The following is a 57671-nucleotide window of genomic DNA, read 5'->3' on the forward strand; positions in this document are numbered from 1 at the left end:
CATCGATCACGAAAGGCTGACATTCAAGCACCAGGGCCGCTATTTTCGCCTTACGGACGTCGAGGGTGCGGTGGTGCGGAACATTCTGGCATGACTTCCGCGCTGCAATCCGGCTGCTGGTGATGTCGCTGGATGAAAGTGATGTTGAAAACGAAAAGGCATTGTCGGTCTGCGTTCCGGCTTTTCTCATCTGGCTGATCTCGCTCTCCAGCGTCGAATGGATTCCATCTTCTCCCATCTGGGCCGGTTCCACCCCCTTGTGGTCCATCTGCCGATCGGCATACTTTTTCTTCTGGCGGCTGTGGAGGTGCTTTCATGGTTTCCCCGTTTCCCTCGGATTCCTGACGGAGTTCGCAGCACAATAATTTTTCTTGCGGCGGCTTCAGCAATCGTGGCGTCGGTGCTGGGCTGGTGGCTCGCTCGCGGAGGGGAGTACGATGCGACAATCCTCGATCGGCACCGCTACCTGGGCATCGCGTCCGCAGCCCTCGCCTTGTTGATGCTGGCCCTTCACCGGCTTCGGTGGCGGGGAGTCTATACGGCGGGGTGGATCACGACGGTGCTGGTTCTTTCGCTGGCGGGGCACTATGGCGGCTCGCTGACCCATGGCGCGGACTTCCTTGTGTTTGATTTTGGGCGAAAAGCGGCGCCGATGGACATCACGAAGGTGAGCGTGCTTGCAGGAGCAGTGCGTCCCATTCTTGAGCAGCGCTGCTTTGCCTGCCATGGAGCGAGCAAGAGCAGTGGCGAACTTCGCTATGATTCATGGGACGCCATGACAAAGGGAGGGAAGAATGGTCCCTCATTCAAGGCAGGTGATGCCTCGGCAAGCCTGATGATCCAGCGGGCGCATCTTCCACTCGAAGCGAAGGAACACATGCCGCCCAAGGGGAAACCGCAGCTTTCGGAGGATGAGCTGACGGTGCTCGAATGGTGGATCGACAGCGGTGCGTCGAAGGACCTGACGCTTGCCGGCGCGGATCTGCCGCCGCACATCACGGATATGCTTGCGGGGCGCTTCCCGGCGCTTCGTCCACCGGTGCCGGATCGCGCCGCATCGCTTGCAGGCGCGGTCGAACTAGAGCGCGCGCTGGGCATAATGATCAGGCCGCTGGCGGTGGACAGTCCCTGGTTTTCGGCCAATGCCCGGCAGGCCGGCGGAAGCTTTGGCGACGCCCAGCTCAAGGCGCTCGAACCGATCGCACTGGCGCTGGCGGTTCTCGATCTTGGGGAAACCGCTGTGACGGATGAGGGGCTTGGCTCAGTTGCCGCCATGAAGAACCTGCGCAGGCTGAATCTCGATCGCACGCGCATCAGCGATGGGGGACTGAAGAATCTTGCTGGCTTGAAGCAGCTCGAGTATCTCAATGTTCATACCACCGCAGTTACAGATGCCGGCATTGCGGCGCTCAAGCCATTGAAACAGTTGCGTTCACTCTACGTCTGGCAGACGAAGGTCACCCCGGCTGCGGCTGAGGATTTGGGTACGCAGCTCATGGATCATCGCCGCATTCGCCGCCTTGAGGACAAGATCGGGGATCTTCAGAACGAGATTCGAAACCAACAGTTCAATGCGAACTTTGGAACCGGCGCCGGCACGCCCGCGAAGCAGGGGGGCGGGCCGCATGCGGCCGAGACAACCGCGGCGCTCGGCACTGCTCCTCCACGCCAGCCGTGAACTTTTCAATTTCCCCTATGCAAACACGCAGGTCATTCATCGGTCAGGTCGCCGCTACAGCGGCTCTCAGCTCGTTGCCCGCTCCTTTCATCCGCGCTTCACAGGGCCGCCCCCTCGTCGTGGGTTCCGGCGAACACACCTATGAGTGCGTTCACGACTGGCTGCTTCCCCCGGAGGGCATGGTCTGGGGCGACACGCACGGCCTTGCCCAGGACAGCCAGGGCAACATCTACGTTGGCCATACGGTCCACAACTCGAGCATGCGACCCGAGACGGTGGTGGTCTACGATGCCTCGGGCAGGTTCATCCGCGCGTTCGGAGAGGAGTATCGCGGAGGCCAGCATGGCCTCGATATTCGCAGCGAGGCTGGAACCGAGGTGATTTACATCTGTGACACGACGCGTTCGCGGGTCGTGAAGACTTCGCTCACCGGCGAGGTTCTGTGGTCGCATGGATATCCCCGGGAGGACCCCGCGTATTCAGCCCAACCGATCGCGTTCGTTCCCACCAATGTCGCCTTTGCGCCCAATGGTGACTTCTATATTGGCGATGGTTACGGTTCGTATCACATGATGCGATTCTCCAAGAATGGGAAATTCATCGGAGAGATCTCCGCTCCGGGCAAGGGTGACGGTGAGCTCAGCAATCCCCACGGCCAGTGGGTCGACACCCGCGGCAGCGAAGCGGTGCTCGTCGTTGCCGATCGCGGCAACCGGCGGATACAGACGTTTACACTCGACGGAAGGCACCTGAGGACGATTCAGGACGAGTCCCGGCTCCGCATGCCCTGTCATTTTCACGTTCGCGGAGACTGGATGGTGTGTCCCGATCTCGACAGTCAGGTTTGCATCCTTGATCGTGACTACAAGGTCGTCGCGCAACTCGGCGATGGACGTGAGAACAACGGGAAGGTGGGCTCGCGTCGTTCGCAAAAACGCTCGGAATTCACGCCTGGCCAGTTCATCACGCCGCACGATGCGATCTTCCTGCAGAACGGCGACATACTGGTCGCGGAATGGCTGCCAATCGGACGCATCACATTGTTGAGGAAGGTTGCGGGCTGAAGCCGCATTCTGTCTGACCCGACGAGACTCGGACCGCCGTGGATTTCACGGCGGCTCTTTCGTGCAATGAGACAACCCTCAGCGAATCCAGCCGTCGGTTCTCAGCGGATCACGCGTCGTTGGAAAAGCGGGCAAGCAGCGAGAGCTCTTCCGCCACATGACGGTCGCTTCGACAGCGTGGCATGCGCCCGAGGCCGCCCCATTTGCCTGCCGTACGCATCCATTGCTCGAACAGACCGGGCATGACGAGACGGACGACGGGAGGTTCGAAGTTGCGACCACTGCGCTGGGTGGCGTAGTCGCTGTTGATGCGCTGAAGCTCGGCATCGAGTTCCGCCGCGATGACCGGCCCGGTTGGCGTGACCACGGTGGGAGTCTTCAGTTCAATCCACCATTCGTGCCGGCCGCGGGAGGTGCCACTGGCGGGGGCATCTGAAAAAAGCGGGGCGACGTGAAAGTTGACGATCGTCCAGCCGTGTTGCTGGCAGACCGAAAGAAGTGCATCCGTCAGTTGCTTTTCGATCACCTGCTCCCCGAAAAGATTCAATTGGAGCTTGGTGCGTCCAACGTAGATCAGGCGAGGGATGTCGGTGGAGACGAAACGGACGACATCTCCCATCACATAGCGGCAGAATCCGCCCGGCGTGGTCATGACGAGAGCGTAGTCGACTCCAGTCTTCACCGCCGAGAGCGGGATTGTGCGGTTTCCGAGCGGCCCGAGGCGTGCGTCGACGTACTCGCGCATCGGCAGAAACTCGAAGAATATCCCGACATCCGTCATGAGGCGGAGGCCGAACGTCGCATCCGCATCCTGGGCCGCAACGAAGCCTTCGCAGGACGGATAGACCTCGTGAAAATTGACGTGTGGACCGAGCATCGACCGGATGCCGTCCGCAAACGGGGCGATCGGCACGCCGCCGTGGACGAGACATTCCAGGTTTGGCCAGACCGCCTTCAGATAGGTCGGCCGGATCTTTCCCTGCACACTTCGTGCGAGGACCGCTTCGCCGAGCGACATGATCCAATTAGGAATCCCGCCGAGAAGCGTGATGTCCTTTCCGGCCGTGCGGTCGGCGATGGCATTGATTCTCTGCTGCCAGTCGGAAATCCGGGCGATGTCGTCGCCCGGCTCATAGTACATCTCGTCCGCCCATTTGGGGAGATTGAGCGTGGCGATTCCGCTGAGGTCGCAGCCAAAGGCGGTGTGACCGTTTCCGCCGTCGATGGGGGTCGGCGTCGCCGAGCCACCCAGGTACAGGTGCCGTCCCTGAAGGACTCCCGTGTGGCCCACTCGGGCGGTGTAGTAGAGCAGGGACTCGCGACCAGCCTTTTGAAAGTGCTGGAGCAGGGCCTCGGTCATCGGAATGAGTTTGGCTCGACCGAACGTGGTGCCGCTCGTGCTGGCAAAAAGAGAACAGGTTCCCGGCCAGAGGATGTTCGGCTCGCCCGCCTTGATCCGATCGATGTAGGGATGAAACTCCTCGTAAACGCGCAAAGGCACCCGCCTTCGGAAGACGTCATAGGGCAGTGTGCCGTCGAGTTCCGAGTCCTGACCGAAAGCAGTCCCGGCGATGCGTTTGATCAACTGCTTGTAAGCTGTCTCTTGGGCGCGCAACGCGCTCGTCCCTGTCTTCAAGCGACGCGAGATTCGCGTGGTCATGACACTCGCGCCGAATTGTATGAATTTGCGTTTGATGACGGACATACCGTACTTATCGGCCGGGTGGGAACCCGGCTGGCCTTGCCGGGACGCGACGTTTTGGCGGCGCATCCGGCAAACCCTTTCAATCGGTCAATCAACACGTTGCATTCATCCGTCTTCGCGAGCCATTCGCTAAGAATTTGTCAATATTTGGAAGGTTTGAGTTTCCTTTGATTCCACGCCATTCGCTCTCGGATGCCATTGCCGCCGATCATCTTCATGGACTCCTCCATGATCGCCTTCAACAAGCCCAGTGGCCTGCTGGTTGCTCCCGACCGCTGGGACAAGACGCGGGAGAATCTTATGGGAAACGTGCACGCGGTCATGGGGAAGGGTGTGGCAAACGTCCATAGACTCGATGCGGACACAAGCGGGGTCCTGCTCTGCGCGGCGACGAAGCCGGCGCTGGATTTCCTTAGCGGACAATTCCAGTCAAAGGCGGTGACAAAGGTTTATCATGCGCTTGTCGTGGTGCCGCCTGCGGAGGAGGCGATGAAGGTCATTCCCGTGGTTCGCGACGATTCTGGTCTCCTTCCCGACTCCTTTGCAGTCGATCTGGCGCTCGATCGAGATGAGGCGCATCCGGGTCGCATGCGGGTGTTCAGGAGAAAGGGAGGCAAACCCTCGTCGACGGAGTTTCGGACGCTGGAGCGCTTCGAGTCGCCGCGCGGGAGGAGGTATGCATGGGTGGAGTGCCGGCCGTTGACGGGAAGGACCCACCAGCTGCGGGTACACCTCGCCGCGGCGGGCGCGCCGATTCTTGGAGACAGGTTCTACGGCATTCCCGAAGTGCAGTTGAAGCTTTCAGAGCTCAAACGGGGATACAAGAACCGAGAGGAGGAAAAGCCCCTGCTGGAGCGGCTGGCCCTCCATGCGAGCGAACTCACGGTCACGCACCCCGGCACGCGGGAACCGGTCACCTTGCGCGCTGCTTTGCCTCACGAATTTGAAGTAGCCCTCAAGTACCTCCGAAAGTTTGCCCCACGCTGAAGGCAAGGACGCGCGACGCGTCCTTGCGAATCACCCGCGCGCAGACAAGCATGGACTGATGACAATTCAAGAGCGGTTGGAGCGACACCTCGCCAAGGTTCCGGATACGGCCCGCGCCCTCTGGGTCGCGCCAAACGCCACGGTTGTTGGTGATGTCACGCTCGAAGCGAAGACCAGTGTTTTCTACGGTGCGGTGCTTCGCGGTGACATAGCGCGGATCATCGTGGGGGAGGGAAGCAACATCCAGGACAATGCCGTCGTGCATCTGGGGGATGATCTCGATGCGATCATCGGCCGGTGGTGCACGATCGGCCACAGTGCGATTGTGCATGCCTGCACCATTGAGGATGAATGCCTGATTGGAATGGGCGCCACGGTGCTGGACGGAGCAGTCATCGGTGCCCGCAGCATCGTCGGCGCCGGTGCGGTTGTGAAGCAGCGAATGATCGTGCCGCCCGGTTCGATGGTCCTCGGAACCCCCGGGCGCATCGTCCGCTCGCTCAGCAGTGAGGAGATGGCGGGGCTGCGCCCGTGGGCGGAAAAGTACACTCACGTCGCCTCCGCCCACGCCGCACGCAATCGCTGAGTCGTGAATTTTTGATAAGGGACAGGCTGCGACGCTCGCCCGAGCATGCCTCCGAGCCCCAACGGGACGAACCAATCTCAGCCCATGGCAACGCCATGGGTTCAGAGGTGCACCGCCGATAGGGACAGGCTGTGCCGCTCGCTGGAGGATGCCTCAGCCCCAAACGGGGCGAACCAACCGCAGCCCATGGCAACGCCATGGGTTCAGGGACCAACAAAAATCAAGAGCCCTGAAAGGGCGGCCCAAACACCCGTCGTCGGAACCAAAACGCTCACAATTCTTTCATCCTTGTCGCGCGAACCACGGCGTTGGGGACAGACTGATGTACGGCTGGATGGGGACAGGTTGTTATTCCGTCTTGAAGCGTTTGGGATGGCGATCGTTGCTCTCGGCAAGCGTTGCGGTTGCATCAAGTGAGAAAGTCGGTGCGCGAAAAAACTTTCACAGAAGTTTCCGAAGCTCACACAATTGGGGCGAAGAGAAAAAAGTTTCATTGCGGACCCTGAGGAGTACAGGCTGATCTCGCTGCGCACCAAGGCTCTGATCTCTCCCCCCGATCATCGCGTTCACAGAGGCTTGGTGCCGCACCCCCTGTTCGGGGGGGGGGGGGGGGGGGGGCCCCCCCCCCCCCCCCCCCCCCCCCCCCGGCCCGGCGCCGGCCCCCCCCCCCCCCCCCCCCCCCCCCCCCCGCCCCCGGCCCCCGGGCCCCGGTCCGCGGCGGGGCCCAGGCGAAGAATTGGGAGAGTCTGCCTGAAGCGCAAAGTCAGCGCTTTCACGTCTCCGGCACAGCTTCGCGAACGGGGTTGTGTTCGATCGCGCAACTCTTGTTTCTCGCCTTCGGCTTCTGCTGCCACTCAGCCGTCGCTCAAAACGCGCTGATCGCGTTCGTTGATCCTCCTGTCAGCACCTATTCGCCACCGAGAGTGACGGTCATGGTCCGTCCGGATGGGACGGTTTGGAACTGGGTACGTGGGCTCTTGGGCGGCCGATTTTGCTGCCTGCCACCGTGAGCGGCTTGACAGGAGCAGTCGCCGTCTCATCCGGACAGGCGCATGTCCTCGTCCTGAAAAGCGACGGATCCGTGTGGAGCTGGAGAAACAACGCTTCCGGGCAGTTGGGCGACGGCACGACCACCAGTCGGACAAGCCCCGTGCGGGTGTCCGCTGACCAGTGTCGTAGCAATCGCCGCAGGTGGCGATCACAGCCTCGCACCTGCGCAGCGATGGTACGCTCTGGGCATGGGGACTCAATCCAGCGGAGAGTTGGGCGATGGAACCACCACCAACCGGACCTCCGGTCCAGATTTCGAGTCTGTCTTCCGTCGCGGTGATCGCGGCGATGAATCATTCACTCGTCGCAAAGTCCGACGGGACCGCACGGGCATGGGGCGCAAATACTAATGGAAAACTCGGGGATGGAACAGCCACGAACCGCACCTCACCGGTGCAGGTTAGCGGACTGACAGGAGTTGTGGCCGTCGCCGCGGGCGGGGAACACAGTCTGGCGGCCAAGACCGATGGAACTGCGCGGGCACTGGGTGCAAACGCCTCCGGACAGTTGGGGATGGCACAACGACGACGCGCTGGTACGTCGGTCAAGTGTCGAGCCTGTCAGGCATCACGCTTGTTCCGCGCCGGAAGAATCGAGCTTCGCAAGGAAGAGTGACGGCACGGCATGGGCTTGGGGTGGAATGGTTACACCAGCTTGGTCTCGGCGGTGGCGGAAACCGCACAACCGCCGTGTCTATTCCGGGCTGACAGACGTCGTTAACCTTGCCGCAGGGAAGATTCAATGGCGCGGCAATCCCTCGGAAATGATTCTGCGCGAGTGTGGGGCGACAACTCCCAGGCGCAGATTGGCGATGGCACAACCACCGCGCGCACGACGCCGGTGTGGCCGATCTTCTACAATGCGCCCGACCGTCTGCTGGAAAAATTTGTCTGCATCCAGGAGAACCTCAACTATACCGCGGACACCGTGCACCCGCTGCCATCGGGCACCTACCGCATTGTCGTCAGGGGTGGGGTGCCGGGGGTGGTGGCAGTCTTCCGCCCTACAGCCAGAATCTTGGCGGCGGCGGTGCGTTTGCGAATTTTCCTGGAGCGTCAGGTGGCTCCTCCGTGACTCTCACTCCGGGCCGCGGGCTGCTTGCAGGCGGCGAGAAAACCAGGTTCTCCTACGCCAGCCCTCCCTGTTGCGACGATCGCGGCGGAGGAGGTGCAGGCACCGCTGCCAATGCCCACGGTGGCGGGGAGGCGCAGCGTCCGGTGAAACAGCGGGCCGGGCTTGGGTTCGTCAGGAGGAGGCGGTGCCACCTCGAGCGCCAATGGAAACAATGGACCGGGCGACTCCAGTTCGCCGGATGGCAATCCCAACTACCGATACGGTGGCGCAGGCGGCGAAGGCTACTATTCAGGAGGCTCGGAGGCAGCGGAACGACCCAAAGAGTGGCGGCGGTGGTGGTGGCGGCAGTTCAAAATCGACACCGCCTGCTATCCGACGGTGGTCATCGCGAAACAGGAGGGACAACCGGATACATCCCGGAGAAGTCGCCGATCCCGACTACCCCGGAAGCAATGTCGGTTACGGAGGATCCGATGGCAAAGGCGGCAACGGAGCCATCGTTCTGCTCAGCTACTCAAAGACAGCGCCGCCGCTCGTCACCATTCCCCTGTCGGCCACCTGGACAATTGGTCAGCCGCTCAGCTTTTCAACTGACGGCGACAAACTCCCTCGCGCATTATGCGATGACGAACATCCCGCCGGGTCTCAGCCTCAACCGGGGCACCGGGCTGTTGACGGGCACTCCGACGGCGACGGGCGTCTACAATTCGACGATCACTGTCGAGGACGCTTATGGCACGGGGCAGGCAAACGCGGTGGTGGACCATCGCCTTACCGGGATCCGACACGGTGTCGCCTTCGGTGCCGTCGGATTTTCAGTTCGAAACCCTGTCGGACACCTCGTTTCGCCTGATGTGGCGGGCCACCGACAATGTCGGTGTCACGGGTTACGAGGTGAGGGCGCAACGGCACGCTGTACGAATCGGTATCCTCAGCGAGCAGCATTGTCTCCGGCGGCACCGCGGGTCTCACCTACACCATGACGGTGCGCGCCCGCGATGCGGCGGGCAACTGGTCCACATGGAGTGCCGGCTACAATGTGCTTCAGGCACGATCGGCGCACCACCCCGCCAACCGCACTCAACTACGCCGATCGCACGGACACCTCGATCACGCTCATCTGGGCGGAATCGACCGGGTCCCCGCCGGTTGTCGCTTATGCCGTCTATCGCGGCGGACTCCAAATCGCAACCGTCGGCGACCGGGTGTACACCGACACCGGCCTCTCGGCGAACGTCGTCCTACACCTACCACGGAAGGCGCTAAATTCAGCAGGCATCCTCTCGGCTGCGAGCGCTGCGCAAAACATCTCGACGACCAACGACACCTCGACCGACAGCGATCACGACGGGGTGCCGAACGCGTTGAAGCCGTGCTCGGGCACGAATGCGAACAGCGCGAATCCCAACGATTCCGGCAATCAGACCCAGTTGAAAATCAACCAGCCCCAAAATGAAACTCCGCGCCGCTCTTTCCTCCGCCTGCCTCGTGCTCGCGGCCACGCTTTCTCTTCGCCGCACCGCCGGAAAGTCCCCGGCCCTGCTCGACACCCCGAAATCAACGCACGCGGGCGCGCGCCCTGCAGAGGCCGACATGCCGCAGCTTCAAGCCGCGCGCAGCGCTCAGTTCAGGTGACATCACCGAAAGGCAAATCGCCCTCGGAGGTTTGGTGAAATCCTCCCAGGCTCCGCAGGCTGGCACCGGGAATGGCCGGGAGCTTGTCCAATCTGGCTGAAACATCGGCAAAGCCCGATGGCAGAATCAGCCCGCGCACGCTTTCCAGAAGGCGGAACTGCATCTTCTGGAAGCTTTCAAGCACAGACGCCCCTGCAGAAGGCCGGTGTCCAGATCGCCCTCGGCGCACTCTACGAACGGCGACTCGCCGACCGGACAAAGGCGCGCGAAGCCTACGAGGCGGCAGCCCGGCTCGTCTCCCGAGTTTCCGGCGGCGACCGAGAATGCCGACAGGCTCCGCAGGACTGAAGCGTACTACCAAGGTGAGGTCGCCGCCAAACCGCGCTGATCCGATGAAGTCGCCCCATTTCAATGTCGTTTCGGCTTGCCGATCAGCGGCCCTGCTCCTGCTTGGCGCAGGCTCCACCAGCTCCCTCCATGCGGAGGCGGAGGTGCCGCTGCATGTCCAAACCACAGCCTATGGGACCGTGCGGGGCAATGTGACCCTGTCCGGTACGTTCCTGCCAACGCTGCCCAACGGCAAGCGATGCCTACCGGACGGACAGCGCGACGGCGGATTCCAACAACGCTGGTCCCTGTGGCCGCGATTCAACAACACGAAGGTCGAACTGGGCAAGAGCTACACGGTGAGCCTGTATGGCGACTACTTCGAGTATGCTCAGGTCAGCATCGTCGTCCCGCAGGTTTCGCGCGGTGATCGACAATCAAGTGAGAACCTCGGCCGTCGTGCTGGGCGACTTTGTATTCAGAATCGAGCCGCTGCGCCAGCACCAGGCTCGCCGGATACGCCTCCGAGGTGTCGAGCGTGGGTGTGCTCTGGAGCCTGCCCTTGGGAAAACTGTCCAACGGTGGTTCGGCGGGGAGTTGGTTTTCTCGGAACAGGCCTCCAGAGCGACTGGAAGGATCTGCTCCTTGAGGGGAATCAGCTACGAATCCACCTCGGATGAGGTGCAGGTTTTCAGGGTTCCCCAAACCGGAAAAATCACCGATGTCCTGAGGCCGCAGTTGGCGTGAAGATTGATCGCAACACTTACAACGGCACGACGGATATCACCTGCTATTCGTCCGTGAATCCGTACTATGTGCCCAATGGCACACCCCAGATTACAGGTCCCATTGTCGCCACCTATCGCATGAAAAGGAGCCACCGCGACCTCGCTGAAAGATCACCAAACGACCACGATCACCGAGGGTGATGACGCTCTCCCGTTGGGGGCTGGCCCAACTACCAGTGGGTGAAAACACCGTGGACCAAACTGAATACGACCCGTTGAAGGAAATCACGACCCAGTCGACCGGCGTCAGCGGCGGGCGGACGGAATCGGTGGCTGTCCGAGTTCCGGGCGGCGCAGCATCTACAATCTCGCGCACCTATGCAGACTCCAGTGCCGGCGAAATCCTGACCGCAGAAACCGTTGGTACCAGCAATGCGCTGACCGGCAGCTTTTTATTACACAACTCCGAGCGCGGCAACACAGGGCAAACTGATCTTGGCCGCGCTTGGAACCGGCGGATGGGTGGCCAGCGACTACTGAACCTACCCCGGCTACGGCATGGTGAAACGAACGTACAAGCCCTATCTCGATTCACCGGCGACCGTCACTAAGAACCCGTCACTTGGCGAGGTGACGTATTACGAGTATGTCTACAATAGCTTCAACGGACCACCGCGGGTCTCGCTCGCGGGCAAAGCATCAATGGGGTGGTTGTCTCAAGATCCTGGCACCTTTGCCTACACCTTCGCCTATCTGGCAAGTTACGTCACGGAAACCCGCCAGACATCCGTCGCCTCCGGACAGACGCTGACGTCCGTCACCAGCACCTACGCGCCGGCATCGTCGTTCCTAGGCAACATGCCCCGATCGGCAAGCGGCCCCGATGGCGTCAAGAAGTCCTATCACTACGCGATGGGCACCTTCGCGAACGGCACCTTCACGGGATCGAGTTCGGGCACGGACTCCTATTCGGCGGTGATCACGGGCTGCGCGACCGCAAGCTCCGAGACTGCGTCCTCGCCGTACAACGACCCCGCCGGATACGGCATCACGGGAGCTTTGGTCCAATTACCTCGTGCCCAACAAGTCGACCATGGAGGTGTCGATCCGCGATCGTCGCGCCTTGGTCCTGCGCACGGAACTGCACTGCCACACGGGAAGCGGCTGGCAGCGGGTGAGCCACGAGGACTTCACGTACAACGACAGCGCGCCCTGACCTCCAGCGTCAAGAGCAACGGCGCCACGCAAAGCAGCGTTTACAGCGGTCAGCAGAAGACGAGCGACACCGATGAAACCGGTGTGACCAAAACCTATAGATACGACAACGCGGGCCGCCTGATCCGGGTGACGCGCACGGGCTTTGGCGGCATCAATGCGCTTTCGACCGCCTTCACCTATGACGCCATGGACCATGTGCTTTCGACAACGACCGGGTGGGGGCACAACAGAGACACTGGTCAAATCCGCGACGTATGACGATGCCGGTCGTGTGATTTCCGAGACAGAGCCGGGCACAGGTGCCGTGACCCATGCCTACAACGTGCCTTCCCGCACGCACACGATAACGCGTCCCGATGGATCCACCGTCATCGACCAGACCTACCGCGACGGCCGCCACGGCCTCCCACACGGGTACCGGCGTTGTTGCGGAATACTACGCCTTTGGTGTCGAAACCGACGGCCGCACTGGTCGAGAAAGGATGTCGGCCTGTCCACCTCCACCCGCTGGACCAAGGCGTGGAGCGACTGGGCGGGCCGGGCGACCCGCTCAGAGCGGCCGGCGTTCACCGGCTTGCCGAACCTCGTTGAGGAGAATTTCTATGACGCAACCACCGGCCGGCTCTACAAGACAACGAAGAGCGGCTACGCGCCCACCCGGTTCGAGTACCATGCCCTGGGAGAGGTGAAACGCAGCGGACTCGATGTCGACGACAACGGCCTTGTGCCCGCGTCGAACGATCGCATCGAGGAGAGTGAGACGATGTTCGAGTCGTTCGAGGGCGCTGGTGGTCAAGGCGGAGAAACGCCGCTACCTGACCGCCGGAAGCGGCACGGTGACAAACGGTCGAAATCGCACGCAAGCGCCTGACGGGCTTTCCGCGAATCGGCAGAGCGAAACACAGTCGACCGATCCCAATGGCAACGTGACCATCGCGTTGGTCGATGTCGACCGCGCCGGACGCACTGTTGTGCGCACGACGAGCCGCGTCGGAATCGCCGGCAAACAGGTCGAAACCACGGTCAATGGACTTCCGTCCGTGCGCTCGACTTCAACGGACTGCTCATGTCGACCCAGTATGACGGGCTCATGCGCGCGTTCCGCAGTGATCGATTCGCGCGGCAATGCAACCCGCACGGCCTACTACACTGGCTCCGCCCTGAAGCAGAGTGTCACCGACGCCGCGAATCACGCCATCGCCACCTACGGCTATGACACACTCCGGACGCGTCATCTGGCAGGCGGATGCGCTGGGTCACCTGACTCGCACGAGTTACTCCCTGCGTGCACAACCCACCGCACCGGGGCGGTGGCACTTATCCTGTCGAGTTTGGCTGACGACGCCCGTTTGGCGATCGCACGAGCCAGAGCACTTTCCGGGGCGGCACGGGCTGGGATGGCGCCACCTGGCCCGGAAGCCCCGGCACAGCCGACACCACGACTGGACATGACGACGCGCCCTCCGGCCTCAACACGACCAAGACCGACCCCTCGGCCGCGACGAGCGTTACACCAGAATCTCCGCGGACAGCTCAACACCAGGAGTGGTCCCGGCTGGTGACGATCGGTCCGGCCGCTGGTCAGCGTCAAAACGACCTACACCTACAGTGCCACCACGGGAGAACAGACGGCCATCGCCTACAACGACGGCCTCACGACGGATTTGACATACGCCTATTCGCGCACCGGCCTGCCGGACACGATCACCGACCGCACCGGCACGCGGACATTCACCTATCATCTGCCCTCGTCGACAGTGGTGGCTGAAGCATTGCCGACTGGCTACTTCGGCGGACGAAAGATCCTCTACAAACGCGAGTCGGTGCTCGCCGGTTTGATCGGACGGCCTCTCGGCTACAAACTCGGCGCCGTCGCCCTGCCATCCCAGGACCAGGAGGTGACCTACGGCTACGAAAATCTCGACAGGCTCACATCCGTCAGCGTCGGCACGGCGAATGCGAGCGCGTGGAACACCTTCCGCTACACCTATCGAGAAGATTCGGATCTGATCGAGACGCTGACGGTGGACAACAATCCCTTTGCCGTGACGCGGACCTATGAGGAGGACCGCGACCTGCTGACGAGCATCGAGTCGAAGTCCGGGAGCACGATCTACACGAAGTTTTCCTACACGTACGATGCGCGCCGTTTCCGCTCGACGGTATTGAAGGAGGGCACGGCGTATGCCGACTATGGCGACGCCACCAACCGCCAGTTTGCCTACAATGGGCGCGGGGAATTGACCGCCGGCATCGGCTACCTTGGCACGAATGTGGCGAGCCAGGCCGCGCCGCTGCCGGGTCGCCGCCATGAATACGCCTACGATTCCATCGGCAACCGACAGTGGTCCAACAGCACCGGCGTCAGCGGGCTGCGCGACGACTACACGGCCAATGCGCTGAACCAGTACGTGGCGCGGGAGAACAACACGCTATCACTCTCAGGTACGGCGACCACCGATGCCGTGGTGGCAGTCAAGGGGCGGACGGTGACGGCGGGGAGACAGGGACGGTTCTGGAGCGATGAGGTGACGGTTTCGAACGTGCTCGGTCCGTGGGCGGGGCCGCTGTCGGTCTACGCCACGAAGTCTGCGGGCGGGAGCAATGTGATGCGCATCGACTCGCGCGCGGCGCAGTTGCCCGCGGTGGCGCAGAGCTTCAGTTACGACCTCGATGGCAACACGCTCTCGGATGGTATCTGGGACTACCAGTGGGATGCCGAGAACCGCCTTGTCCGACTGGAAACAAGCATCGCTGCAAGAGGTGCCGGCTTCGCGCATCGCATCCTCAATTTCACGTATGACTACCTCGGACGCCGCGTCCAGAAACAGGTGATGGACGGCGTCACGTCGACAGAGCTGTCTTCCCAACGCTTCATCTACAACGGCTGGGACGTGATCGCGGAATATTCCGTGGCGGCGGGCACAACTTTGGACAAGCTCCAGCGCACCTATGCGTGGGGCATTGACCTTGCGTCATCGCTGACAAAGGCTGGCGGCGTGGGCGCCCTGCTGCAATTCGCGAACACGCCAACCGGCCAGACCTACCTGCCGACCTACGACGGCAACGGCAACGTGGCGTCCCTCGTCAACCTCGGCACCGGAGCCCTCGCGGCCGCCTACGAATACACCCCCTTCGGCGAAATGCTCCGCGACGAGGTGCTGGACAATGCCGTCAGCACGTATGCGTTAAAGTTCTCGACCAAGTGGCGGGATGCGGAGACCGGCTGGTCGTATTATGGGCGGAGGTACTATGACGCAAGGATGGGGCGGTTTATTGGAAAGGATCCAATTGGGGAGGAGGGTGGAATCAATCTGTATGGATTCTGTGGCAACAACTCGGTTGATCGCTGGGATGCGTTGGGGATGGATACAATGTATCAGGATGGGCAAGGTGGATTCACAGGAGGAAACAAGGTAGTAAGCGACAACAGCTTCATGAATTTACTGAAGAACTACACCGACCAGGACTATCCCGAAGGGACCGATGTGGGAGCAAGCTTCGGGTACGTAGGCACAAAAGTCATTGGAGGTCGCAAGACGGCGTTTTTCATGGTGATTTCCAATGGCAATGCGACGTCAACGGTTGTGCGCGTCAGCCGTGAGCAGGTCATGCGGGCGGACCAGTTGAGTTTCGCGTCCGTTCTCGCAACCGGGATTACTGCAACCAATTCCTCCCCCGTGGAAATCGCCACCGCCGGTGGGTATGATCGCGGTGGCAGTTCTTTGTTCGTCGGAGGCGACGGCGTCCAGGTGCTCGTGGCCGCAAACGGTACCGGCGGTGACAGTCTCGCATGGGACGTCACGAAAGCCGCTCTCGGCGGTGCTGCTGACTACGCCAAGGGACTCCTCTGGACCGGGCCGAAAGGCCTAGTCACCGGGCTCTACAACGCCATAGTTCACCCGATTGATACCGTGACTGGTGTCTATACTTTCGTGAGGGCAGCGGTAAATGATCCGCTTGGCGTGGGCGAAAACATCGCGGACGCTCTCGGCAACACGCTGTCGAATCCAGAAGGCATTGGCACTGCCGTCTTCGGAGTTGTCTCTTCGCTTGCGCCAGCTGCGCTCGCAACGAGATCGACCAGTTTCTTTGAGGGCACGAGCTACACCGCGAAGGTATTGAGCCAAATGGAGGGCGGTGTTGGGGAGTTCCATTCGTTTCCGCGAGCTGTTGAGGCGTTTGAAGATGCGGGGAGTGTGCGGACTTTTTTAGGGGGCGATGGTGTGCAATACCAAATGCTGGAAATCCCTGGCTCCTATTCTGGACAAGACGGATTTTTTCAGTTCATCAAGGATGCGGATGGGGCCATCAATCATCGGCTCTTTGTCCCAGGACCCGGAGGCGGTTAATCATGATGCACGCTACAGACTTCTTCGAATTATTGGAAGCGAAGGGCGTTCCTCTCCAGGAGCTCGGAATTCGTGACATCGGACTCAGGCTCAAAGATGCGTTGCTCGCCGTTCAAAAACTTCGCGAATCCTCCGTGCCAATCTTGGGAGGCGATGTCTACGTGAAGCGCGGCGACAAGATTCAGCTTGCTTACGCGAATTGGCATTGCGACCCCATGCTTGGTGAGCCCTACAGTGAATATCTCGCCCGAAGCTGGGCCACGACTGAGACCTACATCAAAGCTTATCCTCAATCTGAAGATGCTACGGTGCTATTTGCTCTCGTCATCGGAAAATAGTCATTCCGACAAGGGTGTCCAATGTGGGAGGCTAGGAATGTGCGTAGGAGCGGGCCAGGACAGGCAGGATCTGCGATAGAGGGGCGCTGGAGAACCAGTAGGAGCGAAGCCATCGGATGAGTTTTATACTGCATTGTAGAGGCTGGAATAGCTTGGTTAGCAGGGCTGAGACGGCGTACCCTTTTTTCCGGGCAGCGGCAGCGTGTTCGGCGAGCCTTTTTTCGCGACGTTGCAGGCCGGCTTCGTTGCGAATCCGATAGTCGTTTTCCAAGTGCACCTCAAACAGCTCGAGCAAGTTGTGAGCCAGGCAAAGGAACTTCGCCTGGATGGTTTTCGCCCACGGCTGTCCAGTTATGACCAGTTGATCTCCAACTGTTTAGGAATATCGAATGATGGATTGCTTGTATTGACTTTCGTAAACAGCTCTTGCAATGGAACTTGCTCAAGCGATGAGACACTGACGATTTGCAAAATTTCATAGAGCGACACCGAGAGGTTCTTGCGCTGCTTGGCAATGGCGACGAGCAGGTGGGCGCACAGTGCCGACCAGATTTGGATGCCGACGCCGTTTGGCGAATTGCTGAAGAATCCCCGCAGGCGCAGGTGTTGTTTGAGCCATCGAAAAAACGTCTCGATGCCCCAGCGACGTCGGTAGACCTGAGCAACGACAAATGCCTCGAGCGCGAACCAGTTGCTCAGGAACACCAACGCTTGACCGCTTTGTGGATCGACATAGCTGATGCGCCGCAAAGGGTCCGGATAGTCCCGCCGGCCTTTGCGCGAATTGAGCCTGATGGTCTGATCGCAGCGCAGGCCCACCGTTTTGTCGACCGGGCGCGACTCGCCCACGTAATAGCGGATTCCGCTCTTGAGGCGTGTGACGAAGAACGCTCCGGCCGCGTGCAACTGGTGCAAGCGCAGAAAGTCCACGTAGCCGCGATCCATCACGTAACCGCTTCCAGGATACACCGGGATGTCGTCCAGCGATGCCACCTCGTGCCGATTCCCCTCGTGGAGACTGGCAAAAATTGGAATGTCGTCGCGCAGGTCCAACAGCACGTTGAGCTTCACCGACGCTTGCTCCTTCTGCCAGCGCGCCCACGGACACAGCGCCAGGCTCAACTCGATCACGGTTGCGTCCAGAGCGAACAGGTCCGCTTCCAGCCCCAGTTCGAACGGAGATTCCGCATAGAGGCGTCGCGCCCGACGCATGAGCACTGCTGCGATTTCGGCAAACACACGCCAGTCTCGGTGTTCGTTGGCGTAGGCCAGATTCGTGCGCGTCACCCGGCCCCGGATGCCCATGTGGTAAGCGCGGGCCGAGCGCGATCCCAGGCACGCCTCGATGCCGCGCAAACTTTCCCGATAGGTCAATTGGGCGAAGACCATCGCCGCAAAATGATCGTAGGCACTCAGCGATCGCGATGCCCGGGGCATTGGGAAGCGCGCAGCCGCGCGCGCCAACTCCATTTGATTCAGGCCCGCGAGAACTTGAGCAAAGACGGTCGGGGGAGGATTCATTCCCGGCCCATGATGGCCGGAAATCCCAATCCTCAAACCATGTCGGCAACACCTCGATCTTTGCGCTACTCATCAAGCCGGCGTAAGTTACGAATCCGACTCACACGCTTAACTGGACAGCCGTGCGAAGCAGGTAACAATTGCGATCCAACGGATGCGATCAATGGACTTCTCGCAACAATCAATCCACATGCGGATTTCGTTCGCTCGGTGATTGAGTCGGGCGGTAGGGCAGAAATTTTGGTGTGGACAATCTCCTCCGCCGATTTTGGTGAAGTGTTTCCCAGCGACGTGCTATTGAGCTTAGGCAAGTTGGGGATCGGGTTGTCGTTCGACATTTATTTTGACGACCCGACGAAACCCTGACGTTTGCCCATGCCTCGAAGGAGGAGATTTATTGGGCATCACCTGATGCGACCGCGGAATATTTGGACCGGGTGCTTGGAACAGACCGTATGATCGTACTCGGAGTTATTGTCACTGGTTCGCTGTTGGGTGCTTATGCTTATGACCGTCAAGTCCAACGGAAGGAACCTCCGTCAAATCAGTCCACTCCCCCTGGTTGGAATGATCAGTGGGAATACAGGCCAAACTCAGACGGCAATTATCGATGGCACGACCCGAACGGTGGCGAGTGGCGTCGTCACGATCAGGATAGGTGGCATCCGGCGCCGCATTGGGATTACAATCCGTGGAAGCAATGGAACAGCCCGTGGGAAAACCGTCACTCCGGTTCATACCGTTTCGATACTGCGGGGCTTTTCTTCCAACACCAGCTTGACGAGGTATACCCAAATGGGTTTACTTATTTGGCGTGACTACGATTGCCACAAAAATTCCGCTTGAAACCAAGGCCCGGGCGGCTGCGGTGGCCAAACGCCGCCGGATGAGCCTTTCCCTCCTTTTGCGCACAGCCTTGGAGAACGAGATTCGTACCGAAAAGCCCCGGACCTGGGGCGAGCGCTTCGGGTCCCTGCGGGGCATGGTCAAGAACACCCCAAGGGACCTTTCCGAAATTGAAGGTTTCGATTGAGACGATTCTGGACACGGGGCCACTTGTGGCCTGGCTCTGCCAGGCCGACCAGCATCATGCCTGGTGTTCGAGGATTTTTTCCAAACTCCCGCTCCCGGTAGTGACCTGCGAATCGGTCATCGCCGAGGCGGCGCATCGGCTCAGAAAGTACGGCTCTGGGGTTGAGAGCTTGTGCCAGCTCCTCGAGTCCGGAGAGCTCAAGATTGAGACGATCGCCGATTTGCCCGCGGCTGCGTCCTTCATGCGCAAATACGAGACCGATTTTGCGGACGCATCGGTCGTGTGGCTCTCCGAGCAGCACCCCAGGGCAAAAGTGTTCACGGTGGATTTCAAGGATTTCACGGTCTACCGCCGGTTCAAAAACCAAATGATTCCTTTGGTTGAGGTGGACCCCGAAAACTGGACAGGACGGATCGTTGACCGAAACTCGAAAAAGCGATCCACATGTCCAAGAAGAGAAGAATGCACAGTCCGGAGTTCAAGACCCGCGTTGCGCTTGAAATCCTGATGGGCATCGAACCAATGCACGTCATCGCATCAAAATACCAGGTGCACCCTGTGCAGGTGACAGAATGGAAGAAGGAATTGCTGGCGGGGCTGCCCGAGGTGTTCGAGCGAAAGAACAAAAGGAAACCCGTCGCGTTCGGTTGCCCCGCTGATCCGACGTCTTGGGTATGACGCGGACCATGTGAGGAACCTTGGCTTGGGCGATGCAGCAGATGATCGGTTGGCCCCGCGTGATCGTCCCTGGCGCAAGGCGCTGGACGTGATTGCGGATGATTTGAGTAGCATCCCGAAACCGGATGTCCTGAACTGACTGCCACATGAGTGCCATTGACGAACTGCGTCAGACGATCGCCCGCCTGCGGGGGCCTGGCGGCTGTCCCTGGGATCAGGAGCAGACCCACGCCTCGCTGGTCCGGTGCCTGATCGATGAAGTGAGTGAATTGATCGAAACGATCGATTGCATGGACCTGCCGCACATGAGGGAGGAGCTGGGGGACGTCCTGATCCAGGTTGTCTTCCACGCACAACTCGCGGAGGAACGCGGAGCGTTCACCTTGGAGGACGTTGCGCGCGAGGTGAATGAGAAGCTGATACGCCGGCATCCGCATGTGTTTGGTGACGGTGCGAAGCTTGGCACGGCATCGGATGTGATCGTGAAGTGGGAGGAGATCAAGGCGCGCGAAAAGGCGGAACGACCGGCCGGCGGCAAGGCTCTCTTCAAGAATCTGCCGCCGCGTCTGCCGGCTTTGATGTTCGCGGAGGCCGTCTGGAAGCAGATCGGGAAGAAGAAGCTTTCGGCTGAAGGAGTCGTGGATCAGGCTGCGGTCAGGCGGCTCGAATCGGATCTCAGCGAAGAGAGTCTCGGACGCAGGCTCTTCGAACTGGCGGCGGCCGCGCGTGCACGCGGTCTCGATCCCGAGGGCGCGCTCCGGCTGCATGCGACGCGCGTGATGCGCGACATCGAGGCCAATGCCCACACGCCGGCACTTGCCTGAACCGCCCCCGCAGGATGTGATTGTCCAATGGTGGGCGCCTTTCGAGGCGTTTCTTTCCGGGGAACGCCGCTATTCTCCGTACACCCGCCGGAACTACCGTCAGGCCTTTGAGGATTTTTATCGCTGGGCGAAGTCAACGGCGCTCTGGGAGCGGGGTGTGGGTGCGCTTACGCCGAGGGATGCCAGGGATTTTGTCATCGAAGGACAGCGCCGGTTCAATCGTCGGACACTTCACAATCATGTTTCGGGACTTCGTGCGTGGCTGAACTACTGGCGCCGGCAGGGAGTTCTGGCGAACAATCCCTTTGCAGGCGTTCCGCTTCCCAGGCTGGAGAAGCGACTGCCGCAGTTTCTGACAGAGGACCAGATGGTGCGATTGCTGAAGGGACCGCAATTGCTCCTGGAAAACGAGTCGATCGATGCTTTTACCGCCCGGAGGGACAGGCTCGTCATGGAATTGCTCTACGGTGCGGGGCTGCGCGTCAGCGAGGCGGCGGCGCTCAATTACGGGGAGATCAACCTGCGCGAGGGTGTGGCGCGAGTCAGGGGAAAGGGCGGAAAGGAGCGCTTGTGCCCGATGGGGGAAATCGCCCTGGATGTCTTGAACCAGTGGCGGACCGAACATGCAGGTCGAACTGGCAATGGTGATCCAATCCTGGTCAATCAGCGCCACGAACGCCTCACGGTTCGCGCCATTCAGATTCTCTTGAAGAGATACCTTTCGCTGGCGGACCTGCCGCTGGATCTGACGCCACACAAGCTGCGTCACAGCTATGCCACGCATCTCCTGAACGCCGGGGCCGACCTGAGGCTTGTGCAGGAACTGCTCGGCCACGCGCGTCTGGATACAACCCAGATCTACACGCACGTCACGGCGGCGCGATTGAAGGCGGTGTACGCCAAGGCGCATCCCCGCGCGTAGCAGCGCATCGCTGCTACCAGGTCAGTCGGCGTGCGGAGCTGTTTCCCGCGCTGTCGTAGATGACGACCTCCACATTGGTGGAGGGTGCGAGGCGGGACAGCGGGGTTTCCAGGATGAAGGTTTCCTCCCGACCGTCGCGAATGCCATCCGCAGGCTGTTCAACGGTTTCGACAAGGCCGTTGTTGAAGCGGAATTCAACGCCCTCGAGCAGGGAGAGATTGTCCCGCCCCTGGACAGTCACCACCAGGTTGTCATCCTTTCGTGTCGCGACTGCGCGGACGAATTCAGGCGGGGTGCGGTCAATGACGAGATCATCCGTCTCGAAGGTGGTGGTGAGCCGTTCGGCGGGCGGCCGCGGCGACTCCTCGCTGACCACCAGCCGGGTGAAGTAGGTGCCATCCGGCAGATGGGATGTGTCGAACTGTGCGTAGGACGCATCGATTTGCACCGCGACATCAGTCCAGCGCGCGTCGCCGTCTTTCCGCAGTGAAAAGGTGGCGGCGAGTTTGTCGCCGTCGGGATCGTTCAAGGTCCAGTAGGCGATCTGCATGCCAGGGCTCGGGACGACGGCGGAAGATAGGAGGGAATTCCGCCGTTTCTCCTCGGGCGCGTCCTTTCCCCGGCTGATGATCTGGCCGAGCGTGATGGATGCCTGGGGGGCTGGTTCAGGTGCGGGCAGAAGCGCGAAATTCGCGGCAAAGAGCCGGAAGTCGGTGAGCGTGGGGCGGCGGTTCTGCGGGAGAAAATACAGCGCCGCCTTGTCGATCTCCATCGAGGAGGGAGTCTCCGCAGGCAGTTTCAGCCTGAGCTGTACGTATCGTCCGCGAACTGCTGATGAAGCCTGCCAGCCTCCATCGTTCTCCGGGAGCTTCTCCCACGGTCCCCATCCCTCGATTTCGTCGCTGCCGAAATTCGCGCGGAGGGAGAGATTGACGGCCGCATCTGAAACGTCGCGGAGTCGGTTGAAGCGCAGCGCGCCGAGGCGCGCCGGGATTCCGACATCGAGCCGCTTGGTTTCCAATTCACGCGACCCCGCCGCCTCGAAATCGATCAATGCCAGTCCCGGGGCATTGTTGCGCACCGCCAGGAGGCGGTGTGAATCGATGGCGGCCAGTCCGCTTATCTGGGAGGAGATGCTTCCCGGAAAGGTCAGCGAGCGCCGTTGCCGGAGGTCGTAGCCGGCAAAATCCCCGTGCTCACCGCCCGCAACGAGCAGGGTTTCTTCGCGGAGACCCAGCTGGTAGATCGCAACGCCGCTCCGCGACAGGATGGTTTCGGGAAAACCACCGCCTCGGGGGATCCAAACGACCGAGCTGCGTCCCGTGAAGCGCTCCTGCGGCGAATCCGGTGAGGAGGGAGGTCCTGATGCCGTCTCCTTCTCCGTCGCGGACACCGGCGAAGGCGGCGGACGATTGATTCGGGACGGCGCGTTGCCCGAACCTGAAAACACGAGGGCGGCGTAAATGTCCCCGCCGGATGCGACCAGGATGTCCGAAACCTCGGCATCGCGATTTTCAAGCAGGATGCGCGGCGGGCCGCCGTCATGGGAAAATGAATACAAATTTCCCCTGGGAGCCGATCCTGCTAGAATGTCGCCGTTCTCGAGCAGGGCGAGCTTGCGGAGGTTTCGGTCCCTGACCGCGCCGAGGAGCGTGACGCCTCGTTCCGCAAGGATCCTTTCGTCCGTGATTTTTTCCGTCGTGACGCCCCCCGAAGCGAACTTTCGCAGATTGATGCGGTAGATCCGTCCCGGATTTCCGGTGGCGGCGACAACAGTGCCGGAATCCTGCAGCTTCAGGTCGAAGATCGAGTCGACCGGAAGCGAGATGCCGGCCGTGACCCTGCCATCCCTGACGAGTTGAACGGTGCCCCGGGGTGAGGTTCCCGCAAGGAGGCCGCCGTCCGGCAGCCGCAGCACGGCGAACACATTGCTGTCGTTGAGCCGCACAAGCTCCCGACTCGAGTAGAGGGGGTTCTCCGGATTGAACGTGATTTCGAGCACCCTGCCTTCCGGTCCCGTGCCCAGCCACCACCGGCCTTTGCCTGCGGAAGTCAGCGCCCACAGTAGATCAGCGAGAGGCGGCCCGGTGAGATCCGTGAACTGCGGTCCGGCTACGATCCGGCCGTCAGAGCGTGTGGCCAGACCCTTGAGCGACCGGCTGGTTGTGTCGCGGTAGAAGTCGATTTCCATCTGTTTCGACAGCGGATCGGCCGGAAGGCGTGTCGAAACGATCAGCAGCGGTGCAAGCAGCGCCGCAAGCGCAAGGCGGGATCGGTTGCGAATGCGCGCCGTTTGGCGAAAGAAGGTGTGGGACATGCGTCAAGGTAAGGTGGACGGGCTACTCGGAGACCGAGAACGGCCGCCGGATGCTGGCGTTGATCAAGCGGTCGGAAAAGACGTGGCTTTCCCAAAGGGAGACCTCGAGATCCTGGTGCGCGAATCGGGAGTTCGAACCGCCCCGGGTGATGCGCTCGATGGATCCGGGAGGATCGAGCAGCCTGGCATTCTGATCGAGCAGGGCGTCCGCCCGCTCAAGAATGGCGACATACAGGCCGTCCGGCCTGCGTGTATTCTTAAGTGCAGCCAGATACTCTGAAAAGGTGCGCAGATCCGTGGTGATCGCGGTGCCGGCCTTGCCTGTCGCCTTGTCCAGTTCCCGGCCGTTCATGACGACAAGCTCCAGGTTCCTGCCGATCCATCCGCGCGGGATTTCACAGGATACCCTTTCAGTGAGTGCCGCTCCCTGATGGTCGCGGCCTGAGAACTGGAATGTAACGGTGCCATCGGCTCTTGCGCGCGTGGCCGACGGCTGAAACTGGTCTAGGTAGGCCCAGGGGCGGTTCGCCAGGGGCTCGATGTCCACGGCGACGGATTCCGGAAACACCTTTTCGAACGGATTCTGGAGTGTCGCGTTGAGCGACTGCAGGAATTCCGCAAGCCCGGCTGTGAATCCCTGGGGGCCTGCATAAAGCATGCTGGTTTCGAGCGGCTTTTCGCCGGGAAACGAGACGCGGGTGGAGACCTTGAAGCCCTCGACGAAACCGGCGTCATTGGAGCTGACCACCGCCTGGGTTACGCCAGCCGCGACGACGAGCGGTGCAAGCTGGGGATGCCGCACGCTTGAGAAGCGCAGCGTGCGGTTCGGAGTGACCACTTCTATGGGAATCATCGCCGGTCCTGGACCGAGTTCTCCGGCAACCCCGGACAGGCGGTCCTGAAGCAGCGTGCCTATCACGGGACCGACATTGGATACCTTCATCGAATTCAGGTTCGAAGGAAGAATCGTGACGATATCGGCCGAGCACATCGCCAGCGCCACGTCTCCAATTCCGAGCATGGGATGTCCAAAGGCTGTGACCCGGCTGCCTTCAACGCGTGAAACCGTGCCCGTGCCAGCGATCGTGATGTCCCCGACAGCCAGCGCGACTGCCACGGATTCGCCGGCTGTGAGGGTCCGGTCGGCGTTCGCGGGCGAGCCGGAAGCCGGCGGTGAACCTTGGGGCGTGGATCCGCCTATCGACGTCGTTGCCAGCCCAATCGCTTGAAATCGAGGAGCGAGCAGTTCCGCCACCTGGGGAGAAAGTCCGGTGAACGAAAAGACCGGATTCAGCGGTTGAAACGGCTCATCATCAGTCGATCTCTGCCGGATTGCTGAAGCCTTCCCGCCGACAGGGGACGGGGTGAGCGGGACGATGCCAACTTTGTCCGCAACCTCGGTGAGATCACCGACGGGCGTGAATCCGGCATAGCGCACGGTTTCGAAGCGCTGCACCTGATAGCTGAGGGCGCCTGCCAGGCGGCCGTGGATGTAGAGCGGACTGCCGCTCATGCCGGCGACCGCACCCATGCTCTGCACGCGAGGATCGGTGAGCTGGCATAGAATCAGCGCCTTGCCCGGGCCGAGCGCATTCCGGATGATTCCGGTGACCTCCACGGAAAATGGCTCGGGCGTGTTGCCGCGGAATACCGTCCAGACCTGGCCCTCCATGCCGGGCTTCAGATCGTCGATTGGCATTGATGGTGCATCGACTGGCTGGGCCGACGAAAAGGGCCTCGCGTCCTGATCAGCATGGCATACGGACGAAACACCCGGCCAAGCGAGGCATGCGAACGCGACTGCGCCCGAGGTGAATGCATGCTTCGCCCATGATCCGAAGGGAGTCTGGATGAACGGCACTCTCAGGCGTGGAAACATGTTCAAAGTGAAAGAATGGCTTCGCTTAGAATCTCGCAGGCGCGGTCGATGACCCTGCCGTCGTGGGCTGTGCTGATGAAACAGGCTTCGAATGCACTGGGAGGAAGATACACCCCTTTTGACAGACAAGCGTGGAAAAACTTCCCAAAAAGTTTGGCATCCGTTTGCAAGGCGGTGGCGTAGTCGCGGACAGGGGTTGCGCTCAGGTAGAGACTGAACATCGATCCAGTCTGGGGGGCGGTTGCGGGCAGTCCTTTGGAGCGGGTGGCTGCGAGGAGTGTGTCTCGAATCTGACGCCCCATGCGATCCAGACGAGCGTAGGGATCCTCCTCCTGCAGCATCTTGAGCGCTGCGATGCCCGCCGCCATGGCCAGCGGATTTCCGCTCAGTGTGCCCGCCTGATAGACGGGTCCGATGGGGGCGAGTTGGTTCATGATCTCCGCCCGACCACCGAATGCGCCGACCGGGAGTCCGCCGCCGATGATTTTTCCGAGCGTGGTGAGGTCCGGCTTGATGCGTTCGATTTCCTGGACGCCGCCCTTGGCCAGACGGAAACCCGTCATCACCTCGTCAAAAATCAGCACGCTGCCGTGCCGCGTGCACTCGTCGCGCAGAAATGCAAGGTAACCGGGCTCCGGCAGAATGAGACCCACGTTCGCCGGGTAGGGCTCAAGTATTATGCATGCGATCTGTCCGGGATTCGCGCGGAATGCGGACGTGACCGCAGCGCGGTCGTTGAAGGGCAGCACGATCGTTTCCTGAGCGAAGACGGCGGGCACTCCCGCGCTGTCGGGGTTCCCATGGGTCAGGGCGCCCGAACCGGCCTTGATCAGCAGCGAGTCGGAGTGCCCATGATAACAGCCGGAAAACTTGATGATCTTGTCGCGGCGCGTGAATCCACGGGCGAGGCGGATGGCGGACATGGTTGCCTCGGTGCCGCTGTTGCACATGCGCACCTTTTCAATCGATGGAACCATGGAAACGATCAGCTCGGCCATCTCCACCTCGTACGGATTTGGAGTTCCGAATGACGTGCCATGGTCCAGAGCCTCGGCGATGGCGGCCTTGATCCGCGGATGATTGTGCCCGTGGATTGCCGGACCCCACGTGCAGACAAAATCGATGAGTTCCCGGTTGTCCGCGGTCGTGAGGGTGGCGCCCGCTGCAGACTTCACGAAGAATGGCGCGCCGCCCACGGAGCGAAACGCCCGCACGGGCGAGTTTACGCCTCCGGGGATGAGCTGCTGCGCACGGGCAAAGAGCTGGTCTGACGTCATCGATGTCATCGTTTGTTCAATTCACGTATTTCTGGACAATGGGTATGCGCCGGCCGACTCCAAAAGCGAGCGGCGTGATCTTGAGGCCCGGGGCGGCCTGCTTTCGCTTGTATTCGTTGCGGTCGACTTTGCGTGCAATGTCATTGACCACCGCCTCGGAGAACCCCTGGGCGACCAGATCGCGGCGTGAGAGGCCCTCCTCGACATAGCCCCGCAGGATTGCGTCGAGGACGTCGTAGGGAGGAAGGCTGTCCTGGTCCGTCTGCCCGGGGCGGAGTTCGGCGCTGGGCGGCTTTTCGATGGAGCTGAGCGGAATGACTTCACGATCGCGATTGATCCAACGGGCCAGCGCATAGACCTGCGTCTTGAACACATCGCTGATCACCGCGAGGCCGCCGCACATGTCGCCGTAGAGCGTGCAGTAGCCGACCGCCATTTCGCTCTTGTTGCCCGTTGTGAGCAGCAGCGAGCAGAACTTGTTGGAGAGCGCCATCATGATGACGCCTCGAATGCGCGCCTGAATGTTCTCCTCGGTCACGTCGCGCGGGCGCCCGCTGAAGACCGGCTGCAGCGCTTCCTCACAGGCGTCGACTGCTTCGGCGATCGCGATCGTCTCGAACCGGATGCTCAGATTTTCCGCGAGGATGCGTGCGTCGTCGCGCGAGTGCTGCGACGAGATCGCCGACGGCAGCGATACCCCGATGACGTTCTCCGGGCCGAACGCGGCGGCTGCAATGACCGCGACGACCGCTGAATCAATGCCTCCGGAAAGAGCGATGAGCGCCCTCTTGAAACCACTCTTGCACGCGTAATCCCGCAAACCCAGGACGAGCGCATCATGGATGTCCGCGAGTGGATCCTGGGCGAAGGAGGGGGCGATGTGGATGGGGCCGACGGTTGGCGAGGGAGCGGAAACGGCCGTTCGCTGATCAGATTCAAGCGGAACGGTCGCAACGAGGATCTGTTCCTGAAAGGCTGGAAGGCCGGCGATGATCTTGCCCTGCGCATCGGCGACCAGACTGCGACCATCAAACACAAGCTCATCGTTTCCTCCGATGGCGTTCACGTAAACAACCGGACAATTCAAGGCCAGGGCGGCGTCCGTCACGAGAGCCTGCCGTACGTTGTCCTTTGCGAAATGCCAGGGGCTGGCGGAAAGATTGACCATCAAATCAATCCGCTCACTCGCGAGCCATTTGATGGGATCGAAGCGATAGAGATGCCGTGGGGAAAAGCGCGGATCGGTCCAGATGTCCTCGCAGAGTGTAATCCCGATGCGCGCCCCGTGATGTGATGCGATCCAAGGGGTGGGCGCGGGTTCGAAGTAACGATCCTCGTCAAAGACATCGTAGGTCGGAAGCAGGCATTTCCGGCCGTAACCCGCGACCTTGCCGTTGGCGCAAAATGCCGCAGCGTTGTAAAAGCGCCGCCCTTGCGCGGAGGAATTGGGCTGGACGGTGCCGATCAGTGCCGGAACATCACCGATCTGTGCCGCAATTTCCTCCAGGCACTTTTCAATATCGGAAACGAACCGTCGTTTGAGGAGAAGGTCCCTGGGTGGGTAACCGCAGACCGCCATTTCGGGAAACACCACCAAGTCGGCGCCCTCGGAAACCGAAACTCGGTAGGCATCAAGGATGCGTTTCCGGTTCCCGTCGAGATCACCGATGGTTGTGTTGAGCTGTGCAAGGCCTATGCGCATGGTGGCTTGATTTATGGATCGGTAACGACAACTGGCCGCTTACATAAAGGCGATTCGCTGGAGTGACAACTCCCGAGGCTTGCGCAGGTGGTGGAGAAATGAAAGACTGCCCGCGCATGATGTTGACCCGGATGCCGTTGCTGACAGCACTCCTGTTTGCCTCTGGCTTGCAAGCGCAGGAACCGACGCCTCTTTCCCTGGACGAAGCCCTGGCAAGCGTGGACCGGGTCAATGTGAACGTCCTGCTCAGCCGCGAATCGGTCGGCCTGGCCATGGAGGCTGCAAATCAGCAGCGCGTAGGGCTCCTGCCAAATGTATCACTCAGCGCGCAGCAGCGGAGGACAAAATCATCGTCGATTTCCGAGACGTCTAAATCGGAGGGAACGCCCGCGGACCGGTTTGATGGCCGGCTGTCCGGCTCCTACATGCTTTACAGTCCGCAGCAGATGGCCTTTCGGCGTGCGGCGCTGGTGGGCGTGAAGGTCGCGGAACTGGATCTTGAGACAACGCTCCAGAGCGTGATGGCCTCGGTGGCGCAGACGTTTTTTGCGCACTTGCGGAACGTGAAGCGCATTTCGGTGCTCGATGCGAACGCCCAGCGCGCAAGGGAGTTGGTTACGCTTGCGCGGAATCGCGCCGAGGCTGGCGCCGCCCTTCAGATCGACATCACGCGTGCCGAAGCCCAGCTCGCGATAGCGGAACAGGCGCGCATCCAGCAGGACACTGTGGTGTATCAAAGCGAGCTCCTGCTCAAGCGGTTGCTGGATCTTGATCCTGCGGCGTCACTCAGGCTGGAGGACTTTGAAGTCCGGAGAACGGAGCAGCCGCGGTTTGTCGATGGGTTCGAGCAGACGCTCTTCGAGAAGCGCGTCGAATACCTGCGCCTGAAACAGGCGCTGCAGCAGAACCAGGAGCTGTTTCGAGCGTCCAAGCTCGATCGCTATGGCACGCTCTCACTGAGCGGCGAATGGAATCTGGCCAACACCCGTGTCTACGAGGATGATCCGCAGCAGGGCTGGGCTGCGGGCGTTGCGATGTCGATACCGGTGTTTGACGGCTTTCGAAGCCGCACCAACCAGCGCATCGCTCTCTCTCAGATCCGCTCTCAGGAATTCCGCCTCAGGCAGCTCGAGCTCCTGATATCGAGCGAGGTGCGCCTGGCGGTGCAGGATGCCCGCTCGCGCCTTGCACAGGTCGGCGTTGCCGAGAAAAGCCTCCGCCTGGCGCGGGAGGAACTGGACCTTGCGGAAAAAAGATTTCGCGAAGGGGTTGCCGACAACCGCGAATTGATCGACGCGCAGAACCGCCTCGGGCAGGCGGGGGACAATCTCAACGAGGCGATCTACCTCTACAACTTGAGCCGTGTGGAGTTGGCGCGCACGCAGGGGGATGTGAAGGGCATCCTCTCCGAGCGGCAGAAGTGAGGCGGCTCTGCGAGACCTCACGATTTCCATGATCATGGGAAAAAACCGACTGGAGGCGTTCAGTGACGGTGTCATTGCGATCATCATCACGATCATGGTGCTTGAACTGAAGGTGCCTCATGGCGAGAGCCTGGAAACCCTCAAGCCGCTGGTTCCGGCATTCATGAGCTATGTGCTGAGTTTTGTCTATGTCGGCATCTATTGGAACAATCACCATCACATGCTCCACCTCTGCAATCGTGTGACGGGTGGCATCCTTTGGTCGAACATGCACCTGTTGTTCTGGCTCTCGCTGTTCCCGTTCGTGACCGGCTGGATGGGCGAGAATCATTTCCATGCATTGCCCTCGGCGCTTTATGGATGCGTGCTCCTGGCCGCGGCCATTGCGTACTGGATTCTTCAGCAGGCGATCATCCGAGCTCAAGGCATGGCTTCCCCGCTGCGGACCGCGGTTGGCCGGGACTGGAAGGGGAAACTCTCACCGATTCTCTATTTCTCGGCCATTCTGCTTTCCCTGGTCCGGCCATGGATGGCGCAAACGCTGTATGTGGTTGTTGCGCTCATCTGGCTTGTGCCCGACCGTCGCATTGAACGGACCATGAAGGCGGAGACGGAGTGACCCCTTGAAGGGACTGGGCTCGCTTTCCCGGATGCATTGTTGTGTTTCGCCCCAGAACCGACGCGCGTTTCCCATGAAGATCAAGATCCGCACCGGAATCCGCCTGATCGACTTTGCCCTGCCGTTGGCGGTTGCCGCTCGTGCGCAGTCAAGTGGTTATTGCAAGCCGGCCCTGGAGCACAAGGGCTCCTGGTCGCTCATCATGGTGCCCGACATGCAGCCCGCGACCAACATCGAGCTGGTACTCTGCGGACACATTTCCGGAGAGGGTTACTGTCAGGATCTCAACGTCGCCGGCAAGCCCGTCCGTCAGGTGCGTCTTTGACGCGCAGAGCGAGTTTGAAATGAAGTTCCAGTGACTGCGCGACCTGCGGTCGGCACGGCGTGCGTTTTCGGCACGGGAATTGGTTTTGCAGCAATGGTGCCCTGAAACGATTTCCAGGAGCAGGGGCGTCCCCGGAGATGGGGGACGCCCTTGACACCGGCACAAGGCGGACATTCTCATTTCATTAAGATGCTGAATAAGTATGCAATCCGCGGGCAGGCTGTCCGTGACCGGATCATTGCCATCACGATGGCGTGGGTGTGGCTGACCTTTCCCACCATCCTGGGAGCCTGGACCCGGGCGTCGCACGGGATGCTGGCGGCGAGCGCGGCGAAGGAGGCGAAGGCCTTCGAGGCTTATGCGTCCATGCACGGATTGATCCCCCATGTGGTGCAGGCGGTGCAGGATGCGGACAATGAATCCGAAAAGGTTTTCACCGCGGATCTGGCGAAATCGTTTGCTGGCGTCCGCATGATCACGGGGGATGACCCGACGAAAGTGCAGCACACCTCGCCGGTGCTCGCCTACCATCTGCCGGATGACACGCGCCTGCACAATGCGCTCGAGTGCCTCAAGATCGCCCACGGGCTCAGGCTGGTCGCCGCCACAGAAGCGGAGCACCGGGCGGCGATGCGGATTTTTGGCGACGGTCTGCACCTGGTGCAGGATTACTTTGCCCACCTCAATGCGCCGGGTCGGGGCAGTACGGGGTTTTCCCACGGAGTTGGCAACCTGATAGACACCGACGGGGATGGTACCCCGGACACGCCTGCGGGCCGGGTGGTCGACAACGTGACCTGGGACTGCCACTCCGATCGTGGCAACGACCTCGTCCCGGTGCATCTCAGGGTGATCAACTACTTTTACTCCCCCTTCTGGCACAAGTATCCGGCCAAGGAGCAAACCTGGCGCTACCAGGCTGCGCTCAATGCCGGGATTGAATACATGGAATGCTACCTGGCTGAGGACGGCCCGGTTCGATTCAGGAGGGTTCTGTCAGACGGCTATGTCGAGCGTGGCGGAGTGCGGACTTGGTTGGATTTGATCACGCATATTGCCGTGGACAACAGGGAGCCCGCCTGCCAGCTGGCAGGCGAATGGCAGAACGTCACGAGGCCGGGCTGCTTCATGAGCGATTGCGCGCTGGCCACTGTGAAGAGTGCAGCGACGTCGGCAACCTGGGCGATCGCCGTCCCGCTCGACGGTCACTACGATATTTATCTGCGCTGGCCTCAGGACTCTCATCTTGCCCGGCGGGCCGATGTGGTGGTTGTGCATGGCGGGAAATCTCACGCGCAGTCCGTGAATCAGCGGATCAACGCGAACCGCTGGAACGGCCTGGGTCGATTCGACCTGATCAAGGGCGAAAGAATAACGGTCTCTCTGGCCGCCCGCGTGGGCGACATCATTGCCGCTGATGCCGTCATGCTGGTTCGCGCGGCTGAATGAGTTTCCCCTGCCTTGAGGCGGGCTTCATGACAATGACGCGCGCACCGGGAGCGCCGGCGGAATTCCGAGGGATCCGGACTAATCCTTGCGCTCCGTGTCGATCCAGAGCGTGACCGGGCCGTCGTTCACCAGGGACACGTCCATGTGCGCGCCGAATTCTCCGCGAGCCACCGGCCGGCCGGCGGCCCCGGAGAGTTGTTCGATGAACCTATCGTAGAGCCTCCGGCCGAGATCCGGCGATGCGGCGTTGTTGAACGAAGGTCGCGTGCCCTTGCGGGTGCTGGCGAAGAGCGTGAACTGACTGACCACCAGCAGGCCGCCATCCACGTCGACGACGGACAGGTTCATCTGGCCGGCCGGATCGGAAAAAACCCGCAGCGATGCGATCTTTCGGGCGAGCCAGTCGCCATCGGCCTCCGTGTCCCGCGGCCCGACGCCCAGAAGGATGAGGAGTCCGGTGCCGGGGATTTCCCCAACCGTGCGTCCGTCGACGCACACACGGGCGGAGGAGACGCGCTGCACGACGGCTCGCATGGACGCAGGCTCCTAGACGGCGTGCCGGTCAATGAGTTCCCGGACCTTGCCCGCGTCGGCCTGCAGCAGGGTCCTGACAAGGGGACGCGACTTCAGCTCCTCCAGGCTCGGATGCGTGGGCTCGATACCGATTGCGGCGCGGATCGTCTCCGGAAACTTCGCCGGGCTCGCGGTCGAAAGAACGACACTGGGGCGGTCCGCGGCGAGGTCCTTGAAGCCGCAGGCGGTGTGCGGATCGACGATGTAGTTGAACTTTCGATACACGTCGGACACAATTCCCGCAATCTCCGCATCGGTGCAGCGGGAGGCTGTGAACGTGTCGCGGTCAAAGTTGTCGAAGCGGTGGCGCCCCGTGTTCTTGAATTCCCGCATGATTTCGCGAACACGGGCGGGATCGCGGCCGACCTGGAAATAGAGGAAGCGCTCGAAATTCGACGATACCTGGATGTCCATCGACGGGGCGAGGCTCGGGCGGACATCGGTGACGTGATAATCCCCGGTGGTGAAGAGCTGGTAGAGGATGTCGTTTTGATTCGTGGCCACCCGGAATCCGCGAAGCGGCACGCCCATCTTTTGAAGCATCCAGCCTGCGAGCACGTTCCCGAAATTACCCGTTGGCACGACAAACTCTGCCTCCGCCTGCGCTCGGGCCGGCAGCCGGAGCCAGGCGTAAAGATAGTAAACACATTGGGCGAGTATGCGGGCCAGGTTGATCGAATTGACCGCCGAGAGCCGGTGGCGCATCCGAAACTCCTGGTCCCCCAGCAGCTCCTTGACGATGGACTGGGCGTCGTCGAAGGTCCCCTTGATCGCGATTGCGTGAACATTTGCCGCGCCGGTGCAGGCCATCTGGCGCTCCTGAAGCGGTGAGGTGCGGCCCTCGGGGTAGAGAATGAATATGGCGGTGCCGGGTTTTCCGAGCAGGCCGTGAATCGCCGCGGAACCGGTGTCGCCCGAGGTTGCTCCGAGGACATTGATGCTCTGGCCGCGGTCACGGCACTGCTGCTCGTAGAGGTTTCCCAGCAACTGCAGCGCGAAATCCTTGAATGCGAGGGTGGGGCCGTGAAACAGCTCGAGGACGAACAGGTTTTCGTTCAGGCGCACAAGCGGGGCAATGTCCGCGTGTGAAAATCCGGAGTAGCTGCGCCCGACGAGAGAGCGGAGTGTCGCCTCGGGAATGTCCGTGGCGAAATGCCGGAGGAACTCGAAGCAGAGCGATGCGTAGTCGAGTCGCGCCCATTCCTTCAGGTTTTCAGCCGTGAATTGCGGCAGCGTTTCGGGAAGAAAGAGACCGCCATCGGGGGCGAGCCCCGTGGCCACGGCATCGCTGAAGCCCAGGCGAGGAGTCTGTCCGCGTGTCGATAGGTAGCGCATCCCAGATGTCCGCAGGTCGTTATGGTGCGATGGCGATCGTACGGCGCTCGACCGGCGGATGTGGATCGGCTTACGCCTTGTCGAGTCCGAAGGCGGTGTGGGCGACCCGGGCCGCGTCGTCGGCGCGGGACTGATCAATGACCACCGAGATCTTGATCTCGGAGGTGCTGATCAGCTCGATGTTGATGCCCGCGTCGGCCAGCGACTGAAACAGCGTCGCGGCGACGCCGCTGTGCGTTCGCATGCCCACGCCGACAACGGAGAGCTTGGCGATGTTGTCGAGAATGGTGACCGTTCCGCCCCCGATCGAAGCGAGAATGGGCTCGAGCGCCCTCTGCGCCTTCTGGGTGTCGGTCCGCGGAACCGTGAACGTGAGATTGGCCACTCCCTGGCGGCCGATGTTCTGGACGATCATGTCGACCAGGACGGATGCGTCCGACAGCGCGCGGAAAACGCGCGCAGCGGATCCCGGCTTGTCCAGGATGTTGCTGACGACGACCTTGGCCTGGTCCTTGTCGACGGCGACGCCGCGGACAACGACACGTTCCATATAAGCGACTTCTTCTTTCACGATGGTACCCGGGTTGTGGTTAAAGGAGGATCGAACTTCGAAAACGACGCCGTATTTTTTTGCGAACTCGACGCTGCGCGACTGCATGACCTTGCTGCCGCTGGAGGCGAGCTCGAGCATCTCGTCGTAGGAGATCTCGTCGAGCTTGCGCGCAGTCTTCACGACCCGAGGATCGGCGGTGTAGACGCCGTCGACATCGGTGTAGATCTCGCACTTGTCGGCCTTCAACGCGGCCGCCAGGGCGATTGCGGTCAGATCCGAACCCCCGCGACCCAGGGTGGTGACCTGACCGTCATCGTTGATGCCCTGGAAGCCGGCGACGATGACGACGCGTCCCGCCTTGAGATCCTTTTCGACAGACTGCGGGTTGATGGTCCGGATCTTGGCCTTGGTGTGCACCTTGTCCGTGAAGATGCCGGCCTGCGCGCCCGTGTAGCTCACGGCATCAACGCCCACGCCGTGCAGCGCGATGGCCGTCAGCGCGATCGTCTCCTGCTCGCCGACCGCGAGCAGTTGGTCGAGCTCGCGATCCGCTGGCACGGGCGTCAGCGCCTTGGCGCGGGCGATAAGTTCATTGGTGACTCCGGCGCGGGCGGAGACCACGACGACGAGTTGGTTGCCTTCGTCGCGCGAAGCCTTGACGCGTTCGGCGACCTTCTTGATGCGTTCGACGTCACCGACGGAGGTGCCGCCATACTTTTGTACAATGCGAGCCATGGATGAAACGTTGGGCCGTGAAAATCGATGGGCGGAGGTTATTCGGAAAAATCGCCGATTCGCAGGAGCAGGGGCTTTTCCAGGACACTCTTCAGGCGGGCGATGGCGGCGAGCGTTGAACGCATGGCCTTCTCGTTGCTCTCATGCGTGGTGAGGATCAGCGATGCCGCTCCCGGGCGGTCAGCGGTGGTCTGGATGACGCTCTCGATGCTGACGGCATGTTTTGCCATCACGGTGGCTATCTGTGCGAGCACGCCGGGGCGGTCGCGCACCGTTGTGCGCAGGTAGTAGCGTCCGCCGATGTGATCGAGCGGGGAGATTTTCACCGGCGGATGAGCGGGGCGGTCGAGTTCGGACGCCGCGGTCCGGACTTCCTGATGACCCGGCTTTCGGCCGGTGTTCAGCAGCGAGACCGCGTCCGCAATGTCACTGATGACGGAACTCGCGGTGGCGTCCTGCCCGGCGCCGCGCCCGATGTAGGTGGTGGTGCCGACGACGTCCCCGACCACGGCGATTCCATTGAAGACGCCGTTGACATTCGCCAGCACGCGCTCGCGCGGAACAAGGGTGGGGTGCACGCGGACGAACAACTCGTTGTTCTCAAAGTCGCGGCTGATGATGCCGAGGAGCTTGATGCCGTAGCCAAGGGTGGCGGCGTGCTTCAGGTCCGCCTGGGTGATGTGCGTGATGCCTTCGACGATCATCTGGGGCGTCTTCACCCAGGTGCCGTGGGCGAGATACGCGAGGATGGATGCCTTGTGCGCGGTGTCCCAGCCCTCGACGTCGAGGGACTCATCGGCCTCCGCGTAGCCCAGGCGCTTCGCATCCGCAAGGATCTCGGGGTAGCCGGCCCCCTCGGTGGCCATGCGGGTGAGGATGTAGTTGCAGGTGCCGTTGAGGATTCCGCAGATCAGAGAGAAGCGGTTGGCGACGAGGCCCTCCCGGATGGCCTTGATGATGGGAATGCCGCCTGCGACCGACGCCTCAAAGAAGAAATGCCCGCCACCCTTTCTGGCTGCCGCAAAAATCGCCGCGCCGTGTTCGCAGAGAAGCGCCTTGTTGGCTGAAACCACGACCTTGCCGAGTTTCAGCGCGGCAAGGGTGATCTGGCGGGCCAGGGTGGTGCCGCCGATGAGTTCGCAGACAATGTCGATCGTCGGATCCGTCGCGATTTCCATCGGATCCGTCACGAGCCTCCCTGATGGTACGTTGACGCTGCGCGACTTTTTCAGATCGCGCACGGAGGCCTTGGCAAGCTCAAGGCGGACCCCGAGTCGCGCCTCTAGCGCGGAGCGGTTTGCCGAGAGGTGCTTCCAGACACCCTGGCCGACGGTGCCCAGTCCGCAGATGCCTATGCGAATAGTACGGGATGACATGAAAGGTTGTTGGTGGGAGTGGTCGGTGTGGATGCGGTTCAGCGGCTGGCGTCGCCGGAAGGCTTGCGCGAAAACCTCGATTCAGTGCCCTTGCAGAGTCGCACGACGTTCGAGCGGTGCCGGATGATGACAAAGGCTGCGACGGCGAGCGTCAGGGCGAGCACAAGAGCGGGCTCGTGCAGCGCAAGGGCGGCCACGGGAAGCGTGATGGCCGCGAGCATGGATGCCAGGGAGACGTAGCGCGTGGTGTAGAAGGTCGCCGCCCACACCGCCGCGCCGATCAGGAGGCCAACAGGAAAGAGGACGGCGAACCCGCCGACGGAGGTGGCGACACCCTTGCCGCCGCGCATGCGCGTCAGGAAGGAGAAGCTGTGTCCGATGAGCGCGCCCGCGAGCCCCGCAACCGCGGACTCAAGCGCGTACGGAGCAAACAGCGCGATCCCCAGCGCACGCCCTGCCGCCAGCGGCCAGCCCGCCGCCGCGGCGCCCTTGAGGGCGTCGAGAAGAAAGACGAGGTTTCCGGCTCTCCTGCCAAGAACCCGGCGCACATTGGTGGCGCCGGGGTTCTTGCTGCCGTGCTGAAAGATGTCGATTCCGTGCGACCGCGCCACCCAGTAGCCGAAGGCAAGGGAGCCCAGGCCATATCCGACAATACCTGCGATGAGCAGCGGCAGCAGCATGTATCAGTGTGTGGAGGAGAGTCTAGAGCTCCACGTACTTCGCCAGCGCGATGTTGGCGTTGCCCTTCAATTCCCTGCGGACCGCCTCGCTGGGCTCGCTGTCGAGATTGATCACGATCAGCGCGTTCTGCTTTGGAGCCTGGCGACTGAGAGACATGTTCGCGATATTGACGCCATCCTTGCCCAGGAGCGAACCAATGTAGCCGATCATGCCGGGCTGGTCCTTGTTTTCGATCATCAGCAGCTTGCCAGAGGCCTCCACCTCGACCTCACGGCCGTTGATGGCGACGATGCGGGGTTTGGCCGCCTTTGTGAACAAGGTGCCGGTCACGGAGCGGATGGTGCCGTCCGCGGCGACAGCCTCGACGCCGAGCAATTCAGTGTAGTCGATGTTCTCCGTGGATCTCAGCACATCGCACCGGATGCCCAGGCGCTCGAGCACCACGGGCGCATTGACGAAATTGACGTTGCTGCCGCTGATGCGGCGAAGGTAGCCGCGTTCGATCGCGCGCGTGATGGAGTTTGTGTCGAGATCCAGAACCCGGCCCCAGTAGGTGATGCGCAGGGTGGAGACCTGTGCGGGTGCGATCTGCTGCACCAGGGTGCCGAGTTTTGCGCCGAGGTCGAGGTACGGGCCGAGCACCTTGACGGCTGCGGCGTCGATGGACGGCATGTTGACGGCGTTGCGGATGATTCCGCCGCGCAGCACGTCGGCAATCTGCTCCGCGACCTCGATGCCGACGCTTTCCTGCGCCTCGGCGGTGGATGCTCCGAGATGCGGTGTCAGCACAACGTTGGGCATTTGGCGGAGTTCGCTGTCCTTGGCGAGGGGCTCGTCCTCAAAAACGTCCAGGCCCGCAGCAGCGACCTTGCCGGACTTGAGCGCTGCGATCAGCGCGCTTTCCTTGATGATGCCACCGCGGGCGCAATTGAAGATCCGCAGGCCCTTCTTCGCCTTTTCAAAGGCGGCCTCGTCGATCATGTAGTGCGTGTCGTCGGTCAGCGGCATGTGCACGGTGATGTAGTCCGACTGGGCCAGCAGTTCATCGAGAGTCGCCGGCTCCACCTGCATGGCCTTGGCGCGGCTGGGTGCCAGGTAGGGGTCGTAGGCGAGGACGCGCATGCCGAAGCCCTGGGCACGCTTGGCAACCTCACCTCCGATGCGGCCGAGCCCAACGATGCCGAGCGTCTTCTTGAAAAGTTCAATGCCGCTGAAGCTCTTGCGATCCCATTGCCCGGCCTTCATGGACGCCGCCGCCTGGGGAACCGGACGGGCGCCGCAGAGGAGGTGGGTGAAAGTGAGTTCAGCCGTCGCGACCGTGTTCCCTGAGGGCGTGTTCATGACGATCACACCGCGCTCGGTGGCGGCCTCGACATCGACATTGTCGACGCCAACCCCGGCGCGCCCGACGACCTTGAGCAGCGGTGCGGCGGCGAGAACCGCCGCGGTGATCTTGGTCTCCGAACGCACGGCGATGGCATGGACATCCTTCACCAATTCCAGGATCTTTTCCGGAGAGGATCCGTACGCCTCAATCACTTCGAAGCCCTGCTGCTGGCGCAGGAAGGCGACTCCCTTGGGTGATATCTTGTCGGCGACGAGGATTTTCATACAGGCAAAAGCCCCCAAACGAAGCCTGTCATGACCGTCGCTAGCAAGGAAAAGGTTCAGGTGGGCGCACTTATTGCGACTTGCTGGACAAATCCCGTAAAAAGCAGCGCTTCGGCTATGATATTCGTCCGCGACGGATTTGGTCCTGGCTTCGGTGATGCAATCGCGCTCGCGGTCTGCGAACGATTGAGACAAGCGTGGGCATGGAAGAATCCAGGCTCTCCCGACAGGTTCAGTTCATTGTCGAAGTTGACAAGCTGAAGGAAATTTTTCGGCAGACATTGGTGATTGGGAGCCGGCGCGCGGAAAACGACGCCGAGCATTCGTGGCACCTTTGTCTGATAGCGGTGATCCTTGCGGAACACGCGGCGGATCGTTCCTTGGACATTCTCAAGGTTCTGAAGATGCTGATCATCCATGACCTGGTGGAAATCGATGCCGGCGACACCTTTGCGTACGACACCGCCCGCATGGCGGATCAGCACGAGAGGGAGGCCCGGGCCGCGGACAGGATCTTTGGGCTGCTTCCCGAGGACCAGCGGGACGAAATGCGATCGCTGTGGGAAGAGTTTGAGGAAAAGGCGACGGCCGAGTCAAAATTCGCGACAGCAGTCGATCGCTTCCAGCCCATGCTGCTCAATGTGCGCACGCAAGGGGCCGCGTGGAATCGCCATGGCGTCACCCGTGATCGCGTGCTCGCGCGCAACGCCCAGATCAAGCAGGGCGCTCCGGCGATCTGGGAGTATTCGGCGGCGATGATCGAGGATGCGGTGAACCGCGGCGAGCTTGCGCGGTAACGCTGGTCCCTGTGGGCTGTCTTGGATTCAGTTTCAGATTCGACTCAGGCGAAACTTCAGTGGCAATCGGATCCTCGTCACATTTTGACAGCAGGCTTGTGCCGAGGGAGAGGTGGAGTTAGACGTATGGGTGTTGTACCTCCGCGGCGGAAATTTTCCGTGCGCGTTTTTGTCCGCACAAGAATAGCTGCGCGGATGCCGTGATTGTTAGGCGCCGCGCGAAAATGCTGTCGCCATGAATTCCCCAATTGCTGGTGCGATGCCCGCTTTGATTTTCGCGGGTCTTGTCGCCCACGCATGCCTGCTGCCGCTTTGGTCAGCTCCCGCTCCGTCCACCGTCGTGCAATCGCAGCACGGCCTGCACACTATCACCTACAACTCCATTCAGGGCGTCGTGCGCGTGCACCTGCCCGACGATCTCGCTGCCGGGGACACCATTTCCGGCACCGTTGAAATTGAGCCCTCGGGTCGAAACGAGACCGAGCGAGTGTCCAACACGGGGGTGCTGCGCGGCACCGTCATCGACGTTGGTGGACAGCCCGTCCGCGCCGGAACACCCGTGTTCTCCGTGAGCGTGCCGGCATCCGTATGGGAGAGATTTCCGGTGGCGTTTGGATCAGGCCGTGGGCGGGGGACGGCCAGCGTGCCGGTCAGGCATCCGGGTGCTGTCGCGTTGCCAACCGCGGATTTTTCCTGGCCGCAGACCGTGACCGCCGGCTCATCATTCAGAATTCCGGGCGCATTCGATGGAAACCTCGCGAACACTGAGGTTTTGCTTGGCAGCCAGCCGATCGAGGTGCTCGCCGAGTCGCCGCGCCGGGCGATCGGCCGCGCGCCGCTGGATCTCCCACCAGGCGAAAGCCAACTGACGGTGAGCGACCGCGGACGGCTGCGCCAGGGGCCCGTGCGTGTGGTGCAGGTTCAGTTGTCGGCGCCCAAGCTTGAATTGCTGAGCGGCGAAACGACGCCGCTCACGGTGGTGGTCGCAGGGCTGCGCGGGCTGCAGCACCCCGTGCCGTTTGAACTGACCACCGTCGGCACAGTAAACACGGCCGGCGGAAACTCGCAGCGTTACGACATACAGCCGGACGATCCAGACTTGGGATCGAACGGGGAGTATCGTATCCAGCGAACAGTGACAGGAACTGCCGCGGGCGGATTTAACATCAAGGCCGAGGTCGTGTGGGCCAATCCTGCGCCTCACTGGCTGGGGGGACAGGTCCTGCATGTCGAGGGGAACCCGGGTGGACAGGCGGGTCGCTGGCGCGTACCCGTCACGAGACCGCCGGACAGCCGGCCCTTTGGGATTTACTTCGGAGGTGACAAACCACCCGCCCTGAAGTTCTGCAACTGGATCGAAGTGGGAGAGTCGGAGGAGAAGGACGGAGTGGACTTTGTGACAGAACACAAGCGCACCAGAAATCCCTCCGCGCCGCCGCCAGCGACGGGCCCCGTCGCTCCGCCAACGCTGCCCCCGCGCGCGCCTGCCCCGCCGGCGGGAGACAGGCCCGTCGTCGACGAACCGCCGCCATGCAAGGAGGGGGAAGAGCGCGAACTCAGCGCGGAGAAGAAGTCATTCACGCTGCTCGACGGCAAGCAGGAGCTCATGCTGCAGGTTTACACGGACAAGGACGCCGTCGCCGCCGCGGCCGGAGATTTCGCCGACTATCTCGACACGCTCGCCAAGGCGGGCAAACTGGGGAAACGCGTCCTGCCGAAGGGCGACGGACCCGGCGGTGCGGTCGTCGGTGCTCTCCTGCGCTACCTTGGCCAGGGCTCGGCAACAATCGAGGAAGTCCTCAAAGGAAAGCTGCGGCTTGCCGGCGCGTCCAAGTTCACCGCCTCGATGAATGCCGGCTTGCGCGACATCGATGCAACCTGCGCAACCATTGAGAAATGCGTGCGAGGCGTGCGCGTGAAAGAAAAACGCTACACGGAAACGGAGAAAAAGCGGCGAGAGGTTTTCACCTGGGAGGCCAACAAGGGTGATGATTCCTGGGAGAAAATCTCCGACTCATCGGGACGGATCGACGCCAAGAAGGCCGCCGACTGGGCGAACGAACAGTTTGCCGGGAAAGCCCAGGAGCTGAAGGACGCCGCCGACGCGCGGCAGAAATTCATGGGAAGCTGCAAGTGAGCTTCCTCGAGCCCGCCGGTGAGGCGCAGCCCCAATGCTTTTCAAGGCATCCCGCCGTGATCCTGAAGTGAGCGCCGCGCGCAGCGTGCTCACTTCGATCCGCGGGAGACAATCAGCAGATGGCTGCCGTGGGGCGGGGTGGAGAGACTGATTCTGCCGTCGGAAATCTTGAGGTCCTTGTTTGAGAATACGTCGCGCACGATCCAGGTCCCCTTTGGTCCGCCATCGGTGCGCGTGAAGGAGATTTGTCTCGTTTCCTTCGCATCGCGATTCACCAGCAGGACCGCGAGGCGGCCATGTTTGAGGTGCTTGAGCCAGACCTCGGTCCCGTTGGTCTGCCGGATGCGGCGACCCTGTTCAGTGGAATCCTGATCGATGGCGATGGCTTCGCGATTCAGAAGAAGATTCCTTTCAGCATCGATCATGTGGCGGGGATCGCTTCCAATCATGAGGGGCGCCGACATGATGCACCAGAGCGCGAAATGGGTCTGCTGCTCGTCGGGGCTCAGCCCTTGTTCACCGGTCACGAGCATGTCAGGGTCATTCCAGTAGCCATGGCCGGCGTGGGCTGCGACTGCGTTGTTGAGCTCCACAACATTCATGACGCTGTGGAATTTCCCGGAGCGATTGTCCGTGAGTCCGTCATCGAAGACTGCACCGCCGGTGACGCGCGCCTCGATGTCGTAGGTGGTGCGCGCCATGTGGCAGGTCTGCGGATACCAGTCGCGAAAGCGGTAGGCGCTGATGCTGAAAACCATGTCGCGCCCGCAATGCTCGATGAGACCGCTCCACTTCGTGTAGACCGCCTTGACGACATCCTCCGTCCAGCCGTTGTCCTCGGATCGACCGGATGCCTTGTTTCTGCAGCGGTCGATTTTCAGGAAATCGAGGCCCCAGTCGACGAACTGTTTCATCTGCACCTCCTCATGTCCCAGGCCGCCAACCGGATCGCCGCCGCAGTCGTGGGTTCCGGGCACTGTATGAAGGCCGAATTTCAATCCGCGGGAGTGGGCATAGTCCGCAAGAGCCTTCATGCCTCCGGGAAAGCGTTCCGGGTGCGAACGCAGGCCTCCGTCGGGAGCGAGCTGGGTGTCGCGCCAGCCGCCGTCGACAACGACAAACGTGTAGCCGGCATCGCGCAGGCCGGAGGAGACCATGGCATCCACCGTCTCGCGCACGACCTGTTCATTGATGCTTTTCTTTCCGAACCAGTTCCAGCTGTTCCAGCCCATCGGTGGCGAAGCGGCGAGTTCGGGGCGTGGCCTCGCGGAGGCGGGCAGTGCAATACTGAGAATGAGTGCGAGAAGGACGGTTGGATGGTGAGGTTTCATGAGTGAAGGGGGTTGGAATGCTGGATGGCGCTGGCAATCGCCGGCAAACTCAGTCGTGGTTCCAGCGATGAAGCCGTTCCTCCAGCGCAGCACGCTGGCCCGGGAGGTGATGGAAGGGTGGCAGGTCTTTTTCGAGCTGCTCCAGCGTTGGAATTCTGCCCCATGCTGTAACGCGAAAAACCTCCCTGGCATGGCCGCCTGGGAAGCCAAGTTCACGATTCTGGCGGTTGAAGCGCTCGCGCAGCGTCGGCAGCCAGTCGGCCATCGTGGCGGGCGGACTCATGCGGTGGCGGCCGACCCAGGGCAGCCACTCGCGAATCTGCGACTGGTGGCACCAGCTCATCTCCGCGACTTGCTGAAAAGCCGCCTCCACATCGACGGCGAAATCGAACGAGTTCGCGCCGGACATGTATCCGTCGTAGACGGTCAGGATGACTGGCACCTTGCAGGACGTTGAGAGGGTCTCATCGCAGGGATACTCAGGTGTGAACGCGTGAGGCACATTGGTCATGTAGGCGACGCGGCGCACCGCCTCAGCGATCGTTTCATGATCATTGTGGATGCCCGCCAGAATGTCGCCGGCGAGCGGGGGGCAGAAAATATAGTCGGGCTTGAAATCCCTGATTGTTTTCCAAAGTGCGGCGAGAAGGGGGATGCTGACCTGCAGGCAGGCCTCGCGCGGAACGGATCCGTCCGGAAGCCGGAGCAGATCGAATTCGAACTGGCCGATGCGCGCGGAGGCCTGCTGCTCCTTGACACGCAGCTTTGCGGTTTCCTCGCGTGTGCGGAAATGGTGGCCTGCGGCGCCATCGGTGCAGACAACGACACGCGCACGAAGGTCGGTACCGAGCCTGCGCCGCCACAATTCGAAGGTGCCGGCGGCCGTGAATTCGTAGTCGTCGCAGTGGGCGTGAAGGAAGAGCACGTTCATGGGTGGGCGGGAATCAATCAGGCGGATCAGCTCAGGTCGCGGATGCTGCCGAATTCCGCGTCGAAGAGTCTGCGATAGGTTCGCACAATCATGCCGTCGGTCAGGCCCGCGAGCCAGTCGCAAATCTGCCGGGCTTTGGCGGCCTCATCGGGTGCGGCCTCAATCAGCCTGCCAGTCTGAGGAGGGAGGATTCGAATCGTGCGCGATTTTCGATCGACGTAGTTTGTCCAGGCGGAATTCCAGAGATCGAACAACACGCGCCGCGCCTTGTGTTCCATCTGCTGGAGCTGCGGACTTTCGAAAATGATGTCGTTGGCCATGCGCTTGTAGAAGGCGGCCTCCTGAAGTGCGCCATCCGAGACCACGAGTTCGAAACGGTGGCGATTGGTCTGGGCCGACAGGAAGCACGATTTTTGCCGGAGCCGGCATCCCGTGATGAACTGGCCGATTTTCTGGGAGAAGGTGAGTTCGAGTCTGTCGGACCGGATGGCTGCGAGCAGGGCGTCGATCCAAACCTGTTCCGCCGCGCCGATGCCAATCTCCGAGGCCCAGCGCTCGATTCGTTCGGTGGTGAGGAATCCCGCTTTCACGCCATCCACGATGTCATTCAACGAATAGGCGGCGTCGTCCGCCCAGTCCATGATCTGGCACTCCACGCTTTTGAAGCCGTTCAGCGCATCCCCCTGCTGAAGCTCGGTCGGGATCGGGTTGCCTGCGAAGACGAAGGCGCGCACGGATTCCTGCGAGTCATAGAGAAAATGCCGCTGGGGAGGGGAGGGGAACTCGCTGAAGAGTTTCTTGTACTTGAGGACGCCGTCCAGCAGCGCGCGCGTGGGCTGCATGCCGTGGACGCCTGTGCTGTCCTGGTACAGCGTTTCAGTCAGCAGATGAAGCGTCTGGGCATTGCCTTCAAATCCCCCCCACGGGGTCATGAGCTCCTGAAGCGTGCGCTCTCCCGAATGACCGAATGGCGGATGCCCCAGGTCGTGCGCGAGACACACGGCTTCGACGAGGTCCGCGTCGATAAACATCTCATCGCCGAGCGGATCGCCGCGGGTCCGAAGGTAGTTGCAAATCGAGCGTCCGATCTGCGCGACCTCCATGGAATGCGTGAGCCGGGTCCGGTAGAAATCGTATTCGCCGGAGAGAAAGACCTGGGTCTTTGACTGGAGCTTGCGGAACGCATGCGCATGGATGATGCGGTCGCGGTCGATCTGAAACAGCGTGCGGTAGTCCGCCTTCCTGCCGGACTCCCAGGTTTCGGTATCGAACGCGGAATAAAATTGGTTGCGCATGAATGACGGATGACGGCGGGCTTCCCGATCCGATCCGGAAATGCGCCGATTCGCAATATCGCTGAGAATGTGCCCGGAGGCTTGGGGGGCCGCCAATGGCAATGCATCGCCGGTTCATTTCGAACCGTGCGTCTCCGCCGCCGCCATGCTGCAAGGGACGACGCGAACAGCCAATTGCCAATCGTTGTTTGATAATGAGGAATGCGAAAGGTGAAGTTTGACCCCTTTGGCTTGGGGATTGGATTCTCGAGAATATTTTGAATAGGATGAACACCTCCATCGCCAGATCCATAGCCTCACGCCAGACCTCAAGTTCACGATGCGAAGTAATCTTCATGGGTGTTCCCTGTCCCCCCTGTTCCCTATTCGCCAATTCCCTTCTTCACTTATCCGTCAGCCGGTATTTTGCAGGCGGCTGTTGAGCTTTTCGGGCATGGTGAATTCGATGAGGCCAAGGCTTCTCAGGCGCTTGATCTGCTTATGCAGTTCACCGGGCACGTTTTTGTGCCCGAGAGGTGCTGCAAGAGCCGCTTTGCTGGCGGGCTGATAGCGCAAGTCGAGGAGTATCTTGGCCGCCAGCGCCGACTCTAGCCGCGACTCGGGCCGCGACGCAGCGCTTGGGGTGTTGCAGGGGTAGAACAGGCAGACCGTCTGCGGGGAGACGAACTGATGAATCGATGGCAAGCATTTAGCTCCAAGTCGCAGATCTGACACCTGACGACGGCCGAGTGCTTGCCGGGGTTCCCGGAGATGCGCGGAGAATTAAGGATCAAGCGGTGATGTTACTCATGTTCGCAAAGCGTGTTCGGTGGTAGTCAAGAAACGGCAGGTGCTTGTCCCGAATCCAGCGCAGACGGATATGGGGACCCAGGCCAAGGGTAGTCCGGGTGCTCAGATCGATTTTCGGGGCGAAAACGGCTTCGCCGACCTCGTTGAAGCTCATGAGGTGCCGGTCAAACAGGGCGTCAAGGTGGGCGCAGAGCAGGAACCCGTTGAACACGTTCAGCCGTTCGGCATCGGTCGCACACTCGGCCCAAGGCCTGGCGTGGCTGGCTCGTAGAACCTCGGGGATGGCTATGCCGGTTACCGCACAGGCTCCGCCCCAGTAATCCATCAGGCTCTCGCGATATATATTCTGGCCAACCCGCTGCCGCACCATCCGTTCAACTTCGGTCGCTGAAGTTGGTCCTGCAGCGGCCAACTCCTCGGCAACGGCTTTGGCATAGCGGTGAAAAGGTTCGTCCGGAAGCGTGCGGGCAATTAATGCTGCTTGGTGCAGCAGCTGACCGAGCCGGCCTTCCGAAACTGCACGAAATCCCCCGTTGGATTGGCCTGCTGCCGGTGTGAGCCGGACCAGCTCGTCTGTCAGGATGCCGGAAGAAAGGGCGACCTCCCACCCGGTGCCGCCACTGACTGCCGTTACCCGTGCTCTCGTTCCATGGAGGGCGGAAGCCAGAATCACCTGTTCAGGACTCTCCTCGACCACAACTTCCCAGCCGTGGTCATAGCCGGCTTTGCGGATGAGGCTGCGTTCGAGGGAGTTCATTACCGGGTGATTAGACGTCTGCGGGATGCAGTTCGTGATGGGCCTCGATCAACCTGCGGTTGAAATTGGTGAGCGACAACTCTCTCCAGCGCCGCACCTCAAGCATGGCCCGACGGACCGCCTCGGGGGAATATTCCCTGACCCATTTTTCATGGGTCCGATATTCCTCCGGTTGTCTGGGCAGCATGGTTTCGTATGCCTTGAAGGCTTCGGGGAACCGTTTTTCCAGACGCCGTAACACTCGGTCGGTGTAATACTGGGCCAATCCTTCCACCACGCCTGCATCCGTGCGGGCAAAGACCGGAGCGGCCCAACGCCTGGATTCGATGTCCGCGCCCAGTTGGGTGTAAGCATGGGCGAGCTCATGTGTGAGCACGACGATGGTCAGGTCTTCAACCTCGCAGCCAAGCCATTGGGCGGCGAGGCCAATCACGCCCCAGTAGAGCTTGATGGAGGCGCGGTTTACGTGGTGGTCTTCAACCCAATAATCCCCCGTATCAAACTCATACAAACCCAGAAAGTCACCCCTGATGGCGAGCAGCTTGTCCAACGGATCGTTTTGGTGCAGCAGCGTAAGCAATTTGTCACTCCAAGCTTCCACCGCAACCAGAGTGGATGATTCCACGTCCACCCAGCGTTCCCCTTGATGGATGTGCAACAAATCGTCGCGCAGCTTGCGCAGTCCGGCCGTGCCGGATTTTGCTTGTTCCAAAGTCGCCCGGTAGCGGCTCAGCAGCAGGATCAGTTCAAAGTCATCAGGAAACTGTACCGCCTGCAAAATCGCCGGATATCCTGGGCTGACTTCGACGGGCACCTGTGCCCCGGGGCGGTTATTTGCCGCATCTTCAGGGGTGCGCATGTGCAGCCGACATTCTGTGCGGAGGGCTTCCTGGATTACCGACCTTGTTTGATCGCGCACCCGCTTGACCCGACTCTCAACTGTGGGGGGGATGCGTCCGATCAGATCATTGAGGTAGATGGCCATGGGGCATGTGGGGACGTGCTCGGAGCAGTAGGCTGATTACAGGCGGAATATGCCGTTGTCGGCCAGAATTTCCTCAGTGGCCAAGTGCTCAATGGCCTGAAGTCTGCGGGTAAGGTATTGCCTGGCTCCGGCCAGGGTGAGCTTGGTCCCGGCGGTCTGGTAAACGGTTATCGCCGGCTCGGTGTAGCTTTCACCCTGCGGATTGCGGCAGGTGACTTCCTGGCGCACTGTGAACAATGGGATCCTGCCATCAACGGGTGCGGTGAAGCTCAAGCTTGGCACCTGCGCCTCCGATTCGGTGCCGGCGCTACGCACGAGCCCCTCGACCATATACCACTCAAAGACCTGCCATGGTTCGCTGACTCCATCGCTCGCCAGTGTATCGGGGGCCAAGTCCTGACAGACTGCATGTGAGGCAGCGATCGCCGTCAGATAGCGCGGATGGGTCTGACGCTCACGGACACCGGGAATCATGTCCACGGCGAGCTGCTCGCCGATGGGGGTGAGACTGAGGGGATCGAGGCTCGTGTTCCCGGCGCCTTCCGGGTCGTGCAGAATTAGAAGTGGCAGGCCATTGGTTGAGGACTCACTCACAACGTGCTATTCGACAGCGAAGGTCACTTTTTTATCTCAGCCTTGAGTTTGGTGACGTGATGACGAACCTGGCGCTTAATTTCGCGGGCATTCATAGCTCTCGCGGCACGGTAAGCATATGTGATGAAGTTTTCGTTTTGCCGGTCGTGACCGTGGGGCTTTTGATGAAAGCGTCGGCGAATGAGGTAAGAGTAGCGAAGGAAGAGTTGGCGGGTTTTGAGGCCGGTCGGTTTCTTGCCTTTCTCAGCAGGTAGCTCAGGCTGCGCTGGGAATGTTGCACGGGTGGTCTTTTGGGGATTGATTGAGAGCTTATGTTTGGCGATTTCGGCCATGGCTAAAGTTTCGATGCTCGCGGCATCCGCAGGTGGAACGACGACCATGATGTCGTCGCAATATCGGCGGTAGAAGCCACCAGCCGCTGACACCGCATTGTGCATTACTGCGTCAAATTCCAGCATGTAAATGTTCGACAGCAAGGCACTGATCGGCGCGCCTTGCGGTATCCCCCGGCGATTGGCTTGTTCTGGGTTCGTCCAAACCAAGCCACCGCCTCGAATCTTTTCGCGGAAAGCTTGCGGATCGCAAACACGATTGCGATGCGAACCCCGCGGCTTGGGATTATGGGGACTAATGCCGACCGCACGGAGGGCCAACGTTCGATCCACCCATCGAAACGCTGCAAGGCTCTTAAAAACGTTGAAATGATCCTCGGGCAAGCGGTTCGTTCCGAGGGTAGTCTGCCAGCGCAGCTTGATGAGATTGTGGTCGAGACGGTCGAAAAATTTCTCGATATCCAAGCCAATGGCCACGCAAGGGCGATGGGCGCGGATAAACTCGAACGCCTCGTTGGCAAATGAGATGTTATTGCGGCCATTCCCACCGGCACGCCGAAACGCAATGATGCAGTCGCCAATACCACGGCTTGCCAGCTCTGTTTCGAACTTCTCCGCAAGTAGCTGTCCATAGTGACCGTAGATGGCGGCATCCAGATGTGCCGCCAATTTGATCGGGCGTTTCTTGTCCTTGGTTCTTCACGTTTGGTTGTGGGAAAGGGTCTGGGCGGTTAATGTGTGAGGATGGAAGAAACCGTCAACGAGCATTACCGCCAGCTGCTGAAACTCGAGAAGCCTTGGAGGGTGACGAACGTGGAAAAGGATCTGGAACGGGAGCGGGTCACGATCTGCGTGGCGTGGCCGGAGCGGACACCGGTGGCATGCCCCGAGTGCGGGAAGCCGTGCCCGGTGTACGACCGGTTGCCGGAGAGGACGTGGCGGCACCTGAGTGTGATGCAATACCTTCTGGAACTGCGGTGCGGGGTACCGCGGTGCGCCTGCCCGGAGCACGGGGTGAAGACGGTGACGGTGCCGTGGGCAGAGCCGGGCTCGCGCTTCACGTTCCACTTTGAAGCCTTTGCGGTGGCAGTGATCGCGGCCTGTCGGTCGCTGACGCAGGCCGCAGATTTGCTGCGACTGCATTGGGACAGCGTCCAACGGCTGATCGAGCGGGCCGTGGAGCGGGGCCTGGCTCGACGGAGCACGGAGGGACTCCGTCGAGTCGGCCTCGATGAGAAGAGTTTTCTGCGAGGCCAAAGTTACGTTTCGCTGATGACCGACCTCGGCCAGTCGCGGGTGCTGGACGTGGTGCTTGGACGGGACACCGAGCAGGCGATTGCCCTGTGGAAGTGCCTGCCGGAAGCGCAGCGGTTGAAAGTGGAGGCCGCCGCCATGGACATGGGGGCGAACTTTGCGGCTGCCACCCGGATCGCCGCTCCGCAGGCTGCGATCGTCCATGACCGTTTCCATGTCTCCAAGCACCTCAACGAGGCGGTCGACCAGACCCGCCGGCAGGAGGCGGCCAAGCTGGCCGAGAACGGCGACGAGACTCTCAAGCAGACTCGGTATCTTTGGCTGCATGGCACCGTGCCGGAGAAGCATCAGGCCAGCTTCGCCGAGCTGCTGGAAATGAACCTGAAGACCTCCCGGGCCTGGTTGTACAAGGAGCAGATGGTGGAGTTCTGGAGCCAGTCGGACGCGGCCAGCGGCGAACGCTTCTTCTCCCAGTGGTACCGCACCGTCATGCGCAGCCGTTTGCCGAAGGTGATGGCCGTGGCCCGCACCCTCAAAAGCCATCTGGTGAATCTTCTGACGTACTTCCAGCACCCGATCACCAATGCCCTCACCGAGGGCTTCAACTCCAAGATCCAAGCCATCAAGGCCGATGCCCGCGGCTTCCGCCGCTTCGAAAACTACCGCGCCCGCATCCTCTTTTTCTGCGGCAAGCTCGACCTCGCGCCCCTTCTTCCCTCAGGCGCTACCCACACGATTCCGTGGAGAACCTTGTCCTTGCGGACAAACTTCGGTGTCGCTCCTTTCTCTTTCTGCATCTTTGGCGTTGCTATGGTGAAACCAAGGAACGGGTAGAACGCATGCCGTGCAACACGTGTGGGGTCAGTAGCCAGTGCCTCGGCGACTCTCGCCGAGGGAGGCGGATCGAAGTGGAGGTATGTTCTCGGTTTATGGGTGTAGGCCGGCACGCTGATGTTGGGGAAATTCTCAACTGGGGAGGGTTTCACCGGTTTAGGGTGAAATGGGATCTTGGTAGCAGCAGTCCGTCGTCCCACTCCCCACCTCGAAGGTCGGTCAAGCCGACCATGACCGGGTTTCCCCGGCGCTGCGGTTGTTATGATGGTGTATTCCATCCTTAGAACTATGAACATCAGACTAAATATCCGATGCTCCATCGAAGCTAAGCAGCCCGGCGAAATGCACGGAATGCGTGACTTCGCTGTTCACTCCCTCGGGTCTGTTTCGCCCCGAGGCGTTACCCGCCGGAGCGGGAAATTCAAAGAACCGGATCTTGCTCCCGCTAAAGTAAACTATGCTCTAGACTTATCTCTCAGATCGACCAATTCAAATTTCGTCCGCGCAGGACCCGAAGGAGGGGTAATGGCGGTCCGGTTGAGAGTTGCCTCGCACGGACTGTTTGTCAGCAAATTCATTTCAGCTACCTGCTCTTCTGTTAGTTGCTCACCCAGCTCGCCACTGATGGAAATATCGTCGTCTGTTTTGAAATCGAAGCGCCATGTATCAAGGGTGGCTCCACGGAATATCCCGGAACAATTTACTTGTTTGGTCTCAGTATGAGTGGTGGTTGCCCGGGTTTTGGCTTGTAACAGGCGTTCGGCACTTAACTCGCAACGTAAGTCGCCACTTTCAATGCGTAGTGATGCCCCCGACTTACTCGCAACTTCCAAGAAATCGCGAAGGCGGGGCAGAACTCTCGGTGAAACATGGTCCAGCGCATTGGCAAAGTCCTCATCAGACTTACCGGCGGATTCCACGATTTGGGTAAGCCTGGCCAGCGTCGTGGAGAGTTGTTGGGCCTGCACCCAGTCCTCCACGTTTGGCTGGGATAGCTCAAGCCCGAAGGATCCGCGGGGAAGGGCTGTGAGGAACAATCGAGCCTCATCTTCATTTTTCCGCGGTCCACGGCGCCCCACCGTTCCATGCCGTAGGGTGGAAAACTCTGACTTCACCATTTCCTGAAAGGGTTTGATAATATCGGCGACGAGTGAGGCATCGATACCTTGGCTCCCAAGCACTGAATCACCTCCTGCAAAAAACAGGACGGTGCGAGGTGAAGGAAGTCCCGCCGGCGCCGCTTTAAGTTCATCTTCCAGGCTGGCTTTACGCAGTTGCCAGGCGCGCGCCATAAAGGAACCCTCGCCGTGGAGTTTGGCAAGGTGGTCGGCCTCAATGACCTGACGGCTGATGAACTCTCGGGTAGTGCGGCTCATGAGAAATTCGCATTCAAGTCCTGACGAGCTTGGTCATCATCTGCCGGGGAGCCGAGAGGAATCTTTAGCATGCCTTTCCAGACTCCATCGCGCCGATGGGTGAAAAGCTGGATCCAGTAACGGGTATTTTCCACCGCTCCCCACGGAGACTCGTCCGCCCAGAGTGGAAAGTGATCCAAGTGGTAGGTGCGTTTGCTTTCGGCAGGGTCAATGAAGGCCGGGAAGGCGCCTGCCAATTGGTTAAGGAAAGCGGAGTCGTAACCCCAGAAGACGGTGAGCACATCGAGATCTTGAGGGTTCCGGTTTTCCAGTTTTTCGATGTCTTCGAGAAAACTACCGTCGAGCCACTGGTAACCTATTGTCAGGCCGCGCAGTTGGAGTTTGTGCCGAAAATCCAGGAAACCGCGCAGGATGGAGGCACGTGCGGCTGAAGTTGCATAGCGGGCTACCAAATCGATGGATGTGCATTCGTAGGGAGACAAATCCGCCCGCGAGATGGCATTGCCGAGATGGGGCGGCAATACGTTGTTGGTGTCGAAAGCAGGAATAGGCATCGTGTTGGAATTTAGCGACGTGATTGCGGCTGGGCTGTGTTATGCCAGTGCGTCCCAGGCTTCGAGGACGAGGCGTTGGGTGCGGTATTCGCCGTGGGCTTTGAGGTCGTTGGCTTTGAGGCCGCGGAAGGTTTCGGTGGGGTAGTCGGGGCCGTGGGTGTCGGCGGGGTCGAGGATGTAGCGCAGTTCGTCACGGGTGAGGCCGTAGAGCCGGGCGTAGTAGGCGTCGAGTTCGGCGCGGACTTGAGCGCGGCGGACGGGATCGTAGGCAAAGGGCGGACCGTGGTGACCGAGATCGGCGGCCCAGGGGGCGAGATCATGAGAGGTGTAGGTCAGTTCCAGCACCCGGGGGACGATAAAGGTCAGATCGGCTTCGGTGTAGGCGTCGGGAGTGAGGATGGGGAATTGTTTAAAATAATGATAGGTAAGCGAGGTTCCGCCTACTTTTTGTCTAGCGACGTAGTCTAGGCAAAGTGCATCGAGATTCCCAAGTAATACTGCGGCGAGTTTAGCGCTTGTTCCCGCGGGGAAATGGAGGAGAGGCATTTTATGTCCAACCGCCGCCCTCGGCACGACGCTGGCGATGACGGTGCGTTCGTCGGTTGCTCGACAGATGTCGCGCCAGCCCATGAGCCAGCGGGGGCTGCGGCCGTCAAGGATGGTGCGGGCGGCGACGGTGAGGGGCTGTTCGGTGCGCAGGACGGCGAGTTCATCGTCGGTGAGTGCGGGCCAGCCGCGGGCTTCGGCGAGGGCTTTGTCCTTGAGCCAGTCTTCTTGACGCGCGGGCAGGGCCTCGAAGCGCGGTCCACCGGCGGCGATAACACGCTGACGGGGTGACGCGGTGAAGAAGCCGGCGAGGGCGTCGTCTTCGTGGGCGGCCTCGATCCATGTGGCCAAGGCGGCGAGGAGGGCATCCTCATCCTGCGCATCGTAGGCTTGGGTGACACAGCGGGGGGCGCGGGCGATGCGGGCGAGCACGTGGTGCTCCGCCACCCAGTAGCGCGGCTGGATGGTAAAGTCCGGGTTGGCCTTCTGCGTTTCGCTCACATCGTCCGTGACGGGTTCGCCCTTGCCTGCATCCCAGCGGTAGGTGGCCCAACGATGGTCGAACTGATGCACCATCTTCGCCTCGTAAAGCGGCAGCGCTCCCGATTCCGGTTGGTCGAGGAAGAGACCCGAGTCGTTGGCCATATGGAACATTGCCGAGAACGAAATCCCCCACGGATTCTGCTCCGGTGCGTCGCCCCTGGCTTCCTCGATGAGCACCGGCACGCGGCGGTAGATTTTCTTGGTCAACTCGGCGTCCGCTTGGGAGCGGAAGACCGGGCAGGTGCGGGTGTTGGGGTTGATGAGTCGAAAATCGTCGCGGGTGAGCGTGAAGCGGCGGTGCTCGTCAGCGAGCTGCTCGGTCTGAGTCAGGTAAAATGCAAAATGCGCGGCCTCGGCAGTACCCAGGGTGAGGAGGCAAAACTTCATTCGACTATCGACAGCGGGAAAGACCTTCTCGCGGTTTTCAAAATCATAGAGGCTGGCAAGCTTCCCGTTTTCGGCGAGGTGGGCGAAGAAAGCCTTGGTGGAATCGTCGGTGGCGATGCCGGTGGGCACGATGAAGCCTGCGCGGCCTGACTGGTGAGTGAGCTGAGTGATGGTCTCGGCAAACAGGGCATAGGTGTTGACGTCGCCTACACCCGTGAGCGGGTAGCGACCGCCGTCCTTGCCATCCACGTGAGCGAAGAGGCTGATGGCCTCGGCCAAACGCCGGGCGAAGACGAATTCGCGATAAAGGCTCAGCTCCGCGGGTGCGCCTCCGTGGGGAATGGGAGTCTGGTGGAGATGATTAACCAGGCTGCCCTCGGCGAGCCACTGGATGCGCTGACCGCGCTCGGCCTTGTTCTTGGCTTCGGCGATGAGGGGTTCGCGGCTGGCAAAGAACTCCTCTTCCTGGAGCTTGATGCGCTCCCACGGCGGATTGCCGAGCACGCAATCGAAGCGGCCCCGCGCGAATACGCGGATGAAGGCGAGCGGCCAGTGGAGAACCCGGCCTTCGCGACAAAGCGCGCGGGAGGCGTCGAGAACCGCTGAAGGGACAGCGGAGCCCTGACGGGGGAAAAGCAGATCGGCCAACGTGCGGGTGGTTGGGCAGCGGGCTGCATCGTCCTCGGTGGCCTTGGGGGTGAGAAAAGCGGCAATGAGCAGATCGGCGGCTTGGGCGAGCGGGCTTTCCCGGGCGATGGCGAGAAACGCCTCGTAAGCGCTCGCCTTGGCCTCGACCTCGGTCGGCGTGGTTTCCGGCCGGGCCTCCAGTTGATCCAATTCGGCCAGCAGGTCGGCGGTGCCGGCCTCGGAGAACAGATCGGTGTCCTTCTGGCGCTGCTCGTAGGTTTTGAGGGCCGCACGGTTTTCGGCGGCAAGCGTTTTGATGACGGCCTTGTTGTCGCCCGTGAGCGCCTTGAACGCATCGGCGGGAACGCCACGCCGGAGTTGGGCAAAGTCGGTGAGGCCGAGCAGGGCGTCACCGCACACCAGGTGGGAATCGAGGAACGAGAGCGGCTGACCGGGCTCGTAACCTTCGAGCCAGAGGGCGGTGCGGGCCAGCTCCAGCGCCATGGGGTTGCGATCCACGCCATGGATGCAGCGGGCGATGACTTCGCGCAGGGCATGGCGGTAGTCGGCGGGCGTGACCGCGCCGTCGATGGCGCGAACTTCCGCGAGTTTCTCCGCCAGGCGACGGGCGGCCGCGAGGAGGAAGTGCCCGGAGCCGCAGGCCGGGTCGATGACTGAAATGGAAAGCAAGGCGCCGGCGGGATCGGAAGGCGCGGCGGCCAGCTTTTGCGCGATGACGGGATCGAGGGCGCTGTCGAGCAACTCCTGCACGAGGCTGTCGGGCGTGTAGTAGCTGCCGGAGGTCTTGCGGGCGTTGCCGTCGGTCGAGCCGGCCTCGGTGAGCCCGACAAAGCCGAATCGACGGGCGGGCAAATCGACGGTGGGCACGAGTTCGAGCAGGCTTTCGTAAACAGAACCGAGTTCCTCGGGACCCATGTTGCGGTAGTCGATGGCGGCGAGGGAGCCGCCGAGTTTTGACCAGCGCAGTTCGCGCATGGCGGCGAGCAGGGCGCGGTTTTCCAGTTTGGCAGCGTCGAGATCGGGGCACTGTTTGGGCGAAAACAGACCGCCAAGGGCGGGCAGCGCAAGGCGGGGCTCGCCCTGGGTGAGGCTGCGGAAGACGACTTGAACGGAAGTCCAAAGATCGTGGTGACGGTCGAAGCCGGCCCGACGGAGGGCGCGGTCGCGCAGCCGGCGGAAAGCGTAGCCCTGCGCATAGGTGTCGCGGGCCTGCCGGGCCTCGGGACGGTCGTCGCGCACGTGGAGCAGGCCGCGCTCCTCGACGGTGAAGAGAAAGAGACAGCGGTAAACGAGGCGAAGGAGCTGTTGGAAATAGGCGTCCTTGCTCAATTCGCCCGATTGAAGGCGCTGCCGCAGAGGCTCATTGGCGGTATGGGCGAGAAAGCCGGTGCCGAGGGCGAGGAGCGCCTCAGTGACGCCGGTGCGCAGGCCGTCGCGCACGCGCTCGCCCTGGGCCTCGCCCTCGCGCTTCCAGGCCTGCCAGACGCTGTCGTCTTCCGCGACGTCGGCGGTGCCGGCCCGGCTCGCATGGAAAAGCCGCCAGACGGCGGCGAAGTCGGAATAGCGTTTATCCGTAAGGATGAGGTCGAGGTCGGCTTCGAGGAAGGCCGGCCGCGTGAGCGTATCGGCATCACGCACCAGGCGGAGCTGACGGCCGTTCGTGATGACGGCCCAGGTGCAGGTGGTGGAGGCGTTGAGAAATTGCTGCGCCAGCTGATAGGCCGAAACTTTGCGCCGACCGGAGCCGTGAATGGCGAAGCGTTCGTCGGTCGTGTCGAGATCGAGCGTGTGAGGGGCAACAATGACTGGCACCTGCCCACCGCAGGCGACGGCCGTGACGGGATAAGCGCGATCGGCGAGTTCCACCGGAGTCGCGCTGATGGTGAGATCGGCGTAGCCCAGCGCATCGCGCAGCAGCGCGGTGACAAAACCGAGCGTGGCGCGGCTGGCATCCACATCCTGACGGGCGCGCGCTTGCTGGAAGTTCTTGTGCAGGGCGGACGCG

The 57671-nt window shown here is 61.3% G+C and carries 54 protein-coding genes and 1 pseudogene (1 of these 55 running past the window's edge); 31 read left to right on the forward strand and 24 right to left on the reverse strand.

What is annotated here, in order from left to right:
* The 3 genes from HS122_12870 to HS122_12880 all read left to right on the forward strand — a co-directional run.
* On the forward strand, positions 1-94 hold the 3' end of the coding sequence (locus HS122_12870) for a DUF1501 domain-containing protein (protein ID MBE7539290.1). The gene continues 1358 nt to the left of window position 1, outside the view; only the last 94 of its 1452 coding nucleotides appear in the window; its start codon lies off the left edge, out of view; the stop codon is at positions 92-94.
* A gap of 123 nt (positions 95-217) precedes the next feature.
* Complete coding sequence (locus HS122_12875) at positions 218-1678, forward strand: hypothetical protein (protein ID MBE7539291.1); 1461 nt, start codon at positions 218-220, stop codon at positions 1676-1678.
* A 17-nt stretch (positions 1679-1695) separates the two neighbouring features.
* Positions 1696-2742 carry a hypothetical protein gene (locus HS122_12880; GenBank protein MBE7539292.1) on the forward strand — a complete coding sequence of 349 codons (1047 nt, stop codon included), beginning with the start codon at positions 1696-1698 and terminating at the stop codon, positions 2740-2742.
* A 109-nt stretch (positions 2743-2851) separates the two neighbouring features.
* Here the strand turns inward: HS122_12880 and HS122_12885 are convergent, their stop codons facing one another.
* Positions 2852-4402, reverse strand: coding sequence for a GH3 auxin-responsive promoter family protein (locus tag HS122_12885; GenBank protein ID MBE7539293.1), 1551 nt, complete (start codon positions 4400-4402; stop codon positions 2852-2854).
* Positions 4403-4639: 237 nt separating this feature from the next.
* Here HS122_12885 and HS122_12890 point away from each other — a divergent pair, with 237 nt between their 5' ends.
* From HS122_12890 to HS122_12960, 15 genes are all read left to right on the forward strand, one after another.
* Positions 4640-5434: an RNA pseudouridine synthase gene (locus HS122_12890; GenBank protein MBE7539294.1), complete on the forward strand. Its 795-nt coding sequence runs from the start codon at positions 4640-4642 to the stop codon at positions 5432-5434.
* A gap of 58 nt (positions 5435-5492) precedes the next feature.
* Positions 5493-6020 (forward strand): gamma carbonic anhydrase family protein, encoded by a 528-nt coding sequence (locus HS122_12895; protein ID MBE7539295.1) that lies wholly within the window; start codon positions 5493-5495, stop codon positions 6018-6020.
* A gap of 1006 nt (positions 6021-7026) precedes the next feature.
* Positions 7027-7350, forward strand: coding sequence for a hypothetical protein (locus HS122_12900; GenBank protein MBE7539296.1), 324 nt, complete (start codon positions 7027-7029; stop codon positions 7348-7350).
* 8 nt (positions 7351-7358) lie between these two features.
* Complete coding sequence (locus HS122_12905; protein ID MBE7539297.1) at positions 7359-7685, forward strand: hypothetical protein; 327 nt, start codon at positions 7359-7361, stop codon at positions 7683-7685.
* Positions 7686-7811: 126 nt separating this feature from the next.
* A complete protein-coding gene (locus HS122_12910; protein MBE7539298.1) occupies positions 7812-8144 on the forward strand; it encodes a hypothetical protein in 333 nt (110 codons plus the stop codon).
* Between the two features lie 452 nt (positions 8145-8596).
* Positions 8597-9127: a putative Ig domain-containing protein gene (locus tag HS122_12915; protein MBE7539299.1), complete on the forward strand. Its 531-nt coding sequence runs from the start codon at positions 8597-8599 to the stop codon at positions 9125-9127.
* Between the two features lie 469 nt (positions 9128-9596).
* Complete coding sequence (locus HS122_12920) at positions 9597-9779, forward strand: hypothetical protein (protein MBE7539300.1); 183 nt, start codon at positions 9597-9599, stop codon at positions 9777-9779.
* 117 nt (positions 9780-9896) lie between these two features.
* A complete protein-coding gene (locus tag HS122_12925; GenBank protein ID MBE7539301.1) occupies positions 9897-10127 on the forward strand; it encodes a hypothetical protein in 231 nt (76 codons plus the stop codon).
* A gap of 44 nt (positions 10128-10171) precedes the next feature.
* Positions 10172-10786 (forward strand): hypothetical protein, encoded by a 615-nt coding sequence (locus tag HS122_12930; protein ID MBE7539302.1) that lies wholly within the window; start codon positions 10172-10174, stop codon positions 10784-10786.
* Positions 10787-10849: 63 nt separating this feature from the next.
* Positions 10850-11035 (forward strand): hypothetical protein, encoded by a 186-nt coding sequence (locus HS122_12935; protein ID MBE7539303.1) that lies wholly within the window; start codon positions 10850-10852, stop codon positions 11033-11035.
* Entirely contained in the window at positions 11032-11445 is a 414-nt protein-coding gene (locus HS122_12940) for a hypothetical protein (GenBank protein MBE7539304.1), read from the forward strand. Before HS122_12935 ends, HS122_12940 begins: the two co-directional genes overlap by 4 nt.
* Complete coding sequence (locus tag HS122_12945) at positions 11393-12310, forward strand: hypothetical protein (protein MBE7539305.1); 918 nt, start codon at positions 11393-11395, stop codon at positions 12308-12310. The genes HS122_12940 and HS122_12945 overlap by 53 nt, the downstream gene beginning before the upstream one ends.
* A gap of 13 nt (positions 12311-12323) precedes the next feature.
* On the forward strand, positions 12324-12923 hold the full coding sequence (locus HS122_12950; GenBank protein ID MBE7539306.1) for a hypothetical protein: 600 nt from the start codon (positions 12324-12326) through the stop codon (positions 12921-12923).
* A 793-nt stretch (positions 12924-13716) separates the two neighbouring features.
* A complete protein-coding gene (locus HS122_12955; protein ID MBE7539307.1) occupies positions 13717-16404 on the forward strand; it encodes an RHS repeat-associated core domain-containing protein in 2688 nt (895 codons plus the stop codon).
* A 2-nt stretch (positions 16405-16406) separates the two neighbouring features.
* Positions 16407-16742 (forward strand): hypothetical protein, encoded by a 336-nt coding sequence (locus HS122_12960; GenBank protein MBE7539308.1) that lies wholly within the window; start codon positions 16407-16409, stop codon positions 16740-16742.
* A 31-nt stretch (positions 16743-16773) separates the two neighbouring features.
* Here the strand turns inward: HS122_12960 and HS122_12965 are convergent, their stop codons facing one another.
* Both HS122_12965 and HS122_12970 read right to left on the reverse strand, forming a co-directional pair.
* Positions 16774-17037, reverse strand: coding sequence for a hypothetical protein (locus HS122_12965; protein MBE7539309.1), 264 nt, complete (start codon positions 17035-17037; stop codon positions 16774-16776).
* A gap of 56 nt (positions 17038-17093) precedes the next feature.
* Positions 17094-18263 (reverse strand): IS4 family transposase, encoded by a 1170-nt coding sequence (locus HS122_12970; GenBank protein ID MBE7539310.1) that lies wholly within the window; start codon positions 18261-18263, stop codon positions 17094-17096.
* A 9-nt stretch (positions 18264-18272) separates the two neighbouring features.
* Here HS122_12970 and HS122_12975 point away from each other — a divergent pair, with 9 nt between their 5' ends.
* From HS122_12975 to HS122_13000, 6 genes are all read left to right on the forward strand, one after another.
* Positions 18273-18629, forward strand: coding sequence for a hypothetical protein (locus HS122_12975; protein ID MBE7539311.1), 357 nt, complete (start codon positions 18273-18275; stop codon positions 18627-18629).
* 448 nt (positions 18630-19077) lie between these two features.
* Complete coding sequence (locus HS122_12980) at positions 19078-19296, forward strand: hypothetical protein (protein MBE7539312.1); 219 nt, start codon at positions 19078-19080, stop codon at positions 19294-19296.
* Positions 19280-19804 (forward strand): PIN domain-containing protein, encoded by a 525-nt coding sequence (locus HS122_12985; GenBank protein ID MBE7539313.1) that lies wholly within the window; start codon positions 19280-19282, stop codon positions 19802-19804. Before HS122_12980 ends, HS122_12985 begins: the two co-directional genes overlap by 17 nt.
* Complete coding sequence (locus HS122_12990; GenBank protein ID MBE7539314.1) at positions 19759-19974, forward strand: transposase; 216 nt, start codon at positions 19759-19761, stop codon at positions 19972-19974. Before HS122_12985 ends, HS122_12990 begins: the two co-directional genes overlap by 46 nt.
* Positions 19975-20120: 146 nt before the next feature.
* On the forward strand, positions 20121-20798 hold the full coding sequence (locus HS122_12995; GenBank protein MBE7539315.1) for a MazG family protein: 678 nt from the start codon (positions 20121-20123) through the stop codon (positions 20796-20798).
* Positions 20773-21720, forward strand: coding sequence for a tyrosine recombinase XerC (locus HS122_13000; GenBank protein MBE7539316.1), 948 nt, complete (start codon positions 20773-20775; stop codon positions 21718-21720). Before HS122_12995 ends, HS122_13000 begins: the two co-directional genes overlap by 26 nt.
* Positions 21721-21733: 13 nt before the next feature.
* Here the strand turns inward: HS122_13000 and HS122_13005 are convergent, their stop codons facing one another.
* The 4 genes from HS122_13005 to HS122_13020 all read right to left on the reverse strand — a co-directional run bounded on the left by HS122_13005 (position 21734) and on the right by HS122_13020 (position 28895).
* Entirely contained in the window at positions 21734-24037 is a 2304-nt protein-coding gene (locus tag HS122_13005) for a hypothetical protein (protein ID MBE7539317.1), read from the reverse strand.
* A 22-nt stretch (positions 24038-24059) separates the two neighbouring features.
* Positions 24060-25736, reverse strand: a complete 1677-nt coding sequence (locus tag HS122_13010) for a hypothetical protein (GenBank protein MBE7539318.1) — start codon at positions 25734-25736, stop codon at positions 24060-24062.
* A gap of 182 nt (positions 25737-25918) precedes the next feature.
* Positions 25919-27193, reverse strand: a complete 1275-nt coding sequence (gene hemL, locus HS122_13015) for a glutamate-1-semialdehyde 2,1-aminomutase (protein ID MBE7539319.1) — start codon at positions 27191-27193, stop codon at positions 25919-25921.
* A gap of 16 nt (positions 27194-27209) precedes the next feature.
* Entirely contained in the window at positions 27210-28895 is a 1686-nt protein-coding gene (locus tag HS122_13020; protein MBE7539320.1) for an NAD+ synthase, read from the reverse strand.
* A 98-nt stretch (positions 28896-28993) separates the two neighbouring features.
* On the opposite strand from HS122_13020, the gene HS122_13025 reads away from it, so the two are divergent.
* From HS122_13025 to HS122_13040, 4 genes are all read left to right on the forward strand, one after another.
* On the forward strand, positions 28994-30319 hold the full coding sequence (locus HS122_13025; GenBank protein ID MBE7539321.1) for a TolC family protein: 1326 nt from the start codon (positions 28994-28996) through the stop codon (positions 30317-30319).
* A gap of 34 nt (positions 30320-30353) precedes the next feature.
* Positions 30354-30938, forward strand: coding sequence for a DUF1211 domain-containing protein (locus HS122_13030; GenBank protein ID MBE7539322.1), 585 nt, complete (start codon positions 30354-30356; stop codon positions 30936-30938).
* Positions 30939-31011: 73 nt separating this feature from the next.
* Positions 31012-31263 (forward strand): hypothetical protein, encoded by a 252-nt coding sequence (locus tag HS122_13035; GenBank protein ID MBE7539323.1) that lies wholly within the window; start codon positions 31012-31014, stop codon positions 31261-31263.
* Between the two features lie 189 nt (positions 31264-31452).
* The gene (locus tag HS122_13040; protein ID MBE7539324.1) at positions 31453-32712 is read left to right on the forward strand and encodes a hypothetical protein; all 1260 of its coding nucleotides are present in this window, start codon (positions 31453-31455) and stop codon (positions 32710-32712) included.
* Positions 32713-32790: 78 nt separating this feature from the next.
* On the opposite strand, the gene HS122_13045 is transcribed toward HS122_13040, so the two are convergent.
* From HS122_13045 to HS122_13070, 6 genes are all read right to left on the reverse strand, one after another.
* Positions 32791-33246, reverse strand: a complete 456-nt coding sequence (locus HS122_13045; protein MBE7539325.1) for a D-tyrosyl-tRNA(Tyr) deacylase — start codon at positions 33244-33246, stop codon at positions 32791-32793.
* 12 nt (positions 33247-33258) lie between these two features.
* Positions 33259-34620: a threonine synthase gene (locus tag HS122_13050; protein ID MBE7539326.1), complete on the reverse strand. Its 1362-nt coding sequence runs from the start codon at positions 34618-34620 to the stop codon at positions 33259-33261.
* Positions 34621-34690: 70 nt separating this feature from the next.
* Positions 34691-35908 carry an aspartate kinase gene (locus HS122_13055; GenBank protein ID MBE7539327.1) on the reverse strand — a complete coding sequence of 406 codons (1218 nt, stop codon included), beginning with the start codon at positions 35906-35908 and terminating at the stop codon, positions 34691-34693.
* Positions 35909-35946: 38 nt separating this feature from the next.
* The gene (locus HS122_13060) at positions 35947-37284 is read right to left on the reverse strand and encodes a homoserine dehydrogenase (GenBank protein ID MBE7539328.1); all 1338 of its coding nucleotides are present in this window, start codon (positions 37282-37284) and stop codon (positions 35947-35949) included.
* A gap of 38 nt (positions 37285-37322) precedes the next feature.
* Positions 37323-37964, reverse strand: a complete 642-nt coding sequence (gene plsY, locus HS122_13065; protein ID MBE7539329.1) for a glycerol-3-phosphate 1-O-acyltransferase PlsY — start codon at positions 37962-37964, stop codon at positions 37323-37325.
* A gap of 22 nt (positions 37965-37986) precedes the next feature.
* Positions 37987-39576, reverse strand: coding sequence for a phosphoglycerate dehydrogenase (locus tag HS122_13070; protein ID MBE7539330.1), 1590 nt, complete (start codon positions 39574-39576; stop codon positions 37987-37989).
* Between the two features lie 203 nt (positions 39577-39779).
* On the opposite strand from HS122_13070, the gene HS122_13075 reads away from it, so the two are divergent.
* Together HS122_13075 and HS122_13080 are read left to right on the forward strand one after the other, a co-directional pair.
* Positions 39780-40373, forward strand: a complete 594-nt coding sequence (locus HS122_13075) for an HD domain-containing protein (protein ID MBE7539331.1) — start codon at positions 39780-39782, stop codon at positions 40371-40373.
* Positions 40374-40608: 235 nt separating this feature from the next.
* Positions 40609-42510 (forward strand): hypothetical protein, encoded by a 1902-nt coding sequence (locus tag HS122_13080; protein ID MBE7539332.1) that lies wholly within the window; start codon positions 40609-40611, stop codon positions 42508-42510.
* Between the two features lie 89 nt (positions 42511-42599).
* Here HS122_13080 and HS122_13085 read toward each other — a convergent pair whose 3' ends face one another.
* The 8 genes from HS122_13085 to HS122_13120 form a co-directional block, all read right to left on the reverse strand.
* The gene (locus tag HS122_13085; GenBank protein ID MBE7539333.1) at positions 42600-43841 is read right to left on the reverse strand and encodes a glycoside hydrolase family 27 protein; all 1242 of its coding nucleotides are present in this window, start codon (positions 43839-43841) and stop codon (positions 42600-42602) included.
* A gap of 49 nt (positions 43842-43890) precedes the next feature.
* Positions 43891-44772 (reverse strand): PIG-L family deacetylase, encoded by an 882-nt coding sequence (locus HS122_13090; protein MBE7539334.1) that lies wholly within the window; start codon positions 44770-44772, stop codon positions 43891-43893.
* A 26-nt stretch (positions 44773-44798) separates the two neighbouring features.
* The gene (dgt, locus tag HS122_13095) at positions 44799-46067 is read right to left on the reverse strand and encodes a dNTP triphosphohydrolase (protein ID MBE7539335.1); all 1269 of its coding nucleotides are present in this window, start codon (positions 46065-46067) and stop codon (positions 44799-44801) included.
* Between the two features lie 393 nt (positions 46068-46460).
* Entirely contained in the window at positions 46461-46751 is a 291-nt protein-coding gene (locus tag HS122_13100; GenBank protein ID MBE7539336.1) for a hypothetical protein, read from the reverse strand.
* 85 nt (positions 46752-46836) lie between these two features.
* Entirely contained in the window at positions 46837-47613 is a 777-nt protein-coding gene (locus HS122_13105) for an HNH endonuclease (GenBank protein ID MBE7539337.1), read from the reverse strand.
* A 10-nt stretch (positions 47614-47623) separates the two neighbouring features.
* Positions 47624-48598 (reverse strand): hypothetical protein, encoded by a 975-nt coding sequence (locus tag HS122_13110; GenBank protein ID MBE7539338.1) that lies wholly within the window; start codon positions 48596-48598, stop codon positions 47624-47626.
* A 36-nt stretch (positions 48599-48634) separates the two neighbouring features.
* Positions 48635-49192 carry a hypothetical protein gene (locus HS122_13115; protein ID MBE7539339.1) on the reverse strand — a complete coding sequence of 186 codons (558 nt, stop codon included), beginning with the start codon at positions 49190-49192 and terminating at the stop codon, positions 48635-48637.
* Between the two features lie 23 nt (positions 49193-49215).
* On the reverse strand, positions 49216-50193 hold the full coding sequence (locus HS122_13120; protein MBE7539340.1) for a hypothetical protein: 978 nt from the start codon (positions 50191-50193) through the stop codon (positions 49216-49218).
* Positions 50194-50268: 75 nt separating this feature from the next.
* On the opposite strand from HS122_13120, the pseudogene HS122_13125 reads away from it, so the two are divergent.
* A pseudogene (locus HS122_13125) lies at positions 50269-51492 on the forward strand (ISL3 family transposase).
* 575 nt (positions 51493-52067) lie between these two features.
* On the opposite strand, the gene HS122_13130 reads toward HS122_13125, so the two are convergent.
* The 3 genes from HS122_13130 to HS122_13140 are packed head-to-tail and all read right to left on the reverse strand — an operon-like array spanning position 52068 to position 56641.
* A complete protein-coding gene (locus HS122_13130) occupies positions 52068-52988 on the reverse strand; it encodes a hypothetical protein (GenBank protein ID MBE7539341.1) in 921 nt (306 codons plus the stop codon).
* Positions 52985-53542, reverse strand: coding sequence for a hypothetical protein (locus tag HS122_13135; GenBank protein ID MBE7539342.1), 558 nt, complete (start codon positions 53540-53542; stop codon positions 52985-52987). The genes HS122_13130 and HS122_13135 overlap by 4 nt, the downstream gene beginning before the upstream one ends.
* 39 nt (positions 53543-53581) lie before the next feature.
* Positions 53582-56641 (reverse strand): N-6 DNA methylase, encoded by a 3060-nt coding sequence (locus HS122_13140; GenBank protein MBE7539343.1) that lies wholly within the window; start codon positions 56639-56641, stop codon positions 53582-53584.
* Between the last annotated feature and the right edge of the window lie 1030 nt (positions 56642-57671).

Source organism: Opitutaceae bacterium, from assembly GCA_015075305.1.
Lineage (GTDB): Bacteria > Verrucomicrobiota > Verrucomicrobiia > Opitutales > Opitutaceae > UBA6669.

Coding starts and splice junctions, on each gene's coding strand:
- HS122_12875 (MBE7539291.1), top strand. CDS start 218: ATGGATTCCATCTTCTCCCATCTGGGCCGGTTCCACCCCCTTGTGGTC.
- HS122_12880 (MBE7539292.1), top strand. CDS start 1,696: ATGCAAACACGCAGGTCATTCATCGGTCAGGTCGCCGCTACAGCGGCT.
- HS122_12885 (MBE7539293.1), bottom strand. CDS start 4,402: ATGACCACGCGAATCTCGCGTCGCTTGAAGACAGGGACGAGCGCGTTG.
- HS122_12890 (MBE7539294.1), top strand. CDS start 4,640: ATGCCATTGCCGCCGATCATCTTCATGGACTCCTCCATGATCGCCTTC.
- HS122_12895 (MBE7539295.1), top strand. CDS start 5,493: ATGACAATTCAAGAGCGGTTGGAGCGACACCTCGCCAAGGTTCCGGAT.
- HS122_12905 (MBE7539297.1), top strand. CDS start 7,359: ATGAATCATTCACTCGTCGCAAAGTCCGACGGGACCGCACGGGCATGG.
- HS122_12910 (MBE7539298.1), top strand. CDS start 7,812: ATGGCGCGGCAATCCCTCGGAAATGATTCTGCGCGAGTGTGGGGCGAC.
- HS122_12915 (MBE7539299.1), top strand. CDS start 8,597: ATGTCGGTTACGGAGGATCCGATGGCAAAGGCGGCAACGGAGCCATCG.
- HS122_12920 (MBE7539300.1), top strand. CDS start 9,597: ATGAAACTCCGCGCCGCTCTTTCCTCCGCCTGCCTCGTGCTCGCGGCC.
- HS122_12925 (MBE7539301.1), top strand. CDS start 9,897: ATGGCAGAATCAGCCCGCGCACGCTTTCCAGAAGGCGGAACTGCATCT.
- HS122_12930 (MBE7539302.1), top strand. CDS start 10,172: ATGAAGTCGCCCCATTTCAATGTCGTTTCGGCTTGCCGATCAGCGGCC.
- HS122_12945 (MBE7539305.1), top strand. CDS start 11,393: ATGGTGAAACGAACGTACAAGCCCTATCTCGATTCACCGGCGACCGTC.
- HS122_12960 (MBE7539308.1), top strand. CDS start 16,407: ATGATGCACGCTACAGACTTCTTCGAATTATTGGAAGCGAAGGGCGTT.
- HS122_12970 (MBE7539310.1), bottom strand. CDS start 18,263: ATGAATCCTCCCCCGACCGTCTTTGCTCAAGTTCTCGCGGGCCTGAAT.
- HS122_12975 (MBE7539311.1), top strand. CDS start 18,273: ATGATGGCCGGAAATCCCAATCCTCAAACCATGTCGGCAACACCTCGA.
- HS122_12990 (MBE7539314.1), top strand. CDS start 19,759: ATGCACAGTCCGGAGTTCAAGACCCGCGTTGCGCTTGAAATCCTGATG.
- HS122_12995 (MBE7539315.1), top strand. CDS start 20,121: ATGAGTGCCATTGACGAACTGCGTCAGACGATCGCCCGCCTGCGGGGG.
- HS122_13000 (MBE7539316.1), top strand. CDS start 20,773: ATGCCCACACGCCGGCACTTGCCTGAACCGCCCCCGCAGGATGTGATT.
- HS122_13005 (MBE7539317.1), bottom strand. CDS start 24,037: ATGTCCCACACCTTCTTTCGCCAAACGGCGCGCATTCGCAACCGATCC.
- HS122_13010 (MBE7539318.1), bottom strand. CDS start 25,736: ATGCCAATCGACGATCTGAAGCCCGGCATGGAGGGCCAGGTCTGGACG.
- hemL (MBE7539319.1), bottom strand. CDS start 27,193: ATGACGTCAGACCAGCTCTTTGCCCGTGCGCAGCAGCTCATCCCCGGA.
- HS122_13020 (MBE7539320.1), bottom strand. CDS start 28,895: ATGCGCATAGGCCTTGCACAGCTCAACACAACCATCGGTGATCTCGAC.
- HS122_13025 (MBE7539321.1), top strand. CDS start 28,994: ATGAAAGACTGCCCGCGCATGATGTTGACCCGGATGCCGTTGCTGACA.
- HS122_13030 (MBE7539322.1), top strand. CDS start 30,354: ATGGGAAAAAACCGACTGGAGGCGTTCAGTGACGGTGTCATTGCGATC.
- HS122_13035 (MBE7539323.1), top strand. CDS start 31,012: ATGAAGATCAAGATCCGCACCGGAATCCGCCTGATCGACTTTGCCCTG.
- HS122_13040 (MBE7539324.1), top strand. CDS start 31,453: ATGCTGAATAAGTATGCAATCCGCGGGCAGGCTGTCCGTGACCGGATC.
- HS122_13045 (MBE7539325.1), bottom strand. CDS start 33,246: ATGCGAGCCGTCGTGCAGCGCGTCTCCTCCGCCCGTGTGTGCGTCGAC.
- HS122_13050 (MBE7539326.1), bottom strand. CDS start 34,620: ATGCGCTACCTATCGACACGCGGACAGACTCCTCGCCTGGGCTTCAGC.
- HS122_13055 (MBE7539327.1), bottom strand. CDS start 35,908: ATGGCTCGCATTGTACAAAAGTATGGCGGCACCTCCGTCGGTGACGTC.
- HS122_13060 (MBE7539328.1), bottom strand. CDS start 37,284: ATGTCATCCCGTACTATTCGCATAGGCATCTGCGGACTGGGCACCGTC.
- plsY (MBE7539329.1), bottom strand. CDS start 37,964: ATGCTGCTGCCGCTGCTCATCGCAGGTATTGTCGGATATGGCCTGGGC.
- HS122_13070 (MBE7539330.1), bottom strand. CDS start 39,576: ATGAAAATCCTCGTCGCCGACAAGATATCACCCAAGGGAGTCGCCTTC.
- HS122_13075 (MBE7539331.1), top strand. CDS start 39,780: ATGGAAGAATCCAGGCTCTCCCGACAGGTTCAGTTCATTGTCGAAGTT.
- HS122_13080 (MBE7539332.1), top strand. CDS start 40,609: ATGAATTCCCCAATTGCTGGTGCGATGCCCGCTTTGATTTTCGCGGGT.
- HS122_13085 (MBE7539333.1), bottom strand. CDS start 43,841: ATGAAACCTCACCATCCAACCGTCCTTCTCGCACTCATTCTCAGTATT.
- HS122_13090 (MBE7539334.1), bottom strand. CDS start 44,772: ATGAACGTGCTCTTCCTTCACGCCCACTGCGACGACTACGAATTCACG.
- dgt (MBE7539335.1), bottom strand. CDS start 46,067: ATGCGCAACCAATTTTATTCCGCGTTCGATACCGAAACCTGGGAGTCC.
- HS122_13105 (MBE7539337.1), bottom strand. CDS start 47,613: ATGAACTCCCTCGAACGCAGCCTCATCCGCAAAGCCGGCTATGACCAC.
- HS122_13110 (MBE7539338.1), bottom strand. CDS start 48,598: ATGGCCATCTACCTCAATGATCTGATCGGACGCATCCCCCCCACAGTT.
- HS122_13130 (MBE7539341.1), bottom strand. CDS start 52,988: ATGAGCCGCACTACCCGAGAGTTCATCAGCCGTCAGGTCATTGAGGCC.
- HS122_13135 (MBE7539342.1), bottom strand. CDS start 53,542: ATGCCTATTCCTGCTTTCGACACCAACAACGTATTGCCGCCCCATCTC.
- HS122_13140 (MBE7539343.1), bottom strand. CDS start 56,641: ATGCGCGAACTGCGCTGGTCAAAACTCGGCGGCTCCCTCGCCGCCATC.